This is a genomic window from Ruminococcus sp. 5_1_39BFAA (genome assembly GCF_964240875.1).
Lineage (GTDB): Bacteria > Bacillota > Clostridia > Lachnospirales > Lachnospiraceae > Blautia_A.
In genome coordinates this window covers 456,249-513,919 of sequence record NZ_CAXSVO010000001.1, presented here as the reverse complement: position 1 = coordinate 513,919, position 57,671 = coordinate 456,249, and the positions used below count along the sequence as shown (strand labels likewise).

At 47.2% G+C, this 57,671-nt stretch carries 51 protein-coding genes and 1 riboswitch (2 of these 52 cut by a window edge); of the genes, 37 read left to right on the top strand and 14 right to left on the bottom strand.

Features of this window, described 5'->3' with window-relative positions:
- The 10 genes from ACESZH_RS02290 to ACESZH_RS02245 all read left to right on the top strand — a co-directional run.
- Positions 1 to 64: the final stretch of a glycoside hydrolase family 65 protein gene (locus ACESZH_RS02290; protein WP_373216645.1), read on the top strand. The gene continues 2,315 nt to the left of window position 1, outside the view; the window shows 64 of its 2,379 coding nt (coding positions 2,316-2,379); its start codon lies beyond the left edge, outside the window; its stop codon occupies positions 62 to 64.
- Positions 61 to 942, top strand: coding sequence for an HAD family hydrolase (locus tag ACESZH_RS02285; protein ID WP_373216644.1), 882 nt, complete (start codon positions 61 to 63; stop codon positions 940 to 942). The genes ACESZH_RS02290 and ACESZH_RS02285 overlap by 4 nt, the downstream gene beginning before the upstream one ends.
- Before the next feature lie 133 nt (positions 943 to 1,075).
- The gene (locus tag ACESZH_RS02280) at positions 1,076 to 2,722 is read left to right on the top strand and encodes a peptide ABC transporter substrate-binding protein (RefSeq protein WP_373216642.1); all 1,647 of its coding nucleotides are present in this window, start codon (positions 1,076 to 1,078) and stop codon (positions 2,720 to 2,722) included.
- 130 nt (positions 2,723 to 2,852) lie between these two features.
- Positions 2,853 to 3,788 carry an ABC transporter permease gene (locus tag ACESZH_RS02275; protein ID WP_373216640.1) on the top strand — a complete coding sequence of 312 codons (936 nt, stop codon included), beginning with the start codon at positions 2,853 to 2,855 and terminating at the stop codon, positions 3,786 to 3,788.
- A gap of 4 nt (positions 3,789 to 3,792) precedes the next feature.
- Positions 3,793 to 4,854 carry an ABC transporter permease gene (locus ACESZH_RS02270; RefSeq protein WP_373216639.1) on the top strand — a complete coding sequence of 354 codons (1,062 nt, stop codon included), beginning with the start codon at positions 3,793 to 3,795 and terminating at the stop codon, positions 4,852 to 4,854.
- An 11-nt stretch (positions 4,855 to 4,865) separates the two neighbouring features.
- Positions 4,866 to 5,960, top strand: a complete 1,095-nt coding sequence (locus ACESZH_RS02265; protein ID WP_373216638.1) for an ABC transporter ATP-binding protein — start codon at positions 4,866 to 4,868, stop codon at positions 5,958 to 5,960.
- On the top strand, positions 5,944 to 6,888 hold the full coding sequence (locus ACESZH_RS02260) for an ABC transporter ATP-binding protein (protein ID WP_373216637.1): 945 nt from the start codon (positions 5,944 to 5,946) through the stop codon (positions 6,886 to 6,888). Before ACESZH_RS02265 ends, ACESZH_RS02260 begins: the two co-directional genes overlap by 17 nt.
- A 129-nt stretch (positions 6,889 to 7,017) precedes the next feature.
- Positions 7,018 to 8,115, top strand: a complete 1,098-nt coding sequence (locus ACESZH_RS02255) for a glycerol dehydrogenase (RefSeq protein WP_373216636.1) — start codon at positions 7,018 to 7,020, stop codon at positions 8,113 to 8,115.
- Positions 8,116 to 8,271: 156 nt separating this feature from the next.
- Entirely contained in the window at positions 8,272 to 8,967 is a 696-nt protein-coding gene (locus tag ACESZH_RS02250; RefSeq protein WP_373216634.1) for a response regulator transcription factor, read from the top strand.
- 47 nt (positions 8,968 to 9,014) lie between these two features.
- A complete protein-coding gene (locus ACESZH_RS02245; RefSeq protein WP_373216632.1) occupies positions 9,015 to 11,630 on the top strand; it encodes a sensor histidine kinase in 2,616 nt (871 codons plus the stop codon).
- Positions 11,631 to 11,717: 87 nt separating this feature from the next.
- On the opposite strand, the gene deoC is transcribed toward ACESZH_RS02245, so the two are convergent.
- From deoC to ACESZH_RS02215, 6 genes are read right to left on the bottom strand one after another with little or no spacing between them, the layout of a single operon-like run.
- On the bottom strand, positions 11,718 to 12,404 hold the full coding sequence (deoC, locus tag ACESZH_RS02240; protein WP_373216630.1) for a deoxyribose-phosphate aldolase: 687 nt from the start codon (positions 12,402 to 12,404) through the stop codon (positions 11,718 to 11,720).
- A 27-nt stretch (positions 12,405 to 12,431) separates the two neighbouring features.
- Positions 12,432 to 13,595, bottom strand: a complete 1,164-nt coding sequence (locus tag ACESZH_RS02235) for an iron-containing alcohol dehydrogenase (protein ID WP_373216627.1) — start codon at positions 13,593 to 13,595, stop codon at positions 12,432 to 12,434.
- 13 nt (positions 13,596 to 13,608) lie between these two features.
- Complete coding sequence (locus tag ACESZH_RS02230; RefSeq protein ID WP_373216626.1) at positions 13,609 to 14,586, bottom strand: glycoside hydrolase family 88 protein; 978 nt, start codon at positions 14,584 to 14,586, stop codon at positions 13,609 to 13,611.
- Positions 14,587 to 14,621: 35 nt separating this feature from the next.
- A complete protein-coding gene (xylB, locus tag ACESZH_RS02225; RefSeq protein WP_373216625.1) occupies positions 14,622 to 16,160 on the bottom strand; it encodes a xylulokinase in 1,539 nt (512 codons plus the stop codon).
- Between the two features lie 13 nt (positions 16,161 to 16,173).
- Complete coding sequence (locus ACESZH_RS02220) at positions 16,174 to 17,166, bottom strand: SMP-30/gluconolactonase/LRE family protein (RefSeq protein WP_373216624.1); 993 nt, start codon at positions 17,164 to 17,166, stop codon at positions 16,174 to 16,176.
- Between the two features lie 15 nt (positions 17,167 to 17,181).
- Positions 17,182 to 18,198: a zinc-binding dehydrogenase gene (locus ACESZH_RS02215; RefSeq protein ID WP_373216623.1), complete on the bottom strand. Its 1,017-nt coding sequence runs from the start codon at positions 18,196 to 18,198 to the stop codon at positions 17,182 to 17,184.
- Positions 18,199 to 18,501: 303 nt separating this feature from the next.
- Between ACESZH_RS02215 and ACESZH_RS02210 the strand changes: the two genes are divergently transcribed.
- The 8 genes from ACESZH_RS02210 (at position 18,502) to ACESZH_RS02175 (ending at position 27,614) form a co-directional block, all read left to right on the top strand.
- Positions 18,502 to 19,788: an ABC transporter substrate-binding protein gene (locus ACESZH_RS02210; RefSeq protein ID WP_373216622.1), complete on the top strand. Its 1,287-nt coding sequence runs from the start codon at positions 18,502 to 18,504 to the stop codon at positions 19,786 to 19,788.
- An 83-nt stretch (positions 19,789 to 19,871) separates the two neighbouring features.
- Positions 19,872 to 20,747, top strand: coding sequence for a carbohydrate ABC transporter permease (locus tag ACESZH_RS02205; RefSeq protein WP_373216619.1), 876 nt, complete (start codon positions 19,872 to 19,874; stop codon positions 20,745 to 20,747).
- Between the two features lie 2 nt (positions 20,748 to 20,749).
- On the top strand, positions 20,750 to 21,589 hold the full coding sequence (locus tag ACESZH_RS02200; RefSeq protein WP_373216617.1) for a carbohydrate ABC transporter permease: 840 nt from the start codon (positions 20,750 to 20,752) through the stop codon (positions 21,587 to 21,589).
- Positions 21,590 to 21,627: 38 nt separating this feature from the next.
- The gene (locus tag ACESZH_RS02195; protein WP_373216616.1) at positions 21,628 to 23,436 is read left to right on the top strand and encodes a sensor histidine kinase; all 1,809 of its coding nucleotides are present in this window, start codon (positions 21,628 to 21,630) and stop codon (positions 23,434 to 23,436) included.
- Positions 23,432 to 24,082 (top strand): DNA-binding response regulator, encoded by a 651-nt coding sequence (locus ACESZH_RS02190; protein ID WP_373216749.1) that lies wholly within the window; start codon positions 23,432 to 23,434, stop codon positions 24,080 to 24,082. The genes ACESZH_RS02195 and ACESZH_RS02190 overlap by 5 nt, the downstream gene beginning before the upstream one ends.
- Complete coding sequence (locus tag ACESZH_RS02185; protein ID WP_373216614.1) at positions 24,079 to 25,422, top strand: glycoside hydrolase family 30 beta sandwich domain-containing protein; 1,344 nt, start codon at positions 24,079 to 24,081, stop codon at positions 25,420 to 25,422. The genes ACESZH_RS02190 and ACESZH_RS02185 overlap by 4 nt, the downstream gene beginning before the upstream one ends.
- 194 nt (positions 25,423 to 25,616) lie before the next feature.
- Entirely contained in the window at positions 25,617 to 26,192 is a 576-nt protein-coding gene (locus tag ACESZH_RS02180; protein ID WP_373216612.1) for an HdeD family acid-resistance protein, read from the top strand.
- 57 nt (positions 26,193 to 26,249) lie between these two features.
- Positions 26,250 to 27,614 carry a radical SAM protein gene (locus ACESZH_RS02175; RefSeq protein ID WP_373216610.1) on the top strand — a complete coding sequence of 455 codons (1,365 nt, stop codon included), beginning with the start codon at positions 26,250 to 26,252 and terminating at the stop codon, positions 27,612 to 27,614.
- Positions 27,615 to 27,710: 96 nt separating this feature from the next.
- Here the strand turns inward: ACESZH_RS02175 and ACESZH_RS02170 are convergent, their stop codons facing one another.
- Positions 27,711 to 29,015: a phosphodiester glycosidase family protein gene (locus tag ACESZH_RS02170; RefSeq protein WP_373216608.1), complete on the bottom strand. Its 1,305-nt coding sequence runs from the start codon at positions 29,013 to 29,015 to the stop codon at positions 27,711 to 27,713.
- Between the two features lie 272 nt (positions 29,016 to 29,287).
- On the opposite strand from ACESZH_RS02170, the gene ACESZH_RS02165 reads away from it, so the two are divergent.
- From ACESZH_RS02165 to ACESZH_RS02150, 4 genes are all read left to right on the top strand, one after another.
- Positions 29,288 to 30,940, top strand: a complete 1,653-nt coding sequence (locus tag ACESZH_RS02165; protein ID WP_373216607.1) for a glycoside hydrolase family 43 protein — start codon at positions 29,288 to 29,290, stop codon at positions 30,938 to 30,940.
- Positions 30,941 to 31,046: 106 nt separating this feature from the next.
- Positions 31,047 to 31,688: an ABC transporter permease gene (locus ACESZH_RS02160; RefSeq protein ID WP_373216606.1), complete on the top strand. Its 642-nt coding sequence runs from the start codon at positions 31,047 to 31,049 to the stop codon at positions 31,686 to 31,688.
- 1 nt (position 31,689) lies between these two features.
- On the top strand, positions 31,690 to 32,604 hold the full coding sequence (locus ACESZH_RS02155) for a glycine betaine ABC transporter substrate-binding protein (RefSeq protein WP_373216604.1): 915 nt from the start codon (positions 31,690 to 31,692) through the stop codon (positions 32,602 to 32,604).
- A 2-nt stretch (positions 32,605 to 32,606) separates the two neighbouring features.
- On the top strand, positions 32,607 to 33,356 hold the full coding sequence (locus ACESZH_RS02150; protein ID WP_373216602.1) for an ATP-binding cassette domain-containing protein: 750 nt from the start codon (positions 32,607 to 32,609) through the stop codon (positions 33,354 to 33,356).
- Positions 33,357 to 33,425: 69 nt separating this feature from the next.
- Here the strand turns inward: ACESZH_RS02150 and ACESZH_RS02145 are convergent, their stop codons facing one another.
- Both ACESZH_RS02145 and ACESZH_RS02140 read right to left on the bottom strand, forming a co-directional pair.
- A complete protein-coding gene (locus ACESZH_RS02145) occupies positions 33,426 to 33,617 on the bottom strand; it encodes a hypothetical protein (RefSeq protein WP_373216601.1) in 192 nt (63 codons plus the stop codon).
- A gap of 136 nt (positions 33,618 to 33,753) precedes the next feature.
- The gene (locus tag ACESZH_RS02140; RefSeq protein ID WP_373216599.1) at positions 33,754 to 34,617 is read right to left on the bottom strand and encodes a class I SAM-dependent methyltransferase; all 864 of its coding nucleotides are present in this window, start codon (positions 34,615 to 34,617) and stop codon (positions 33,754 to 33,756) included.
- A gap of 481 nt (positions 34,618 to 35,098) precedes the next feature.
- Here ACESZH_RS02140 and ACESZH_RS02135 point away from each other — a divergent pair, with 481 nt between their 5' ends.
- The 8 genes from ACESZH_RS02135 (at position 35,099) to ACESZH_RS02100 (ending at position 44,380) form a co-directional block, all read left to right on the top strand.
- Entirely contained in the window at positions 35,099 to 36,382 is a 1,284-nt protein-coding gene (locus ACESZH_RS02135; protein WP_373216598.1) for an aminotransferase, read from the top strand.
- A gap of 164 nt (positions 36,383 to 36,546) precedes the next feature.
- Positions 36,547 to 37,947 (top strand): peptidoglycan binding domain-containing protein, encoded by a 1,401-nt coding sequence (locus ACESZH_RS02130; RefSeq protein ID WP_373216597.1) that lies wholly within the window; start codon positions 36,547 to 36,549, stop codon positions 37,945 to 37,947.
- Between the two features lie 37 nt (positions 37,948 to 37,984).
- On the top strand, positions 37,985 to 39,022 hold the full coding sequence (locus ACESZH_RS02125) for a D-alanine--D-alanine ligase (RefSeq protein WP_373216596.1): 1,038 nt from the start codon (positions 37,985 to 37,987) through the stop codon (positions 39,020 to 39,022).
- A 61-nt stretch (positions 39,023 to 39,083) separates the two neighbouring features.
- Complete coding sequence (murF, locus tag ACESZH_RS02120) at positions 39,084 to 40,448, top strand: UDP-N-acetylmuramoyl-tripeptide--D-alanyl-D-alanine ligase (protein WP_373219844.1); 1,365 nt, start codon at positions 39,084 to 39,086, stop codon at positions 40,446 to 40,448.
- Positions 40,449 to 40,546: 98 nt separating this feature from the next.
- On the top strand, positions 40,547 to 41,140 hold the full coding sequence (locus ACESZH_RS02115) for a hypothetical protein (RefSeq protein ID WP_373216593.1): 594 nt from the start codon (positions 40,547 to 40,549) through the stop codon (positions 41,138 to 41,140).
- 106 nt (positions 41,141 to 41,246) lie between these two features.
- Positions 41,247 to 42,593, top strand: a complete 1,347-nt coding sequence (locus ACESZH_RS02110; RefSeq protein ID WP_373216592.1) for a glucose-6-phosphate isomerase — start codon at positions 41,247 to 41,249, stop codon at positions 42,591 to 42,593.
- 113 nt (positions 42,594 to 42,706) lie between these two features.
- Positions 42,707 to 43,663, top strand: coding sequence for a D-2-hydroxyacid dehydrogenase (locus ACESZH_RS02105; RefSeq protein ID WP_373216591.1), 957 nt, complete (start codon positions 42,707 to 42,709; stop codon positions 43,661 to 43,663).
- An 18-nt stretch (positions 43,664 to 43,681) separates the two neighbouring features.
- The gene (locus ACESZH_RS02100) at positions 43,682 to 44,380 is read left to right on the top strand and encodes a viroplasmin family protein (protein WP_373216589.1); all 699 of its coding nucleotides are present in this window, start codon (positions 43,682 to 43,684) and stop codon (positions 44,378 to 44,380) included.
- Here the strand turns inward: ACESZH_RS02100 and ACESZH_RS02095 are convergent.
- Entirely contained in the window at positions 44,359 to 44,625 is a 267-nt protein-coding gene (locus ACESZH_RS02095) for a hypothetical protein (RefSeq protein ID WP_373216588.1), read from the bottom strand. The two genes, ACESZH_RS02100 and ACESZH_RS02095, sit on opposite strands and share 22 nt — an antisense overlap.
- Positions 44,626 to 44,804: 179 nt before the next feature.
- Between ACESZH_RS02095 and ACESZH_RS02090 the strand changes: the two genes are divergently transcribed.
- Positions 44,805 to 45,470 carry a B3/4 domain-containing protein gene (locus ACESZH_RS02090; RefSeq protein WP_373216586.1) on the top strand — a complete coding sequence of 222 codons (666 nt, stop codon included), beginning with the start codon at positions 44,805 to 44,807 and terminating at the stop codon, positions 45,468 to 45,470.
- A gap of 136 nt (positions 45,471 to 45,606) precedes the next feature.
- Here the strand turns inward: ACESZH_RS02090 and ACESZH_RS02085 are convergent, their stop codons facing one another.
- The 4 genes from ACESZH_RS02085 to ACESZH_RS02070 form a co-directional block, all read right to left on the bottom strand.
- Positions 45,607 to 46,776, bottom strand: a complete 1,170-nt coding sequence (locus ACESZH_RS02085) for a pyridoxal phosphate-dependent aminotransferase (RefSeq protein WP_373216585.1) — start codon at positions 46,774 to 46,776, stop codon at positions 45,607 to 45,609.
- Positions 46,773 to 47,267 (bottom strand): Lrp/AsnC family transcriptional regulator, encoded by a 495-nt coding sequence (locus tag ACESZH_RS02080; RefSeq protein WP_373216584.1) that lies wholly within the window; start codon positions 47,265 to 47,267, stop codon positions 46,773 to 46,775. Before ACESZH_RS02080 ends, ACESZH_RS02085 begins: the two co-directional genes overlap by 4 nt.
- Before the next feature lie 176 nt (positions 47,268 to 47,443).
- A complete protein-coding gene (gene thiC, locus ACESZH_RS02075; protein ID WP_373216583.1) occupies positions 47,444 to 48,754 on the bottom strand; it encodes a phosphomethylpyrimidine synthase ThiC in 1,311 nt (436 codons plus the stop codon).
- Positions 48,755 to 48,936: 182 nt separating this feature from the next.
- Positions 48,937 to 49,047: riboswitch (TPP riboswitch) on the bottom strand.
- A gap of 72 nt (positions 49,048 to 49,119) precedes the next feature.
- Positions 49,120 to 50,103 carry a PD-(D/E)XK nuclease family transposase gene (locus tag ACESZH_RS02070; protein WP_373216582.1) on the bottom strand — a complete coding sequence of 328 codons (984 nt, stop codon included), beginning with the start codon at positions 50,101 to 50,103 and terminating at the stop codon, positions 49,120 to 49,122.
- Positions 50,104 to 50,398: 295 nt separating this feature from the next.
- Here ACESZH_RS02070 and ACESZH_RS02065 point away from each other — a divergent pair, with 295 nt between their 5' ends.
- The 6 genes from ACESZH_RS02065 to ACESZH_RS02040 form a co-directional block, all read left to right on the top strand.
- Positions 50,399 to 52,657 carry a hydratase gene (locus ACESZH_RS02065; protein WP_373216581.1) on the top strand — a complete coding sequence of 753 codons (2,259 nt, stop codon included), beginning with the start codon at positions 50,399 to 50,401 and terminating at the stop codon, positions 52,655 to 52,657.
- Between the two features lie 1,194 nt (positions 52,658 to 53,851).
- On the top strand, positions 53,852 to 54,580 hold the full coding sequence (locus ACESZH_RS02060) for an RluA family pseudouridine synthase (protein WP_373216360.1): 729 nt from the start codon (positions 53,852 to 53,854) through the stop codon (positions 54,578 to 54,580).
- An 82-nt stretch (positions 54,581 to 54,662) separates the two neighbouring features.
- On the top strand, positions 54,663 to 55,706 hold the full coding sequence (locus ACESZH_RS02055) for an AI-2E family transporter (RefSeq protein WP_373216358.1): 1,044 nt from the start codon (positions 54,663 to 54,665) through the stop codon (positions 55,704 to 55,706).
- A gap of 156 nt (positions 55,707 to 55,862) precedes the next feature.
- A complete protein-coding gene (locus ACESZH_RS02050; RefSeq protein WP_373216356.1) occupies positions 55,863 to 56,963 on the top strand; it encodes a substrate-binding domain-containing protein in 1,101 nt (366 codons plus the stop codon).
- A 282-nt stretch (positions 56,964 to 57,245) separates the two neighbouring features.
- Complete coding sequence (locus tag ACESZH_RS02045; RefSeq protein WP_373216354.1) at positions 57,246 to 57,509, top strand: AtpZ/AtpI family protein; 264 nt, start codon at positions 57,246 to 57,248, stop codon at positions 57,507 to 57,509.
- 80 nt (positions 57,510 to 57,589) lie between these two features.
- Positions 57,590 to 57,671, top strand: the 5' portion of a protein-coding gene (locus ACESZH_RS02040) for an ATP synthase subunit I (protein WP_373216352.1). Its footprint extends 341 nt past the window's final position; 82 of the gene's 423 nt are visible here — the first part of the coding sequence; its start codon is at positions 57,590 to 57,592; the stop codon falls past the right edge of the window.

The following is a 57,671-nucleotide window of genomic DNA, read 5'->3' as shown; positions in this document are numbered from 1 at the left end:
TCTGACCTTCTGGTGCGGAGACAGGGAAATCAGGCTTACAAAAGGAGATGGGATTTTAGTATGAAGCAGTATAAAGCAATTTTTTTTGACTGGGACGGCACTGCGGTCCTTTCCCGGAAAGCCCCGGCGGACGAGGCGGCTGCGGCTATGAAGCCCCTTCTTGCCCAGGGAACAAAGCTTGCCGTTGTCAGCGGCACAACTATGGAAAATATAGCAGGCGGAAGGCTCGCGTCTTATTTTACGGTGGAAGAAAGAAAAAATCTGTTTTTCGGCCTGGGACGGGGCGCATTTAACTATGGGTTTGATGAAAAAGGAGAGCTTATTTCCATTGGAGGGAGGATGCCGGATCCGGAAACACTTCTGTACATCCATGATGCCTGCTATGATATTCACAGATTTTTGCTGGAAAAATACTCCATGAATACGGATGTTGTCTTTTCACGTCCCAATTACTGCAAAATCGATCTGATGGCAGAACGGGACAGAGGAGACGCGCTGTTTCTCCAGGAAGGAGAGGTGGAGAGACTTATGGAAAGTCTGGCAGCGCACGGCTTTGCCGGAGGGCTGAAGAAGCTTATCGCGCTTGCGGAAAGCAGAAGCAGGGAGGGTTTTCCGCCCCTGACAGCGACCACGGATGCAAAGTATCTGGAAGTAGGGATTTCCAGCAAAAGCGATAATGTAAATACCCTGATGGGATATTTCGCAGAGAATCACGGTATCACTTCCGTTGATTGTTGTTTCTGGGGAGATGAATTTATCGGTCTGGGAGAAGGCGTATACGGCAGCGACAGCTTTATGATCACACCGGAAACGGTGGGCGGTGATTTCTTTGATGTATCGGAAGCAGCAGGTTCCCGGCCCGACAAAGTAAAGCTGGTTGGAGGGGGAGTAAAAGAGTTCCTTCGTTTTCTGACCTGCCAAAAGAGAAAAATATTCTCATAAACGCATCTGTAAAAAAACAAAAAAAAGTTCTGGACTTTAAAGCGGTATTGTACTATTATACTAAAAGCAAGCGCAAAGGAGTGCATGTAATCACTGATTTGCGCTTATTTTTATTTAAGAGGAGGAAATTATAATGAGAAAGTCAAAAGCAATTGTTGCACTTTTGACAGCTTCCGCTATGACAGTGGGACTCATGAGCACTGGAACTGTTGCTATGGCAGCAGAAGAAAGCACTTCTGATCTGAATGTCATGCTGGAAACTCCGGTACAGTCTCTGGACCCACAGCAGGCTACTGACGGAACCTCTTTCGAGGTTATCGCAGACTATACCGATGGTCTGATGCAGATGGACGCAGACGGTCAGGCAGTTCCTGCAATCGCAGAGAGCTATGATCTTTCAGAGGATGGTCTTACATACACCTTCCATCTTCGTGACGCACAGTGGAGCAACGGCGACCCTGTGACAGCAGCAGACTTTGTATTTGGATGGCAGAGAGCCGTTGACCCGGCTGTTGCTTCTGAGTATGCTTATATGTTAAGCGATATCGGCCAGGTAGTAAACGCAGCCGAGATCATCGCAGGAGAAAAAGATTTAAGCGAGCTTGGCGTTACAGCAGTTGACGACAAGACTCTGGAAGTAAAACTGAACGTACCTGTATCCTACTTCCTGTCTCTGATGTACTTCCCGACCTTCTATCCGGTTAACGAAGCATTCTTTGAGACATGCAGCGATACCTTTGGTACAAGCCCGGAGACTACACTTTCCAACGGCGCTTTTGTTCTTGATGAGTATGAGCCGGCAGCTACCGCTATTCATCTTACAAAGAACGAAGACTACTATGATGCTGAGAATGTTTCCCTGCCAGGTCTGAACTATCAGGTTATCCAGGATTCCCAGCAGGCTCTTATGAGCTATCAGACAGGAGACCTTGACCTGACTCTTGTAAACGGTGAGCAGGTTGACCAGGTTGCAGACGATCCGGAATTCCAGACCATCGGTGCCGGATATCTGTGGTATGTCAGCCCGAACATGGACGCTGTTCCTGAACTGGCTAACTTAAACGTTCGTATGGCTATGACCATGGCAATCGACCGTGAAGCCATCACTGTTGACGTATTAAAGGATGGTTCCCTTCCTACCTATACAGCAGTTCCGATGCAGTTTGCAGCAGGTCCGGATGGATCTGACTACTCTGCAGATCAGGAGAGATATGCAGATGTCTGCACATACGATGCTGAGAAAGCAGCAGAGCTGTGGGCAGCTGGTCTTGAAGAGCTTGGAATCTCCGAGCTGACTCTGGATATGGTTGTAGATGCTGACGATGCACCGCAGAAGGTTGCACAGGTTCTGAAAGAGCAGTGGGAGACAACCCTTCCGGGATTAACCGTAAACCTTACGGTAGAGCCGAAGAAACAGCGTGTTGAGGATATGCAGAACGGTAACTTCCAGCTTGGTCTTACACGTTGGGGACCAGACTATGCTGACCCGATGACCTACCTTGGAATGTGGATCACCGACAACTCCAACAACTACGGTCTGTGGAGCAACGAAGAGTACGATTCCATTATCGCTGAGTGCACCACCGGCGACCTTTGCACAGATGCTGAGGGACGTTGGGCAAGACTGTACGATGCTGAAAAGATCGTAATGGATGAGGCTGTTATCTACCCGCTGTACACACAGGCTAACGCAGAGATGATGTCCAGCGCTGTAACAGGTGTTGAATTCCATCCGGTTGCCCTGAACCGTGTTTACAAAAACACTGTAAAGGCTGAATAAGTAAAAAATCTGAATATTTCCAGCCGCACCGGGGGTCAAATCCCGGTGCGGTTTTTGAAGTAAGCCTGGCATTCTATGAGGAATCAAAAGCGGGCTGGCTTCGCAACAAAAGCAAACGAGGAGGAGAAACGTGAAAAAATACACTGTTAAGCGATTATTAACTTCTCTTTTCACACTTCTGGCGATTCTGCTTGTCCTGTTTATCCTGATGCAGCTCATGCCGGGTTCGCCGTTCAATGATGAGAAGCTAAACAATGACCAGCGTGCAGCACTCTACGCGAAATACGGACTTGACCAGCCTATTGTCGTCCAGTTCTTTAATTACGCGAAAAACATGCTGAAAGGCGATCTGGGTGTCAGCTACAACATTTCCAAGAACACACCTATTTCCCAAATGATCCAGACAAGATTGCCGATCTCCATTGGAATAGGAGGACTTGCTGTAACCTTAGGGGCTATTGTGGGGCTGCTTCTTGGCCTTTTGGCAGCATTGAAGCATAATACCATCTGGGACTCCCTGGCAACCGTGATTTCCGTTATAGGTGTGTCGGTGCCTTCGTATGTATTTGCTCTGGCGCTGAGCTATTCCATGGGTTTCCGCCTGCAGTGGTTCCCCATGCTATACAGCGCAAAAGCCGCCATGTCGTCCAGTGTGCTGCCCAGTATTTCCCTGTCCATGTTTACCATGGCATCTATAGCCAGGTTTACCAGGAGTGAGATGCTGGAGGTTCTGGGAAGCGACTATATGCTTCTGGCGGAGAGCAAGGGTATCTCCGGTTCCGCGCTGATCTTCAAGCACGCTCTGCGAAATGCACTGATCCCTATTATTACGGTCCTGGCTCCGCTGATCGTGGATCTGATGACAGGCTCCCTGGTAGTAGAAAAGATTTTTGCCATTCCGGGCGTAGGAAGCCTTCTGGTAAATGCGATCCAGTCAAATGATTACAATGTGGTCATTTCCCTGAGCTTTATTTATTCTGCTATGTACATCGGTATTATGCTGGTGGTGGACATTCTCTACGGTGTGATCGACCCAAGAATCCGACTGGCAAAGAAAGGAGACTGACATCATGAAAAAAGGCACAACAACGGTCGTGCAGGCGGCTCCCTACGTACCTGTGGATGCAGATTTCCAATTGAAAAATAATATAGAAGAAATCGGCATTGATTCCAATTTTGCGGCACAGAGCTTCTGGAAGGATGTCATTACCCGTTACTTTAAGAAAACAAGCGCAGTTGTGGGACTTGTCCTGATCATTCTCATCAGTATCATGGCTGCTGTGGGACCGGGTATGAATGAATATACCTATTCCGGGCAGACACTGAGTGAAAAGAACCTGGCACCCCGGGTAAAAGCATTGGAAAAGTTCGGAATTCTCGATGGAAGCGAGACAATGCGTACTACAAGAGGCTCCAAGACTGTAAATAATTATGTGGACAAAGGACTTGACGATACATATTACTGGTTTGGAAGCGATAACTTCGGACGCGATATCTGGACAAGAACCTGGTCTGGTGCCCGTGTTTCCCTGATCATTGCCGTTGCCGCTGCGATCATTGATATGCTCATCGGTATGAGCTACGGTTTGATTTCCGGTTATTTCGGCGGAAGGGTGGATATGGTCATGCAGCGTATCCTGGAAGTCGCAAACGGTATTCCACGTCTTGTTATTGTAACCCTTCTTCTTCTGGTTCTGCAGCCGGGTATGATCACCATTATCATTGCCCTGATGCTGACAGAATGGGTGGGCATGAGCCGTATTGCACGTGCGGAAATGCTGAAGCTGAAGGAACAAGAATTTGTCCTGGCCTCCAGAACACTTGGTGCTGGCAGCTTTTTTATCATTTTCAAGGAAGTACTGCCAAACATTATCGGACCGATCATTACCCAGGTAATGTTCTCCATACCGACTGCTATTTTCACCGAGGCTTTCTTAAGCTTCGTAGGTCTTGGTATTCCGGTACCCCAGTGTTCACTTGGCTCCCTGATCTCAGAGACCTTTAACAGCTTTACGACACATCCCTACCAGATAATCCCGCCGATCGTGACTATGGCGCTTCTGATGCTGAGCTTTAACCTGGTGGCTGACGGACTTCGTGAAGCACTTGATCCGAAATTAAAAGAAATGTGAGGTGATCATCCATGTCAGAAAGTAAAGAAAAAATTCTTGATATCCGTGACCTGGACATCACCTTCCAGACCACAGCAGGAACAGTCCATGCCATCCGCGGTGTGAACATTGACCTTTATAAAGGGGAGACCGTTGCCATTGTAGGAGAATCCGGTTCCGGAAAATCCGTTACCATGAAAGCGGCAATGGGAATCCTGGCTTCCAATGCAAAGGTGGAAAACGGAACCATTGAGTTTTCCTACCATCATGCGGACGGCAGTCCGGAAACCGTGGATATTTTGAAAAAAGACAAAAAATGGATCCGCAGACATATTAACGGAAAAAGGATTGCCATGGTATTCCAGGATCCCATGACAAGCCTTGATCCTACCATGACGATCGGAAAACAGATCATGGAGGGTATGATCTGGCACTTCAAAACTCCGAAAAAGGAAGCCTGGGACAGGGCTGTGGAGCTTTTGAAGGAGGTTGGGATCGAGGATGCGGAGAAGCGTATGAAAAACTATCCCCATCAGCTTTCCGGCGGTATGCGCCAGCGTGTTGTCATTGCCATCGCTCTTGCATGTAACCCGGATCTTCTGATTTGTGATGAGCCGACTACGGCGCTGGATGTAACCATTCAGGCAAAGATCATCGAGCTGATCCGGCGTATTCAGAAAGAGAGAGGGATTTCCGTTATTTACATTACACATGACCTGGGCGTTGTGGCAAAGGTTGCGGACTATGTAAATGTTATGTACGCAGGAAAGATCGTGGAAAAGGGTACCATCAACGAGATTTATTACGACCCGAGACATCCTTATACGTGGGGACTTCTGTCCTCCATGCCGGACCTGGATACGGACGATGAACGTCTGTATACCATTCCAGGTTCTCCGCCGAACCTGCTTCATGAGAAGCCAGGCGATGCGTTTGCGCCCCGTAACCGCTATGCACTGATCGTGGACGACAAGGCAGATCCGCCGATGTTCCAGGTTACGGACACTCATTTTGCGGCAACCTGGCTGTTAGACCCCAGAGCGCCGAAGGTGGAGATGCCTGTGGAGTTAAAGAACCGAATCGAACGAATGAAGAAGGAGGCAGAAGAACATGGCAGTCAATTATAATGCCGAACCGCTTCTTACCGTGGATGGATTAAAGCAGTATTTCCGGGTAAGCAGCAGTTATACGGTACATGCGGTGGAAAATGTATCCTTCAAGATTTATCCGGGGGAGACCTACGGACTGGTAGGCGAGTCCGGATCAGGAAAATCTACCATCGGACGAAGCATTATCCGCCTTTATGATCCCACAGCGGGAAAGATCCAGCTTAACGGCATGGATATCAGCGGCAAGATGAGCAAGGACACAAACAAAGCTCTGCGTACCCAGATGCAAATGATTTTCCAGGATCCGATGGCATCCCTGAACCCCCGTAAAAAGGTACGGGATATTCTGGGAGAAGGTCTGGATATCCATCATCTTTATAAGAATAAGGAAGAACGGGAACAAAAGATCAAAGCCATTCTTGCAAAGGTAGGCCTGGCACCGGAGCATGCGGCCAGATATCCCCATCAGTTTTCCGGCGGTCAGAGACAGCGTGTGGGAATCGCCCGCGCCCTGATCATGAATCCGAAGCTGATCATTGCAGATGAGTGTATTTCCGCTCTGGACGTGTCCATTCAGGCGCAGGTGGTAAACCTGATGAAGGACATCCAGGAGGAGACAGGCACAGCGTACCTGTTTATCGCCCACGACCTGTCCATGGTAAAATATATCTCTGACCGGATCGGTGTGCTTCATCTGGGCCATCTTCTGGAAACGGGAACCACTGAGGAGATTTTCGAAAATCCCCTGCATCCCTACACCAGAAGCCTTCTTTCCGCCATCCCCTCCCCAAATCCGGTGGTGGAAAAGCAGAGGATTGCCGAAACCTATGACTACAAGACCTCCGGCATCGACTACAACGCTGGAACCTATCATCACGCAGGCGGCACCCATTATGTGAAATGCACGGATGAGGAGTTTGCACGCTACTGTTCACAGGAAATATAAATTTGTTAGGAAAGTCAAGAACGTTCCCGCTGTTCCTTAAATCTACTGGCAGCGGGAACCTTTTTATTACTGTTATATTGACATTTCTTTAACGATGTTGTATGCTGAAACAAAAAGGAGGTATAGAACATGGCAAGAATACTAATCAGCCCCTCAAAATATGTGCAGGGTGCGGGAGAGATGAAAAAGCTGGGTACTTATGCAGAGGCATACGGAAAGAAAGCCCTTGTGCTGATCAGCGCCGGAGGATACAAACGAATCGGAGCTGAGATTGAGGAAAGCTTTAAAAATACCGGATGCAGTATTGTGTTCGACTATTTTAACGGCGAATGCAGCAAAACGGAAATCAACCGTCTGAAGGCCGTTATGGAAGAAAAAGACTGCGACCTGGTCATCGGGATCGGAGGCGGAAAAATCTTTGACACCGCAAAGGCTGTGGCTTACTACACAAAGACCCCGGTTTTGATCTGTCCTACCATTGCATCTACAGATGCTCCTTGCAGCGCCCTTTCGGTAATTTATACAGATGCAGGAGTTTTTGAAGAATACCTGTTCCTTCCGGCAAACCCCAACATGGTGCTGATGGACACGGAAATTATCGCAAAGTCACCAGTTCGTCTGACGGTTTCCGGTATGGGTGATGCGTTGGCAACCTATTTTGAGGCAAGAGCGTGTCAGAGAAGCCAGGCTACCTCCTGCGCAGGGGGAAAGACCACAGAAGCAGCCATGGCACTGGCAAAGCTGTGTTTTGACACCCTGATGAGCGAAGGAACGAAAGCGAAAATCGCATTGGAAGCAGGGGCATGCACGGAGGCTGTGGAAAAAATCATTGAGGCAAACACCCTTCTCTCTGGTATTGGATTTGAAAGTGCAGGACTTGCAGGCGCTCATGCAATCCACAACGGCCTGACTGTGCTGGAGGAATGCCATCATATGTATCACGGGGAAAAGGTGGCCTTTGGTACCATTGCCCAGCTTGTATTGGAAAACGTACCGGCTGAGGAACTGGAGGATATCATTGACTTCTGCATCGAAGTTGGACTTCCGGTTACTTTGAAAGAGCTGGGAGTGGCCGAGGTGACTGATGAAAAGATCATGGCAGTGGCGGAAGCTGCCTGTGCAGAAAATGACACCCTGCACAACATGCCTTTCGAGGTTACACCGCAGACAGTGGCTGCTGCATTGAAAGCAGCAGATGCCTATGGACATTACTTCTTAGGAGAATGATCCGCACCCATTTAATGGGTATAAGAGCTGACAGTTTGGATTTTCCGGATTCAGGCTGCCGGCTCTTTTATGCGTCTTAAGAAACAATTAAGAAATTCCCCCTTTCATCTTAAAAACTGTTTGTTATCCTAATTTCAGGTTAAGGGAGGTGAGAACGTGGCGAACATTTTAGTTTGTGATGATGATAAAGCAATCGTGGAGGCCATTGAGATCTATCTGCAGCAGGAGGGCTATGATGTGCTGAAAGCCTATGACGGGCAGCAGGCGATTAAAATGCTGAACAGCGAGCCTGTGGACTTGCTGATCATTGATGTGATGATGCCAAAGCTTGACGGCATCCGGGCAACCTTAAAGATCCGGGAGGAGAATCCGCTTCCCATTATCATTCTTTCCGCAAAATCCGAGGATGCGGATAAGATCCTTGGGCTGAACGTAGGTGCAGACGATTATGTGACAAAGCCGTTTAATCCATTAGAGCTGGTGGCGAGAGTGAAATCACAGCTTCGCCGCTACACCCAGCTTGGGGCGAGAGCGGGAAAAAGCGGAGCACACATTTATGAGACAGGCGGATTGATGGTAAACGATGATCTGAAGGAGGTTACAGTGGACGGGGAGCCGGTGAAGCTGACACCCATTGAATACAACATCCTTCTGCTACTCATAAAGAATCAGGGCCGGGTCTTTTCCATCAACCAGATATACGAAAATATCTGGAACGAGGAAGCCATCGCTGCCGATAATACGGTAGCTGTGCATATCCGGCATATCCGGGAAAAGATCGAGATCAATCCAAGAGAACCCAGATATTTAAAAGTGGTATGGGGACTGGGCTACAAGGTAGAAAAACTGTAAGACAGCAGAAACAGGACAGCTTGTGCAGAACATGAAAGGGGTAAAGTATGAAGAAAAAAAGGTATAGAAGAAATGCCGTGAAAGGCGTCTGGATCGTTTGGGTGCATATTGCAGCGGCTGTGGCGGTAAGCTGCGCAGCGCTGCTGATATATATAGTCAGCCAGGGCGTAAACCCGCTGGAAAAAGCGGACTATTATGAAAACTCTGTCAGCTTTGGTACCAGGCTTTATGAGTCGTCCTGGCAGATCCTGGGAAATATAAAGAATACGGCCAGGCTTTCAGAGTCGGAGTCCGCAGTGATAGATTTGAGTGAGATCCTGGATGGCTCTGCGCTGACCTACAGGAATGAATCGGGGCTTGCTTATTCCGTGGAGGATCTGAAGAAATGGGGAGAAAGCACATGGGAATATGGCTCCGACAGGGGATATGACGATGGGAGCAATATCCTGATTTGTAATAAGGGGGACGGCACATACGATTACTATTACTGCCGCGAATTCATGGAGCAACTGGACAGCGGGGCCTTTTCCTTTGAGGTTGACGAAGCATACCCGTCAGATTCAGACATGGAAAAAGCAAAGGCAGAGCTGATCAGAGAAGTGAGAGAGGAACTGGAGAACGGACAGCTTGAGGAGGGGACTGTTCAGGCGGGGATCAGCAGCATCGTGAATGCCAATGGCGATGAGATATATTCAGAAGTAAGCAATTATACCGGAAACAGCATACCGGAAAAATTCAAGCCGGTAGATGCAGACAGCATCCTGGATGTACTGAATGTACGACCGGAATGGAACGGAAGGCTTGAGGAAGCCTTTGACGCACTGAATACGGCTATCAGCATGGCGGCTGACTATGAACGGGCGCTGGATACTGCGGAGGCTTATCAGGACGAAAAAAGCAATCTTACCTATTATTATTTAGATAAGGATACGCAGAAGATCTATACAAACAAAAGAAGATATGAATCCTATGATAAATCCAATACTGTTCTGAACGAGATGAAATCGGAAGGAGCATATATGATACTGAGACCAAAGCTTTCCGAGTGTGAGACGAATCTTACGTATTTGGAAAACGGAAACAGCAGTACGTGGGGATTTACTATGGATGAATGGCATCAAATGGCTCAGGAACACAGCACATCAGAGAACTATGTGTTTGCGGTAAATGTGGATCTGACCTTCCAGGCACAGGATAAGCTTGCGGAAAGGCAGGAAATATACGAGAAATGTTCCTCCTGGTTTCCGGCGGCAGCCTGCAGCTTTGTATGTTCACTTGTGATACTGCTGGTGGGATTCGTTTGGCTGACAGTTGCGGCAGGGCGCAGACCGGAGGATGAGGAGATCCATCTCTGCTTCTTTGACAGATGGTTTACGGAGATCGCGGCGGCAGCAGTCTTTGCAGCGTGGATTCCGGGAATTATGGCTCTTGAACTGGGACTCAATCGTAGCCTGTGGCGCGATGGTCCATGGAGAGAAGAACAGGCGCTTTGTGTCATAGGAGCAGCCTTTGGGCTGTACACAGTCTTCTGGTTCTCCATCGGTTATCTGAGCCTGGTGAGAAGGATCAAGGCAAAAACCATATGGAAGGGCAGCCTTCTTTATTGGCTGCTTAGCTGGGTAAAAAAAGGCTTTGGGAAAATCCGCAGCTTTCTGAAGCTGTATGCCCGCAACACCAGAACAAAAATAAAATTAACCGTTGGAGTGGGAATGTTTCTCGTATTCCAGTTTCTGGTAAATGCGATTATTTTTACCGGAGGAGCTGGTTTTCTCCTCCTTCTGTTCTTTGCAGACATGGCGCTTCTGGCATACTGCATCCGGAAAGCGGAAGGAAGAGAGCGGATTCTGGAGGGTCTGAAGCGGATTTCCGACGGAGAGCTGCAGTACAAGATCCCTGTGGAAGGTCTTACGGGGGAACAACTGACAATGGCAGAGTATATCAATAACATCGGCTCCGGCCTGGATGCGGCAGTGGAAAACAGCATGAAAAATGAGCGCATGAAAACAGAGCTGATCACAAATGTTTCCCATGATATCAAAACTCCGCTCACATCCATCATCAACTATGTAGATCTGCTGAAAAGAGAAAATTTCACGGACCCCAAAATCTGCGGCTACCTGGATATCCTGGAGGAAAAGGCACAGCGGCTGAAGGTCCTGACAGAGGATGTGGTGGAAGCTTCCAAGGCAAGCACGGGCAACATCAGCCTGCAGATGACAGAGCTGGATTTCGTGGAGATGGTCCATCAGGTGATCGGTGAATTCGAAGAGAAATTTCAGGAAAGACAGCTTACCATGATGGTCCATTTTGCCGATGAGCCTTCCGTGATCTACGCAGACGGACAGCATATGTGGCGGGTCCTGGAAAATATTTTCACAAACGTAACCAAATATGCCATGGAAGGAACAAGGGTCTATGCAGAGGTGAAAAAGAATGACCGCAAAGTGATCTTTTCCCTGAAAAATATCTCCGCCCAGCCTTTAAATATCTCCGCCGATGAGCTGACAGAGCGTTTTATCCGAGGTGATGTTTCCCGAAATACAGAGGGCAGCGGCCTGGGTCTTTCCATTGCGAAAAGCCTGACAGAGCTTCAGGGCGGCGAATTTAAGCTGTATCTGGACGGCGATCTGTTCAAGGTGACGATTACTTTTGCTGCAAAGTAAAAGAGGAGTAGAGCGAAGCTATTTGCCGCGATTATGCTAAAATACAGGTACCGGATTTTTCCGATACCTGTATTTGTTTACTGTGTTTTATAAGCGTGAGATCAATTCTTCCACGATTTTTACACTGGCGGTGGAACCGATTCTGGTGACACCTGCATTGATCATTTCCAGTGCAGTGTCCAGAGTGCGGATACCTCCGGCAGCCTTTACCTGGATATCATCGCCCACCAGACGTTTCATCAGTGTGACATCCTCCAGAGTGGCACCCCCGGTACCGAAGCCAGTGGAGGTTTTTACAAAATCCGGCTTCACTTCGCGGGCGATCCGGCACAGCTCCTCCTTTTCCTGCTGGGTCAGGTAGCAGTTTTCAAAGATAACCTTTGAGATAATATTGTGGGAACGGCAGTAGCTGACGATCTCGTGCATTTCCTTCTCAATATAAGTATAGTTTTTGTCTTTTAACTGGCACTGGTTTACAACGTAATCAATTTCATCCGCACCGTCGTCAATAGCCTGGATGGTTTCGAAACGCTTTACCTCGATAGGGGTCTGGCCCAGAGGGAAACCGACGGCTGCGCCTACATGGATGCTGGTTCCTGCCAGCAGCTCTTTGCACATTTTAACGGGAGCCGGATTGATGGCTACCATTTTAAAACCGTATTTTTTGCTTTCGCTGCACAAAATTTCGAAATCCTTTCTTACGGCAAAGGTCCTGAGCTGTGTGTGATCAAAATAAGATGCCAGTTTTTCCGGCGTAAGGTCTTTGTATGTCATAGTATTATTCTCCATTAATTTCATTTATTAAAGTGCTGATCTCAGGATGGCGTCCACATCCCCGGAATCCAGTTTTTTGAAGCTTCCCAGCATACGGCTGGCGCATGCTTTTTCTGCCATCAGAGGGATCTTTTCATCACCGATGCCGACCTCCGAAAGACGGGTGGAAAGTCCGATACTGCGGAAAAAGCTTTCGCAGGCATCAATACCTGCCAGACAGGCAGTATCCTCGTCCATGCTGTCGGTGTCGATATCCCATACCTTATTGGCAAACTGTACGAAGCGCTGAGGGTGCTCTTTGTAGACATAGCGCATCCAGGCAGGGAACACGATGGCAAGTCCGGCTCCGTGGGCAATGTCGTAGATGGCGCTCAGCTCATGTTCAATACCATGGCTTGCCCAGTCATCCAGACGCCCTTTCCCAAGAAGACCGTTGTGAGCCACATTTCCGGTCCACATGATTTCAGCCCAGGAATCATAGTCCTTTTTATTTTCCAGAACCTTTGGCAGGTTTGTGATCAGTGCCTTCATAGCTCCCTCACAGAGGCGGTCAGAGAGATCCGTATTTTCATTGGGAACAAAATAGCGTTCCATAATATGGGCCAGAATGTCGGCTCCCCCGGCGCGAATCTGATTTTCCGGGAGGGTATAGCACAGCTCCGGATTCAGGATAGCAAATTTAGGGAACATCAGATCACAGCAGCAGTCGCGCTTTTCCTGGGTATCTTCCTTTGTAATAACGCTTCCGTCGCTGCTTTCGCTGCCGGCTGCCGGAATCGTAAGAACTACTCCTATTGGGAGCATTTTTTCCGGGACCATTAAGGTTTTGTAGAAATCCCATACGTCCCCTTCATAGCACACGCCTGCGGCGATGGCCTTACAGGTATCGATGACGCTGCCGCCTCCTACTGCCAGCAGGAAGGAGATATTCTTTTCACGGCAGATTTTGATGCCTTCATATACCAGGGATAATCTGGGATTTGGCTTCACGCCTGCAAGCTCCTCATATTCAACGCCGGCTTTTTTCAGTGAATTTGTCACGTCATCGTAGGTTCCGGTGGCTTTGATGCTTTTTCCTCCGTAAACGAGGAGCACTTTTTTCGTATATTCGGCTGTGATCTCACCGGTTTGGAGATGCTTGCCTTTGCCGAAGATAATTTTTGTGGGATTATACCAGATAAAATTTTCCATTATGATTCTCCTGTTATATAATCTTGGATGCGGCTTGTTCCATAAGCAGATAAAATGCCTGGCCTTCGGGAGAAAATCCCGGTTTATCAAATTCCGGCGCTCCGCAGACACCGGAGATAAAGCCGTAGGCATTCATTTTTTGGTTGGCTGCGGCCCGCATCCGGTCTGCAGCCTCTCTATATTTCCTACCGCTGACGCTGTCCGGGCAGAGCCAGCCGTCATGCAGTCCGCGGTAAATAGTGTAGGCTGCCATCTGGGACAGATTGGTCTCCACAAAGGTGGAAGGGTTATCCGTGACATCGTGGAACAGTCCGTCGGTTCTCATGAATACAAGAAGGTGTTCCAGCAGATCATTTGCCAGATCCTGAAGCTTTTGGGCATCCTCATCCCGTCCGGCTTCTTTCATCATGGGAATCAGACGCGCAATGGCTGCCAGAGTCCATCCATTTCCTGTTCCCCAGTGGTCCTTCCGGATGAAGGAGTGGGATTCATCATCCCACATATGGCTCATCAGATGGGCATCCGGGTCATACAGACATGTCGTATATCCCCAGAACTGTTTCATGGCTTCCTCAGGATATCCTGCAGCAGCCAGGAAGGGCGGCAGCATATAAACGGAATCCACCCAGAACTGCTTCTTACTGATAAGGTGATAGACGATGCCGTTTTCGCTGCGGGGAGCTTGGCGCAATGCCCAGTTCAGCAGCTTTTCCTTGCCCTGCTTCAAAAAGACATCGTCCGTCTGGCTGCAGGCATAGAGCAGCCCTTCTCCTACGGAACATGGATCTGTCACAGCCTCGTCATTTCCCATAACGGCAGCACGTCCGTCCGGACGCTGCCGGTAAACGGCTTCATGCGCCATAGCGATAACGGTAGGGGTATCACCCAACTCCAGAAAAGCCTGCATGGCTGTTCCATGCTCCCAGGAATGTCTCTGCATGGACAGCAGCGCATGGGCTGCCAGCTTCATTCGGTGATGGGTATCATTCATGACCGAACACTCCTTTCGCTGTTTGTACATGGATATCAGGCGAATTTATTCCGGTATTCCGCCAATTCCTCATAGATGGGAACCATCGCCTGATATGCATGGTTGAAAATGTCATAAAGCATATCATATCGTTCTTTGTATTCTGCCCTCGGCAGGATCACTTTTTCCCTGGGATTCATTTTCAGGGCCGTCTGGTAATCCGGATAGATGCCCACACCTACACCGGCGCATACGGCAGCTCCCATACTGGTGGCTTCTCCAAGGAATCTGGGGATGACTACAGGCTTCTGCCAGATATCCGCTAATATCTGCATCCATACATCGCCTTTGGCGCCGCCGCCGATCACGGTGAGTTCGTCGATCTGATGCTTCCGCTGAAGAATATCCAGGATCACCTTCAGGTTAAAGCCAACACCCTCCAGGACGGCTCTGGAAAAATCTCCTTTCTCTGAAGTGATGTTGATTCCTGCAAAAACGCCTCTGGCATCCGGATTCCAGCGGGGGGAACGCTCTCCCAGAAGATAGGGGAGATAAAGCATTCCGCCAGCTCCGGGCTTGCTTGCCTCGATTCCGTGATTCAGCAGATCGTAGGCACTGCCGCCCGTTTTTTGAGCCGTTTCTTTTTCAAGATCTCCAAAGGTATTGCGGTACCAGTTATAGGAATATCCTGCGGCCTGCATGGTTCCGCAGGGAGTGTAGAGCTGCGGGTCGAGATGCACCCAGTTGAAGGTACGCATTGTTTCGTCAAAGATGGGAGCCTTCGATGCAAGTGAAATCCAGGAGGAGGACCCAAGGACATTGTAGGCGCTCCCTTCGCTGACCACGCCGGCTCCGGTACAAGCACAGCTTCCGTCGCCGCCTCCGATGACCACAGGTGTTCCTGCTGCCAGTCCGGTTGCCCGGGCAGCCTCCGGCGTAACCCTGCCTGCGATGTCGGCGGAGGCATGGATCTCCGGCAGAATGCTTTTGGGAATATCAAAGGCGTCCAGAAGCTCATCTGACCATTCTTTTTTTGTGATATCCAGCAGATTGGTGCCTGAGGCATCGGAGTAGTCGGATACCAGATTTCCGGTGAGCAGGTATACGATGTAATCCTTTGCGTGGATCATTTTCCAGCATTTCTGATAAAGCTCCGGCTCATTGTCACGTACCCACAGGAGCTTGGCGGCAGAGTAGGAGGCGCTGAGACGGTGTCCTGTAATATGGTAGCCTTCTTCCATTCCGGCCTGCTGCTGCATCCACTTTTCCTGGCGGACGGACCGGGTATCTGCCCAGATCATCATGTTTCGGAGCGGCCTGCCTTCTGCATCCAGCATCAGACATCCCATCATCTGACCGCTGAAGGAAACAGCGGCAATATCAGCGGGGCTGACACCGGATTTTTCCAGCAAAAGCTTTGTGGACTGGCATACGGCAGTCCACCAGTCCTCCGGGTTTTGTTCCACCCATCCCGGATGAGGATAAAAGGTGGCGTATTCATATAATGCGCTGGCCTCCAGCGTGCCGTCCTCGTTGTAGAGGACAGCCTTGTTTCCGCTGGTTCCCAGGTCATGCGCCAAAAGATAATTTGCCATGGTGTTCCTCCTGCTACTCGGAAAGCTCCAGCTCTACCAGTGTGGCGGGCATTTCATGCTTTTTATTTACTTTATCGGGTCCTGTAACCAGATCGAAGCAGGAGGCGATGATGCGTCCGTCCCAGACAATGGGCTCGCCGGGCTGGTCAAGCCCTCCGTCAACTCCGGTGCAGTCAGGGCTCTGGGCGATTCGTTCCACCTGGCCGTCGGGACGGATCTTTGCAATGGCATTTGCGGAGAAATCAGCCACATAAAGGTTTCCGGCTTCATCGAAAAACATGCCGTCCGTGCTCTGAAGCTGTTCAGGGTTTTGGGCAAATACCTGATTATCCTTCAGGCTTCCATCCTCATTAAAGGTAAGCTTGTAGACAGCGCCGTCGCCGAAGTTGCCCACATACAGATTCCCTTCTTTATCAAATACGATGCCGTCTGCGCCGTACTGGCAGTCCGGATTCTGGGTTACAAAGGTGGCAAAAATATGCTTGTCCTCCAGAGTGTTGGTGATATCAATATTTTCTTCATCCAGTCCGAAACGGTAAACGCAGCTTACCAGCTTTCCGTCCTCGCGTTTTACCGGGTGAAGATAGCTCTGGGTTACATACATGTAATTTCCGCGGATACGGATGCCGTTGGGGTGCTCCATATTTTTTGCGACCTCCACGCAGCGGGATATGTTTCCGTCATCATCCACGGTGATCTTCAGGATGCGTCCCTTAAACAGCAGGTCTTCCCGTTCACTCCAGCCCTGGTTATCGCAGAGATAAACGTTCCAGTCGTCGTCAAAGGCAATGCCCATGTTTCTGGCAATGCCGGTTTCGGGATGAACAGGTACGTCAAACCATTTGGTCACATTTCCTTTTGTGTCGATTTTTACCACACATCCGGACAGATCGTCCTGGGCATAGTTGGGGCAGGAAAGAACAAGATTGCCATACTTGTCCACGGCCATGCCGTCCGGGGTACAGATGTATTCAGGCAGTACACAGAATAATTTGCTTTCGATCATATTGTCCTCCTCTTTTCAATAGATTTTATTAGAAAACGATAATACCTTTTTTGGAGATTTTGCGGTCCAGAAGCTTCTGGAAGGCTTCGAGATGAAATCCCTGAGAACGAGCTGACCGCTGCGGATCCATTCCATCACCTGTTCATGGGCAGCTCCCTCTTCTTCCTTTCGTGGCATCTGCTGGTAGATGACCCGCCAGTTATAGTCCGCTCTGCTGAAGTCGATGGTAATTTGCTCCGAAGCCGGAACGCCGTAGCAGAGAACCGTGCCCCGGTCCTTGATCAGCGGCATGGCGGCATTGACGACAAAAGGAGCGCCGATGGCATCCAGCACATAGTCCACACCCTGGGGATAAAGCTTCAGAACGGTTTCCTCCGCATTTTCCTTCTGGCTGTTGATAACATGGGCAGCTCCATTCTTTTTTGCGCTTTCCAGCTTTTCATCGATAATATCGATAGCCGTGATTTCCTTTACACCGCAGAGCTTTAAGAATTTAATATAGGTAAGTCCTACCGGACCGCAGCCAAAGACTACAATACTGTCTTCCGGTTTGATCCCAAAATAGCGGATGCTGCTGAGAACCTCGCGGAAGGTCACGATCATAACTGCGTCAACAGGGTCCACATCGCTGGTGAGAACCGTTTGGGCATAAGCGCAGGCGGGAGCTTCGCCCTGGGGCCACGCGGCGGGATCACAGACGATCGCATATTCGCTGAGGGCGCCCCAGGCGGATGACATTCCCGGATAAAGCTCCGGATCCGGATCCACAAAAGGAAGAAGCACCTTGTCTCCCGGGCGGAAGCTGGTTACTTCACTGCCCACCTCCACGACCTCGCCCACACCTTCATGGCCCAGCATAATGGGATATACGGACTGAGGAATGCCTTTAAAAGCATGGTGAAGAAGTTTTACATCCGTACCGCACATTCCGCAGGCAATCGTCTTTACCAAAGCCTGTCTGGAACCGCAGCGGGGTCTGGGAACCTCCCGTATTTCCGTGGAGCCGTCTTTATTTACAACAAATGTTTTCATATCAGACCTCCTGTAAAATTATATATGGAATCATTTTATATAAATTATGGGGCGATTTACACCTCTGATTTTTTGAAATACTGTACAATTTTACGAAATGCCATATAAAACTGAAGAAAAGAAAAAAATACTGGTTAAAATATATAATTATATGTACCGCAACACTAAAAAGTTGTGTATTTTTTCGAAATGATAAAAAGATAATCCACCATTTTGAAAAATAATATGTTAATTATGTTGAAATAATCTGCTATACTGCCAACATAAGATAACCGAAAAATAAAAAACAGGAGGAAACAGGTTATGAAAATGAAAAAAGTTTTGGCTGCATGTACGGCAGCAGCAACCGTATTTTCCATGATGCCGGTAGCTGCAATGGCAGAAGAGGAGCCGGTGACCATTAAGGTGTTCTCAAACAACCCGGACAGAACGGCAGATCAGGGGCTTGTTGAGCAGACAATCTTTGATGCTTATATGGAAGAACATCCCAATGTAACGATTGAGGTGGAAGCTCTGGATGACGAGGCATATAAGACAAAATTCAAAGCTTATGCAGCAGGAAGCGAAATGCCGGATCTGGTAAGCGTTTGGGGCCAGCCAGGTTTTATCGATGAAGTTATCGATGCAGGTATTCTGGCAGAACTGAATCAGGATGACTATGCTGACTACGGATTCCTGAACGGTTCTACAGACGGCTTCAGCAAGGACGGCAAATTATACGGACTTCCCAGAAACACAGACGTTATGGTTGTTTACTACAACGCAAAAATGTTCGAAGACAATGGTTGGGAAATTCCTACCAACTATGACGAATTCCTTTCTCTGGCAGCTACCATTAATGAGGCTGGCATAATCCCGGTATCTATCGGCGGCGGAGATAAGTGGCCATTGTATATTTACATGTATGACCTGATGCAGAAGATGGATGGCGAGGGTCTGATGCAGAAGACACTGGATGCTATTGCAAGCGGTGATTACTCAGATGAAACCTTCCAGAAAGCTGCAGATATGTTCCGCGAAACAGCAGAAGCTGGCGTATTTGAGCCAGGATTTGAGACGACCGATGATGCAACTGCTAAAAACCTGTTCACCAATGGTCAGTCTGCAATGTACTACATTGGAAGCTGGAATATGAGTATGGCAACCAGCATGGACATCTCCGATGAGATCCGTGAGAATATCCGTTGCTTCAACCTTCCGATCGTGAATGAAGGCGTAGATCCTACCGTATTAACAGCATGGAACGGCGGCGGTTACTCCGTAACAGAGAAATCCGCTAACAAAGAAGCTGCTATCGATCTGTTGAACTATATGTTCCTTCCGGAAAACTGGACACGTATTGCATGGGAAAACGGTGTGTGCATGTCAGCACAGGATTTCTCAGCATTTGCTACTGGTGAAGAGACAGAGGTTCAGAAACAGTTAATGGATATGGTTTCCAGCTCAGCAGGCGTTTCCGGTACCTCTATCGGTGACCTTGGCTCCTCCGAGTACAAGACAGTTTGCGAAGATACTTCTCAGCAGTTAGCAATCGGAACCATCACCACAGAAGAATTTTGGGCAGGACTTTCCGCTCTTGCTACAAAATAAAGACGCTCTGATGTAATCATGGCCGCCCTTCTTTTATGCGGGGCGGCCAATTCTCATAATATAAGGAAAAGGGGAAGAGATCAATGCAAAAGACGTACAGTAATAAAAGAGTCATATTTACCCTGGTTTTCCCCGGATTACTGACTTTTGTGTTTGCTATTCTGGCGCCCATTTGTCTGAGCGTTTATTATGGTTTCACGGATTTCAGCGGTTTGGGAGCTTTTAATTACGTGGGCTTTAACAACTATAAAGAAATGTTCAAGGATAAAAATTTCTGGATATCCCTGCGAAACTCTGTCATGCTTGCATTTGGATTTATCTTTATCCAGCATCCCCTTGCAATTATTACGGCTGCCATTTTGGATCGTATGGGAAAGAAAGCGGAAGGTTTTTTCCGGTGCGTATATTTCCTGCCGAACGTAATTTCCGTAGCAGTTATCGCTTATTTGTGGAAATTTATTTATAATCCCAGCTTTGGCCTGCTCAATAATATTGCAAAAATGTTTGGGGGAAAAGGAACGACAAACTGGCTGGGAACAGGCAATGCCATCTGGTCCGTGCTCATCGTATTGATCTGGCATGGATTTGGCTGGGGCATGCTGATCTACTATACGGGTATCAAAAACATCGATCCTGTGCTTTATGAGGCGGCGGCTATTGACGGTGCTGACAATAAACAGACATTTTTAAGGATTACCCTTCCGCTGATGAAGCCGGTAATTCAGATCAATGTGACAATGGCCATTATCTCTGCTTTGAAACAGATGGAGACCGTATATCTGCTGACTGCCGGGGGACCGGGAAATGAGACACAGTTTATGGCAAACTATCTGTATAAGCAGGCATTCAGCGCGTTCCGCTATGGATACGGCAATGCGATCAGTGTTGTATTCGTTATAATCTGTATCGTTGCTACCCAGCTTCTGAATGTGGTATTTCCGAAAGAGAAGGAGGCATAAAAATGGAGGAAAAGAAAAAAAATACGCCGGGAAAGGTTATCATGTGGACCATTCTGATCATCTTTGCGGTTATTCAGATCTTTCCGTTGGTATGGCTGCTGGACTTCTCTTTTGCGAGCAACAACGAAATGTTTACAAAGGGTCTTCTGATCATACCGGAAAAAATACGGTGGGATAATTATGTTAAAGCATTTATAGACGGACATTTTCTTCTGTACCTGAAAAACAGTGTTTTGATCAACGTGCTGGCAGTTCTGCTGGTTCTGATCATTTCCGTCATGATGGCATTTGCATGTACCCGTATGCACTGGAAGCTGTCCAGCACTGTGCGCAATATCATACTTTTGGGAATGATGATCCCTATTCACGCAACTCTTTTGCCAAACTATATTATCTATGATAAACTGAAACTGACAGATACGATCTGGGCGCTGTTGATTCCCTATGTGGCATTTTCGCTGCCCCAGGGACTTTTCCTCACATCAGGCTTTATGGAGAGCATTCCAAAGGAAATTGAGGAAGCTGCCGTCATCGACGGATGCGGCATTTACCGTGTGATTGCTATTATCATTGTTCCTATGCTGAGGACATCCCTGGTGACGGTATCCATTATGACTTTCCTGAACAACTGGAATGAGTTTATGATGGCAAGTACATATCTGAGCAGTCCCACCTGGAGAACACTTCCCTTCTCCGTGCTGGAATTCACGGGAATTTACGCCTCCAATTATTCCGTACAGTTTGCGGTAATGGCACTGACGGCTGCGCCTATGGTAATCCTGTATCTGATCCTGAACAGATATATTACGGAAGGTGTGGCAATGGGAGCCGTAAAAGGTTGAGACTCTGCCGCAGCTATTAGGAAAGGAGCTGCATTTTGATGAATAAACGGACTGACTCATGGAAAAAGCGATACCGCAATCTGAAGATGCGGGCAAAGATTATTGTGTCCATTTATCTGATTCTACTTCCGATTCTGCTGATAGGAGTGGGAATCGTCTATTATTGGAGCTATCGAAATACGATGAGTGAGGACACCCGACTTTACAACAGCCTTTCCCAGTCAATCTGTGACAGCATTGATTATATGCAGCAGGATGTATTGGATATTTCGGATTATTTTTCCGTTGATCCGGCGGTACATCAGATTTTATCAAACAGAAAAGAAAAATATGGGGACAGTGGGCTATTCTGGATCGAGGATACTCCGCTGTCCTTTATGTCCAATATGCTGGCAATTAAAAGCCAGATCAAAACCACGATTTTGTATCCCGAAAACGGATTGTCCCCTTATTACATAAGCAGGGATGCCAGTGTGCATGATACGGATATTTCCCATGTCCGGGAGCTGGAGATTTATGGAAAAGCAGAGGAGGCAAGGGGAGATATCGTATGGGAACGGGTAAATGCAGGAAGAAGCGGGATTTTTTTGCTTAATAAAAGCGATAAAATGGTAGCCTACCGCATGTTGTTTGATATGGCAAAGAAGAGAAAGCTGGGTGTGCTTGCCATTGGAATTGAAGTCTCCAGATATGAGGCAATATGCAGCAATGTACTGCAGGATAAAAATGAAGGCGTTCTGATTCTGGATAATCAGGGAAAGGAACTGATGACAGCGGGACAGGTTGACCGGGAAACTGTGGATTATATCTGTTCTCTGACAGAAGAAGAGTTGAAAGATTCCGGTGACAGGCTGGATTCTGGCAAGGACTACATTTTCTATAAAGAAAATGCCAGGGGAATGCTGGGAATCTGTTATGTTTCCCCGAAAGAAAACTGGGGTGTGCTGAAACAGGCAAATATGATGCTTACCGTTGTGATGATGCTGATCCTGCTGATCGTATCGTGGCCGCTGTCTTCTATTATTTCGAATAACTTATCAAAATCTACAAAGAAGCTGTTGGCATCCATGGAGAAATTTGAGAGCGGAGATTTTTCGGAACGCGTCAGCCTGGAAGCTGAGGATGAGATCGGAAATCTGGCAAGAGCCTTCAACCACATGGCAGCGGAGACGCAGGCGTTGATCGAACGGAATTACGTTATGGCGCTGAAAGAAAGAGAAATAGAACTGAATGCCCTTCAGGCGCAGATAAATCCGCATTTTCTTTATAATGTATTAGATTCCCTGTACTGGGAAGCAATCGATTCGGATAATGAAAAGCTGGGGGATGACATCCTGGCGCTGTCCGAGTTGTTCCGCCTTCTCCTCAGCCAGGGGGAAAGCGAAATAACGGTGGGAAAGGAAATAGAACTCATTTCTCATTATCTGCGGATTCAGGAAATGAGATTCTCACGGAGATTTTCTTATCAGATCGATGTGGACGACAACATAAAAGGATATAAGATCAGCAGGCTGCTTTTACAGCCCTTTGTAGAAAACGCCATCGTGCATGGATTTGAAATGAAACAGGAAGAGGGGTATGTTTATATTTCCGGTAAGGAAAAGGACAAAAAAATGGAATTCCTGATTGAGGATGACGGTGCGGGTATGGATCAGGAGAAGGCTGACCAGCTTTTGGAAGCAGGGCAGCAGGAGGGATATCCTAACCTTCGTATCGGGCACTATGCTATCCGCAATATTAAGGAGCGCTTAGATCTCCGCTACGGAGAGAATAATTATGTGTTGAAAATCATCAGCAACAAAGGGGAAGGCACAAAGGTATATATTGTAATACCGATCGTACATTAAGAAAAAGCGGCTCGGAGGCCTTGGATATCCTATACCGACACAGACCGGATATTATGCTGATGGATGTGCAGATGCGGTAAAGAATGGCCTGGAGGTTATGAAAGAGGCAAAAAAACAGGGGATCTGTCCAAAAACAATCATCCTTTCCGGATACGATTCATTTTCCTATGCACAGCAGGCTCTCCGCCTTGGGGCAGTGGACTACTTACTGAAGCCCTGCCGTTCTACGGAGATCTGCGACAGGCTCAGGACCGTGCTGAATCTGGACAGGGAAGAAGAAAAGGCGGAAGTGAAAAAATGCGGGAATAAACAGGAGCATTTGTCTGTAAGGGGAGCACAGGAATATATCCGGGAACATTTGACCGAGGAATTGAACCTGAAGCTGGTAGCGGATAAGGTGGGGATATCTACGGCATATTTATCTACGCTGTTTAAACAGTATTTAGGATGTGGTTTTGTAGATTATCTGAATAAGACACGAATCGAATATGCCTGCAATTATATGCAGGATGGTGAGATGAAGATTTATGAGATCGCTTATATGGCTGGATTTCATGACGAAAAGTATTTTTCCAGAGTATTTAAGAAGGTGACGGGGCAAAGTCCGTCAGAATACAGACGAATGTTAGGAGTGACAGACGAATGACGAGAACAGCAGAAATAGATATAACTACGTATGACAGGGGCGGGAAGCACCTGAGCAGTCAGCAGGTGATTTTTGAAGATGCGCCTTCCCAGGAAAAAGAGGTGGTGAATCTTTATCCGTTTATGAAATACCAAACGATCGAAGGATTTGGCGCAACCTTCACGGAGGCTGCCGCCTATACATTTTTCCAGATGAGTGAGAGCAGCAGGGAAGCTTTTTTGGAGGCTTGCTTTGGAAAAAATGGGCTTCATTATAATCAGACCAGGATGGCGCTTGACTCCCGCGATGCCAGTCTTGGAAATTATTCTGCCATGGATGATAAAGACGATGAAAAATTAGACAGTTTTTCTCTGGAGAGGGATGAAAAATACATCCTTCCGTTTTACCGGGCGGTGACGGAAAAAAGGGGAGAACCCATTACGGTTATGCTGAGTCCCTGGAGTCCGCCGGCATTTATGAAATCCAACGGGGAGAAAAATCATGGCGGTGTTTTAAAAAAGGAGTATTACGGTTTGTGGGCAGAGTACTTCTGCCGTTTTATTGAGGAATACCGGAATAAAGGTGTGGATGTGCGGCGCATCAGTATCCAGAATGAACCGAATGCGGTGCAGACCTGGGATTCCTGCTGCTACAGCGGTGTGCAGGAAAGACATTTTCTGAAGAGATATCTGTATCCCGCTCTGCAGAAGCATGGATTGACGGATCTGGAAATCTATATCTGGGATCACAACAAAGAGAGGATGGTGGAACGTGCCAGGGAGGTAATTGATGCTGAGACAGATCACATGGTAGATGGAATCGGATTCCACTGGTATTCGGGTGATCACTTTGAGGCGCTTTCCATTATAAAAGAATTATATCCGGACAAAAAGCTGGCATTTACGGAAGGGTGCGTGGAGTACAGTATTTTTTCGGCTGAGGATCCTCTGGCAAACGCCAGAATGTACGGACATGATATGATAGGAAACCTGAACAATGGGGCTGCATTTCTGGTGAACTGGAGCATTCTGTTTAATGGACAGGGGGGACCCAATCACGTCCAAAACTGGTGTGAGGCCCCGATCATGTATCATGAGGAGACAGACCGGCTGGAATTTAAGCTTTCCTGGGACTATATCAGGCATTTCAGCGGATATATCACACCGGGCAGTGTCCGCATTGGCAGCAGCCGGTTTACGGATGATATTGACGTAACAGCAGCGGAACGTCCTGACGGAAAGCTCGTGGCGGTACTGATGAACCGTAAGGGGGAGGAAAGGACTGTTTATCTGCGCCTGGACGGACAGGTGGCAAAGCTCATACTCCCTGGAGACTCCATTGCAACGGCAGTAATTGGGTGAAGCGGAGACAGATCATATGCAATATCCGGGCTAATATGGTAACTTTGCCGGAACGATAAAGAATTGGATATTTTGGGGACTGTGTTTGAAATTTGGACACAGTCCCTTTTTTGTCAGTTTTTTTTCGGATAACCGTTAGCTATAATATGCAGCAAGAAGAAAGTATTTTCGCTGAATGGGAAAGGAGGATTAGCATGGATTCACTGAGAACTTTGAAAATAGCCAGAAACGGATACATTACCATATCTTGTGTATTCTGCATCCTTGGCATTTTTCTGATGGCAAATCCGGGGTGCTCTGCAAAAATGCTTTGCACACTCATAGGAATCATTTTTATTATCAGCGGTGTGATCAAGATCATTGGATACTTTTCCAAGGATTTTTACTGTCTGGCATTCCAGTTTGATCTGGCTTTTGGAATACTTATGATCACAGTTGGAATGCTGATGTTGATAAGAACAGAGAGGCTTCTTCATCTGATTTTTGTGATCTTCGGTCTGATGATTCTGGCAGATGCGCTGTTTAAGATCCAGATGTCTCTTGATGCAAAAAGATTCGGGCTGAGTCTCTGGTGGAGGATTCTTGCGGTTGCAGTGCTTACCGGTATATTTGGAACCATACTGCTGATAGAGCCGGGAGAAGGGGCAAAACTCACCATGATCTTTATGGGAGTAGGGCTTCTGATGGAAGGACTGATGAATCTTTACGTGGCTGTTTATACCATCAAAATAATAGAAGGCTATTCGGAAAGATATCCGAAAGGGTACTAAAGAGCTGCGAATGTTCAGGATATTTGTATCATAGCATAAACACAAAGGAGGAGCAATATGAAGCTGACTGATAAGGCAAAACAGGCTGCTATGGAGGTGGCTGTAACAAAGGCGTTAGAGTATCTGGAAAAGGATCCGGAAACAAATATCCCAAAGCTGATGGAGCTGGTAGATAAATTTACACCAGAAAATTGGTATAAAAGCCAGAGAGATGCGATTCGTAATGCTATACAGGATAAAGATAACAACTGGTATAAGCTGATTATGCGCCTGTATGAGCTGGACCCGGGAGTACGAAAAGCCTTTTTCCAGAATTTTATTGTAAACGCAAGCTTAAAAGGAAGTGCGCGCCAGGATGAGGTTGCGGCAGCAAATAACTGCAATGTTCCGTGGGCGATCCTTCTGGACCCTACAAGTGCATGCAACCTTCATTGCACCGGATGTTGGGCTGCGGAGTACGGACATAAGCTGAACCTGGATCTGGAAACCATTGATTCCATTGTAAGACAGGGTAAAGAGCTTGGCACTTATATGTACATCTATACAGGCGGCGAACCTACTGTGCGCAAAAAAGATCTGATCAGGATCTGCGAGATGCACCCTGACTGTGAATTCCTGGCATTCTCAAACGGAACCCTGTTTGACGAGGAATTCTGTGATGAGATCCTCCGGGTAAAGAACTTTGTACCGGCGTTCAGTCTGGAAGGCTCCGAGGAAGCAAACGACGGACGAAGAGGTGATGGAATTTACCAGAAGGTCATGCACGCTATGAAGCTGTTAAAGGACAGAAAGCTGCCCTTCGGTGTTTCCACATGCTACACAGGAGCTAATATAGACAGTGTAAGCAGTGAGGAGTACTTCGACCATCTGATTGACTGCGGCGCACTGTTTGCCTGGTTCTTCCATTATATGCCCGTTGGCAATGATGCTTCTCCGGATCTGCTCCTTACGCCGGACCAGCGTGAGAAAATGTATCACAAAATCAGAGAGTACAGAGGTACAAAGGCATTGTTTACTTTGGATTTCCAGAATGATGCGGAGTATGTAGGAGGATGTATTGCAGGAGGCAGACGGTATCTGCACATCAATGCAAACGGCGATGTGGAGCCATGTGTATTCATCCATTATTCCAACTGCAACATCAAGGACACAAGCCTTCTGGACGCTCTGAAAAGCCCGATTTTCCAGGCATATCACGACAACCAGCCCTTTAATGAAAACATGCTCCGTCCATGTCCAATGCTGGAGAATCCGGAGATCCTGCGAAAGCTGGTAGACGAAACAAAGGCGGAATCCACAGACCTGCAGTCACCGGAAAGTGCAGAACATCTCTGCAGCAAGTGCGACAGCTATGCAGCCTGCTGGAAAGAAAGAGCAGATGAGCTGTGGGAAAAACGGCAGGAAGAAAAAACCACAAAATAAAGGATCCCTTTAGAGGGTGGAAAAAGCCTTTCCCGGAAATGGGAGAGGCTTTTTTGGGTGGAGTGCGTGTCCGGAATGTTAGATGGGGAAGCAGCGCTATCTTGTAAAATAAAGGAAGTCCGCGCAGGGACGCTGGTAATTGCTGATCAGCTTATTCATGACCTTTCCATTATAATAGAGAGTGGAGGAACCGCCGCCGTCCAGATTATAGGCGTACCGGCATCCAAAGGAGGAAAAAATGTTTACCATATCCCAGTGGTTCAATCCGGTATAGCTTCCGGTATTGGTTACCAGAAGAACGTAATCGTTTTGGGCGACCATACCTACAGCAGTGCGGGGATAGTATTTTTCTGTTTCCGCCCAGGGAAGCTGTGTCAATCCGTCCTTGATCAGGACGGGACCGAAATTGTAGGTGTCCTTTACGCCCTCGTTTAGCAGGTCAGTCCCTGTCTTTCCCACATCGGGAGTGTAGATAGTTCCGTCCCATTTTACTGCCATGACGCTGTAGCTGGTGAGATAATCGCCGTAAATGGAGCCTTCTTTAATGCACATACCCAGAGGAGATGGTTTTCCGCTGTTATAGTCAAAGGCGCTGCCGTTTATGCCGATAATGCCGCCGTTTGAAGAGACAGCGCTGGAGGTCGTCTGCCGTGTGCCGCCGTAGATTCCGTATGAAAGAGCGGATTTTAGCTGGGAGGCACTGGCGGTGCGGATGTGTGCCACCCAGTAAGAAACACCGTGGAGTGATTTCTTCTGTAAGTCAATGGCAAGGGTGGGGCTGTTGTATGTATAGTGGGAGCTGCTTAAAACGGCATCAGGAGGAGTCTCCTTTTTCTTGGTGCGCCGTCCTGCACTGTTTACATAATAGTTTCCGATCCATTTGCTCTTCGCCATGACCCCGGTTTTGGGACTGAAATAGTAATAGTATTTTCCGATTTTCTGCCATCCTGTTGCCATGGTGCTGTTACTCAGGAAATAGTAACGTTTGCCTTTGTAAGTCAGCCATTTGTTTGCAATCGCTACACCGGATTTGTTGAAATAATAGCGGTACTTTGTGCCTGTAGCCCAGCGGCTGCGGAACATGGCGCCGTTTTTTCTGTTGTAATAATATTTCTTGCCGTTGCGGGTAAGCCAGCCGGTGTAGCGTCTGCCGTTGGATCTGCTGTAATAATAGTTCCCTTTATATTTTATAGAACCGCAAAGGAGACGGCCTTTGTTGTTATAAAAATAATAATACTTTCCAATTTTTACCCAGCCGCGTTTGGTTGAGGTGATTTTTACCTTTGTGTTGGATTGCTTCACGTAAGAGGAAGCCTGGACTGCTGTGGCAGTACAGACCGACATTGCGAGGATCAGAAGCAGCATCAGGAGCCACCTGCGCCGCGGATTCTTATGTTTCATGGACTAACCCCTTCCTTTTGGATCGAAAACAGCCTTTTTGACAGAGCGCTTTTGCTCTTTTAAATTAGTATAGCAGAAAAGCGGACGGATTTGTAGTGATAAATTGCAGGCACGAAAACGCATTTACGCCATTTCTGTGCATCTCGCGGAGCGCATTGCTGTGAACAGTAACAACCTGCATGGAAAGAAGCTGTACGAAACCGCAGTGGTATGTTAATATTAACAGATAGATTTATAGCGGTTCTCAGCAGAGAGCGAAGGAGGAAAACATTATGATTCAAAACCCGATTTTTCCGGGATTTAACCCGGATCCTTGTATTTGCAGAAAAGGAGAGGATTATTATGTGGCTGTCTCCACATTTGAATGGTTTCCGGGAATTCCGGTATATCATTCAAGAGATTTAAAAAACTGGGAATTATATACCCATGTTCTGACTGATGATCAGAAAGTTGATTTAAAAAAGCTTCCCAGTGCAAAAGGAATCTGGGCGCCCTGCCTGACCTATTGTGAAAAAGAAGACCTGTTCTATGTGATATATGGTGTCATGAATTCTATGAATGCACGGTACTTTGATGTGGACAATTATCTGATCACGGCAAAGGATATCAGGGGGCCATGGAGTGAACCGGTATATCTGCATTCATCCGGCTTTGACGCCTCCATTTTCCATGATGACAATGGAAAGAAATATATCGTTTCCCTGGAGTGGGAGACAAGAGAAGGCTACGAAAAGCCGGGCGCTATCTGTATGGTGGAGTATTCACCCGAGAAAAGGGAGATTGTGGGATATCCAAAGAGAATGTGGAGCGGCGGCACAGACCGGGGATGTATCGAGGCTCCGCATCTGACAAAAAGAGGCGGATATTATTACATTATGTGTGCAGAGGGAGGCACAGGATATAATCACTGCGTAACCATGGGCCGTTCCCAAAATGTGTGGGGTCCCTATGAAAAGGATCCTCAAAATCCGATTGTGACAAGCGCTCCGGGAGAATCCTATGAACGGCAAGATCCGGATCATCTGAAACCGAAATATTATAATCCGGAATCCATTCTGCAGAAATCCGGACATGGAAGCTATGTGGAGCTTACCACAGGGGAAGTCTATCTGGTACACCTTTGCGCAAGACCGTTTGTACCGGAATTGAGGTGTACGCTTGGAAGGGAGACGGCTATCCAGAAGATGATGTGGACGGAGGATGGCTGGCTTCGTATGGCAGACGGCAGCAATCTGGCTAAAACGGAAGTGCCGGAAAGCAGCCTTCCTGAAGTGCCCATGCCCAGGCTGCCGGAATTTGATGATTTTAACGGGGAGGAACTGGGAAATTATTATTATGCGCCCCGCATGATGCCGCAGAGCTTTGCGGATGTAAAAGCAAGACCGGGCTATGTAAGGCTCCGGGGACAGGAATCCAGGACATCTCTGAATAAGGTGAGCATCCTTGCGAGAAAGCTGACCAGCGTATATGCAAGGGTCACCACGAAAATGGAATTTGTCCCGGAGGTCTACCAGCACAGTGCCGGACTGATCCTGTATTATGATAATATGAATTACATTAATCTGAGGAAGTATTACAGCGAAACGCTGGGACAGAGCGCTATTTCCATCATCCATCTTGAAAATGGGGAAAAGACAGAGCTTTTGGATACGAGAACCCCTGTGGAGGACAGGCCGATCTACCTGAGACTTTATATAGAGGGGAGAAAGTCATGGTTTGAATGGAGCTATGACAATGAGAATTATGAGAAGATCGGGCGCATATTCGATACCACAAAATTCTCAGACGAATACTGTAAATACGGAGAGTTTACGGGAACCATGGTAGGAATCACCTGCGCAGACAGGGTAAAGCATCAGCATTATGCGGACTTTGACTTTTTTGAATATCTTGCAGATGAAACAAGAAACATAGGTGCAGAATAAAAATCGAACATATTTTCGGAAAAACGATTGACAGGTGCAGGAGGAATGGTATAAAATAGGAGCACTTAATACCAAAGGGGCATCACGGAATACACAGGGAGAAAATATGAAGGTACTGGCTGAGATTTTTCAACTTTACAGGGAACGGGCGGACTGGTTTGCAGGGCTGTTGGCGGAACATATGGCACTGTCTATGTGTGCCATTGGGATTGCCGGGATATTGGGCCTTATTGTGGGAATCTGGATCTCTCAGCATCCCCGGATCGCGCCGGGGGTGATGGGGGTCTGCAATGTGCTGTACACCATTCCGTCCATATCCCTTCTGGGTATCCTGATCCCCTTTACAGGTATCGGGAATAAGACGGCAGTTATCGCCCTGTCCATTTACGGGATGATGCCAATGGTACGCAATACCTATGTGGGCCTGACCACCATTGACCGGGATATCCTGGAGGCGGCGAAGGGCATGGGAAGTACGGAAATGCAGACGCTTTTCAGAGTCAAGCTGCCTCTGGCTATGGGTGTGATCCTGGCGGGAGTCCGCAATATGGTGGTGATGACTGTCTCTGTGGCAGGAATCGCATCGTTTGTGGGAGCCGGCGGCCTGGGCGTGGCGATCTACCGGGGAATAACCATTTACAATCCCGCTATGACGGCTGCGGGAAGTATTCTCATTGCTTTGGTGGCCGTTTTATGTGATCTGATATTGGGAAAACTTGAAAAATACTTTAAGAGAAAGGGAATGTGAAATGAAAAAAGGTAAAAGAACAGCGATACTTTTCGGCGCGGCGGCAATGGCTGTGCAGCTTATAGTTCCTGTATCCGTGCAGGCGGAAGAGACGGTAAAGATTGCGACAAAGCCAATGACAGAGCAGTACATTCTGGGCGAGATGCTGGGACTGCTCATTGAAGACGGCACAGGCTGTTCTGTGGAGATCACCAAAGGTATCGGAGGCGGTACCAGCAACATTCAGCCCGCCATGGAAAAAGGAGAGTTTGACCTTTATCCCGAGTATACCTCCAGCGGCTGGGTAATGGTGCTGGGACATGAGGCGTCCGAGGTGGATGATGAGGAGATGTTTCAGGCTCTGAAAGAGGAATATGAAGAGCAGTTTGATATGACATGGGTGGGTCTTTACGGATTTAATAATACCTATACCCTGGCGGTAAGAGGGGAAGCGGCTGAGAAGTACGGCTTAAAGACTACCAGCGATCTGGCAGATGCAGCGAGAGAGCTGGTATTTGGCGGAAATCCTGATTATCTGGAGCGCGAGGATGGATTTAATCTGGTGTGCGAAACCTATGGACTGGAATTTAAGGACGTAAAGGATATTGACATCGGGCTGAAATATCAGGCACTGGCTTCCGGTGACATCGATGTGACCAACGCATTTACCACAGATGCCCAGCTTGGCAACGAGGAGAATGATGTGGTAACACTGGAAGACGACAAGCATCTTCAGGTTAATTACTACTGTTCTACAGTGGTACGTCAGGATGCGTTGGAGCGCATTGACGGTCTGGAGGATGCCCTTATGAAGATGGACGGTATTCTCACGGATCAGGAAATGGCCGGACTGAACTATAAGGTTGAGGTGGAAGGCCAGGATGAAAAGGATGTGGCAAAGGAGTTCCTGGTGGAAAAAGGGCTTCTGGAAGGATAAGGATGCGGATGGATTCGGTGATTCGTTTTGAACATGTGGCAAAAAGGTATGATGGGCAAAGCGTTCTGGAGGATTTTTCACTGGAGGTTGAAAACGGAGAATTTCTCACCATCGTAGGACGTTCAGGCTGTGGAAAGACCACTGCCCTGAAGTTGATCAACGGTCTTTTGGCGGCTGACGGCGGATGTGTGTATGTGATGGGAGAGGATGTTTCCCGGACTGATGTGATCAGCCTGCGGCGGCGTATCGGCTATGCCATCCAGAATGTAGGGCTTTTTCCTCATATGACAGTGGAAAAAAATATCGCCTATGTTCCTTCCATTTCCGGGTTGCCCGGATGGAAGGGAGCAGAGCGCCGGGAAAAAGCAAGGTCACTTTTAATGCGCGTAGGACTGGAGCCGGAGCTTGCAGGTCGGTATCCCCGTGAGCTTTCCGGCGGGCAGAGACAAAGGGTGGGAATTGCACGTGCCCTGGCTGCGAACCCGGAAATTTTGCTGATGGATGAGCCGTTTGGAGCAGTGGATGAGATCACCCGCGGTTTTCTCCAGGACGAGATCGCACGGATCCATAAGGAAACGGGGATCACGATCCTGTTTGTTACCCATGATGTAAACGAAGCGCTGAGGCTTGGCACAAAGGTTCTGGTCATGGACCAGGGAAAGATTCAGCAGTATGCTGCTCCCGCAGAGATAAAATGCCATCCTGCCAACGATTTTGTCAGAGCGCTTCTGGGGCGGACTCTGGACAGATAGTACTGTGCATAAGCCCTTCTTTTGATACAAAAAAATACCCCGCCAGCGAAAAGCTGGCGGGATACCCTTCTAATAATTGTAAGCTCCCTCGTAAGCATTACAGTGTTCTTTTCTGCGGGACAGATTTTCGCAGGTGCTGCACCTGTCACAGAATTCCTGCTCATAGCAGGTGGAACAGACACAATCCTTACAGGCATCCCGGTCATATTCCGGGGTACAGGTATAGGGAAGTCTGCTGTCCTTACCGGATTCTTTATCCATATGTATCACGCTCCTTTTTTGTATCCATTCAGTTTTTTAATACCGAACGATACCCTTTGTACTATTATAGAGCGGTATGGTGTAAGATTCAAGAATCGTCATTTTCTTAACGGATTCGGGGAGCTATCTGGATGGTTCACATGTCCGCTTCCCAGCGTCCGGAAGCACCGCAGGGCAGGATCAGTCCGTTGGATTTCACCGGAAGACCGATTTCCTGGGAGTCCACATGGCCCTTGTAAGCTTTCAGCTCTGTGGACAGCATGTAGGTGAGAACAGCGGGGGCAAGTCCGGTGGTATAAGAGTTGATGAGGAAAAACAGAGGTTCCTCACTCAACAGCTTAACGCAGAGTTTGATCAGCGGATGGATCGCTTCTTCGATTTTCCAGACTTCGCCCTTGGGACCTCTTCCATAGGATGGAGGGTCCATGATAATGGCATCGTAGTGATTGCCGCGGCGGATCTCCCGCTCCACGAATTTTACGCAGTCATCCACAAGCCAGCGGATAGGCTTCTCCCCAAGTCCGGAGGCCTGTGCGTTCTCTTTTGCCCAGGTTACCATTCCCTTGGATGCGTCCACATGGGTCACTGCTGCGCCTGCAGCAGCTGCAGCCAGGGTTGCACCGCCTGTATAGGCGAAAAGGTTCAGCACCTTTATTGGGCGTCCGGCATTTCTGATTTTGGCTCCGAACCAGTCCCAGTTTGCTGCCTGTTCCGGGAACAATCCGGTGTGTTTAAAGCTAAAAGGCTTTAAATGAAATGTTAATTCTTTATAATGAATGTCCCACTGCTGGGGAAGGTCGAAGAATTCCCATTCGCCGCCGCCTTTTGAACTGCGGTGATAGTGGGCGTTCATTTTTCTCCATCCCTTTTCTGTCTTTGGGGTGTCCCAGATGACCTGCGGGTCCGGTCTTACCAGCAGATAGTTTCCCCATCTTTCCAGCTTTTCTCCGCAAGAGGTATCCAGAACCTCATATTCCTTCCAACCATCGGCAATCCACATTGTAAATACCTCGTTTTCTTTTTGTAATAAAATGTAAGAGTTCAGCCCAGCGAGATCCCGCGAGGCGTTGGCTTGCAAAGGCAAGCCGATCCCGAGACAGTCGGGCGCCAAACTGCGGTTTTGGCAGTTTGTGTGCATGCTTTTGTAACTGTGAAGCCGGAAGGCTGAACTGTTACATAAGAATCTTTAACAAGTATAGAGGAAAAACTTCCGCCGCGCAACCCCAAACCGCCAGGAAGGTTATATATATTATCTGAAAAGACTTGACAAGCAATATTTTAGCATACTAAAATGTATGGGATATACGTGGGGAGGTTTTTCAAAATTGCAGCCAAAAGCTGCGCGAGGAGATGCCCAAAAACACGGGCAAAAGGAGGAAATGCCGAAAGGCATACCATGATGCCCAAAAACACGGGCAAAAGGAGGAAATGCCGAAAGGCATACCATGATGCCCAAAAACACGGGCAAAAAGGAGGAAATTATGAAAAAATATACCGAAATGAGCAGGGAAGAACTGCTCACCCTGAAAAAAGAACTGGACAGCCAGTACGCGGAGGTAAAAGCTCAGGGACTTGCACTTGATATGTCCCGCGGAAAGCCAAGCGCAGCGCAGTTGGACATTTCCATGGAAATGATGGATGTCCTGGCAGGCGGCGTAGATCTGAAATGTGAAACAGGAGTGGACTGTCGTAACTATGGTGTTATCGACGGTATTCCGGAGGCAAAGCGCCTTTTGGGAGAAATGTCCGAGGTGGACCCTGACCACATCATTATCTACGGAAACTCCAGCCTTAACGTAATGTTCGACAGCATCGCACGTTCCATGACTCACGGTGTAATGGGCCACACTCCATGGGCAAAGCTTGATAAGGTGAAATTCCTCTGTCCGGTCCCTGGTTATGACCGCCATTTTAAGATCACAGAATTTTTCGGCATTGAGATGATCAATGTTCCTATGACTCCGGAAGGACCGGACATGGATATGGTGGAAAAGCTGGTAAGCGAGGATGATGCGATCAAAGGAATCTGGTGTGTACCGAAATATTCCAACCCGCAGGGCTACACCTATTCAAAGGAAACCGTAGAGCGTTTCGCAAGACTGAAACCGGCAGCTCCCGATTTCCGTATTTACTGGGACAATGCTTACAGCATCCATCACCTTTACGATGACAATCAGGACTTCCTGGTGGAAATCCTGGGCGAGTGCGTAAAAGCAGGAAACCCTGACCTTGTATACAAATTTACATCCACTTCCAAGGTAAGCTTCCCTGGCTCCGGTATCGCTGCCGTGGCTGCTTCCAAGGCAAATCTGGATGACTTCCGTAAATATATGCAGATCCAGACCATTGGTCATGACAAGTTGAACCAGCTTCGCCATGTAAGATTTTTCAAGGACCTGAACGGCCTGCATGAGCACATGAGAAAGCATGCGGATCTGATCCGGCCGAAATTTGAGCTTGTACTGGATACCCTTGACAACGAGCTTGGCGGACTGGGAATCGGAGATTGGACAAGACCTCACGGTGGTTACTTTATTTCCTTTGATTCTATGGAAGGATGTGCAAAGGCAATTGTTGCAAAAGCAAAAGAAGCAGGCGTTGTGATGACGGGCGCAGGAGCAACCTATCCATATGGAAAGGATCCGAAAGACAGCAATATCCGTATCGCACCTACATTCCCGACGCTGGATGAGCTGAAAAAAGCGGCAGAGATTTTTGTGCTCTGCGTAAAGCTTGCAAGCGTGGAGAAGCTGCTGGAGCAGTAAACCGTGCGGCGGCTCGCTGTCAGCAGAAAAAGTAAGAATTCCCGACAACATAGAAATTGCAGAAATGCATAGACTGTAAGGAGCGGTAGCTGTCCGGCAAAGTTTATCCCACAGGGGCATACCGGGCAGCTGCAATGAATGATGGAAAGATTTGAGGGCGATTCATGACAGAAACAACGGCAAAAATGGGAACAGGGAAAAAAATCGTGATTGGGATCATCGTCGTATTCATCCTTTTGACGGTGGGAGCCTATGCCTATGGCGTACAGTATTTTTCCTCGCATTTTCTGCCAGGCTCCATGGTAAACGGTTTTAACTGCTCCTACATGACTGTGGAGGAAACGGAGAGCCTGTTAAATGAAAGAGAGGGGGCATATGCCCTTGCCATTGATACGATGAAAAACGGAAGGGAAGGCATCACAGCAGCAGAGGTGGAGCTTTCCTATGCTTCAACAGGAAGCGTCGCAGAGCTGATAAAAAATCAGGACCGCTTCAAATGGTTCCTGGCCTTTAATCAGAGTCAGGAATACAATGTGGCAGAATCATTGAGGTATAATGAGGAAAAGCTTCAGGAAGCAGTGAACAGCTTAAACTGTATGCAGCCTGAAAATGTGGTCCAGCCTGTGGATGCCCAGATCAAGGATACAGGGGAACGTTTTGAGATTGTTCCCGAGGTGGAGGGCAATGCCCTGGAGCCGCAGAAAACCATGATGGTGATCTCTCAGGGAATGCTGATGGGCAGACCGTCCGTGGATCTTGAGGATGAGGGCTGTTACCGGAAGCCGGGAATTTACAGCGATGATGAGCAGCTTATCCGCAACTGTGAGCAGATGAATCAGCTTTCAGATGTGATCATTACCTATGATTTTGCAGACCGTACCGAGACAGTTGACCGGAGTGTGATCAAAAACTGGTTCAATATCAATGAGAACGGCGATGTGATCCTGGATGAAGAACTGGTTGCACAGTATGTAGATGAGTTGGGCTACAAATACGATACCTTCGGTCTGACGAGAACCTTTCTCACCTATGACAACCGGGAAAAAGTCATCACAGGCGGCGATTACGGATGGGTCATTGACCAGAAGGCAGAGACAAAGGCTTTGATCGAAGCGGTAGAAAGCGGCGTGACGCAGGTGCGGGAGCCAGTCTACGCATATAAGGGCTGGAGCCGGGCGACCAATGATATCGGTTACACCTATGTGGAGATCGATCTTACCAATCAGCGGCTTGTCTTTTACAAAGATGGAACACCGATCGTAGACACTCTCGTGGTGACGGGGAACCCTGATATAGAGGGTTGTGCAACACCTTCCGGCTGTTTTGCAGTGGATGCAAAGGAATCCCCCGCTGTATTGACAGGTGAGGATTATGAAGCCGATGTGACCTTTTGGATGCCATTCGCCGGAAATGTAGGAATTCACGACGCATCCTGGCGTTCGGAATTCGGAGGAAATCTGTATCTGTGGGAAGGGTCCCACGGATGTGTAAACGTACCTTATGACCAGGCGGCAGCGATCTACAACAATATTGAAGTGGGCATGCCGGTAGTGGTCTATGAATAAAGCTTCACAGAAGCATTGCAGAATAGGAGATGAGTACATGAAAATTGTTGTTTTAGCAGGCGGAACCAGTACAGAGCGTGATATTTCCATTATTTCCGGTACAGGTATCTGCAAAGCACTGCGTCAGAAAGGACATGAAGCGATTCTTGTTGACATTTTCTGCGGTGTGGAGGAAGTTGACTGGGAAAATCCCTTCCCGGCAGCATACGATGTGGAAAAAGCGGCAGAATACATGAAAAGCTTTAATCAGGACATCAGGGAAATGGAAAAAACAAGAAAATGCTTTTTCGGACCTGGTGTGTTAAAGCTTTGTGAGCTATGTGATATTGTTTTCCTTGGACTTCACGGGGCAAATGGAGAGGATGGAAAAGTGCAGGCAGCCTTTGATCTGCTGGGAATCCGCTACACTGGCGCAGGCCACTTAAGCAGCGGTATGGCGATGGACAAAAGCATTACGAAACAGATTTTTATGATGCACCGTGTGCCTACTCCAAAAGGCGTTTCCATGGTCAAGTCAGAAGGCTTTGAGCATGATGTGACAAAGCTTGGTCTGGAATTTCCGGTAGTGGTAAAAACAAGCTGCGGCGGCTCCAGCGTGGGAGTTTATATTGTCAATAACCAGCAGGAGTACGACAAGGCGCTGGATGAAGCCGGAACCTACGGAGAAGAGGTGGTTGTGGAGGAGTATATCAGTGGCCGTGAGTTTTCCGTTGGCGTTGTGGATGGCAAGGCTTATCCCGTTATTGAAATCGCTCCCGTTGAAGGCTTTTACGATTATAATAACAAATATCAGCCAGGTGCGGCAGTAGAGACATGTCCTGCAGACATCTCGCCGGAGCTGACAATAAAAATGCAGCATTACGCGGAGATGGGAGCAAAAGCCCTGAATCTGGAAGCGTACAGCAGACTTGACTTTATTATGAAGGAAAACGGCGATATGTACTGTCTGGAAGCAAACACTCTTCCGGGTATGACGCCTACCAGTTTGGTTCCGCAGGAAGCTATGGCCCTGGGAATGGATTATCCGACCCTGTGCGAGGAGCTGATCCGGGTGTCCTTGAAAAAATACGAATAAAGCATTCATCCATGCAATCTGAAATGGATGGATGAAGATTGAAAATAAAGGAATTTTATCTATGAAAAATCTGACTTTGGAGAATCTGACAAGGGTTTGCGGCGGTGTATATTTCGGACCGGCGGATAAGATGAACACGGAAGTTTCCGCCATCACCACGGATAGCCGTAAGGTGACGCCCGGCTGCCTGTTTGTGCCCATTGTGGGAGCGCGCGTGGATGCACATGATTTTATCCCACAGGTAATGGAGGCGGGAGCGCTGGCTTCTCTTTCCGAAAAAACATTGGAAAATGCAGATTTTCCTTACATAAAGGTTGAATCCTCACTTCAGGCAGTAAAGGATATTGCAGAGTTTTATCTGGAGCAGCTCAATATTCCCGTAGTGGGGATTACAGGAAGTGTTGGAAAGACCAGCACCAAGGAGGTCATTGCCTCTGTCTTAAAGGAAAAATACAATACCCTGAAAACCGAAGGGAATTTCAACAATGAGCTTGGCCTGCCCCTGACCGTTTTCCGGCTGCGGGATGAAGAGATGGCTGTTTTGGAAATGGGTATCAGCGACTTTGGTGAGATGACCCGCCTTGCAAAAATCGCAAAGCCGGATACCTGTGTGATCACCAACATCGGAACCTGCCATCTGGAAAATCTTGGAGACAGGGATGGGGTTCTGCGGGCAAAAACTGAGATTTTCGGTTTTTTAAAGGAGAACGGGCATATTGTTTTAAACGGCGATGATGATAAGCTTTCCACAGTAAAGGAATACAAGGGAATCAAGCCTGTATTCTTTGGTATGAGTGAAGGCTGTGAGGTTTACGCCGATGAGATCAAAAGCCGCGGATTAAAAGGAATGACCTGCCGGATTCATGTGGGAGGCGAATCCTTCATGGTGGATATCCCCATGCCGGGACGCCATATGATCTCCAATGCCCTTGCTGCCACGGCAGTGGGAAGGCTTTACGGGCTGACACTGGAGCAGATCAGGCAGGGAATCGAGACGCTGGAAGCAATCAGCGGTCGTTTCCATATGATCGAGACCGATAAATTCCTGATCGTGGATGATTGTTATAATGCGAACCCCATGTCCATGAAGGCATCACTTGATGTGCTGAAGGACGGCGCAGGAAGAAGAGTAGCGATTCTGGGAGATATGGGAGAGCTGGGAAAAGACGAATCAGCTCTTCATGAGGAGGTTGGAAGCCACGCCGCAGCCTGCGGTATTGATGTCTGCATCTGCGCAGGACCTTTGGCTTCCCATATTGCTGCAAAAGCGAGAAGCAGCAGTACGCTGACGGTCATTGAAGAGACTGACCGGGAAACCCTGCTGGCTAATCTGGCATCCTATGTGCAGCCGGGAGATACGATCCTGGTGAAAGCGTCTCACTTTATGCACTTTGAAGAAGTGGTGGCAAAGCTGCAGGAATTGTAAAGAAAACAGAGTTTTACCGAGAATTTGACGAACGATTTTTATTTCCCCGAAAGCCCTGTAGCGGTATAATATCTTCAAGAAGCAAGAAGGAGGATATTATGCTGGAAAAAATGATGAACCTGCACATATTGCTCTACAGCATGGCAGCCATGGGGGCTTTGGGGGCAATAGGAATGCTAGCCACGCACCTTACCTACAGAAGAATGATCAAAAAAACAAGCCACTTATCGAATCTGAAAGAGAAGTGGCTAAATTTATGGAAATCCAGGGACAGGCTTCTGCACAGGATGAACCGTCTTGTTTGGTATCCGGCTTTGCTTTGTACGGCAATGCTGGCAGCAGCCCTGTACTTTAACACCACCCTGGACATGAAGGAGGGGCTTCCCCTTACATATGTGTACGTAGGCGCCGCTGTTCCGGTGATACTGCTGCTTTTGCGCCAGGCGCTTGATTTTTCCTACAAGGAAGAGCTTGTGATGAGCACATTGGCTGATTACGTGGAGCAGATGCGCACCTGGGTGGAGGAAATTCCCGCAGCCCAGAAAGCAGACCCCATTCTTCAGGAGGAAGTGGTGGATAAGATTACCGCAAGCATTCGTCAGACTGCAGCCTCGGGCAGCCATTTCAGCAAGATGCTTACCCCCGAAGAAGAGGAGATCATGCGGGAAATCATACGCGAGTTTATGGTGTAAGACTTGTAGAATTCATAAGTTTTTGATATACTATACGAAGAACTAAAGTTACTGGTGTGAACCGTAACGGACCAAAGAGATTTTCCAATAAAAAGGAGAGAGAGCCATGAGCAAAGTTACATTTGACTATTCAAAGGCAGGCTGCTTTATCGCAGACCATGAAGTGGAGGCTATGAAGACACTGGCTGAAGCTGCAAAAGAAACGCTGGTTAGCAAGACAGGTGCAGGAAACGATTTCCTCGGATGGATCGACCTTCCGGTTGATTACGACAAAGAGGAGTTTGCCCGCATTAAAGCAGCCGCTAAAAAAATCCAGGAGGATTCCGAAGTGCTGCTGGTTATCGGTATCGGCGGTTCCTACCTTGGAGCAAGAGCTGCCATTGAATTTTTAAGACATGGTTTTTACAATAATGTTTCCAAAGAGATCCGTAAAACACCGGAGATCTATTTTGTAGGAAACAGCATCAGCAGCAGCTATATTAAAGGTCTGATGGATGTGATCGGAGACAGGGATTTCTCCATCAATATGATTTCCAAATCCGGCACCACCACAGAGCCAGCTATCGCTTTCCGTGTATTTAAGGAAATTCTTGAGAAAAAATACGGCAAAGAGGGCGCAGCAAAGAGAATTTATGCAACCACCGACAAGGCACGTGGAGCACTGAAAAAGGTTGCCGATGAGGAAGGCTATGAAGAGTTTGTAGTTCCGGATGATGTAGGAGGACGTTACTCCGTTCTTACCGCAGTTGGTCTGCTTCCGATCGCAGTCAGCGGCGCTGATATTGATAAATTAATGGAAGGCGCTGCTTCAGGGCGCGAGCTGGCACTGAACAGCCCGTTTGAAGAAAATGACGCTGTAAAATATGCAGCGATCCGGAACATCCTTCTTCGCAAGGGCAAAACCGTTGAGGTTCTGGCAAATTATGAGCCAAGCCTTCACTACATCAACGAGTGGTGGAAACAGCTTTACGGTGAGAGCGAAGGAAAAGACCAGAAGGGTATTTTCCCGGCAGCAGTGGATCTGACTACAGACCTGCACTCCATGGGACAGTTTATCCAGGACGGCAGCCGTATCATGTTTGAAACCGTTATGAATGTTGAGAAATCCAGCGCAGAGATCATTCTGAATGAAGAGCCGGTTGACCTTGACGGCCTGAACTATCTTGCAGGCAAAACAGTTGACTTTGTAAACAAGAGCGCCATGAACGGAACGATTCTGGCACATACAGACGGCTGTGTTCCGAACCTTCGCGTAGATATCCCGCAGCAGGATGAGTATACTCTGGGACAGTTATTCTACTTCTTTGAGTTTGCCTGCGGTGTCAGCGGATATCTCCTTGGTGTGAATCCGTTTAACCAGCCGGGTGTTGAGAGCTATAAGAAGAACATGTTCGCTCTTTTAGGCAAACCTGGATTCGAAAAACAGAGAGAGGAACTGATGAAGAGACTGTAATCATCAGCAGATTGGGCACAGGAGCTACTCTTCTGTGCCCTTTTTTTCGGTGCGGTCGCACTCTGGCGCGAATGTGCGCCAAGGCGTATACTTTTTCAAATGAGGAATGGATTATGAAAATTGTAATTTTAGAGGCAGACAGCCTTGGGGAAGATATGGTGTTTACACCCTTTGAAAAATTCGGGGAAGTGGTGATTTATCCATCCAGCATAGCCGATCAGGTTCCGGAGCGGGTGACGGACGCAGATGTGATCGTGGCAAACAAGGTTCCTATCTGTGAAAAAACAATCGGCAATGCAGGCAGGCTAAAGCTGGTGTGCGTCACTGCCACAGGAATCAATAATCTGGATGGAGATTATCTGAAGTCACGGGGAATCGCGGCTTACAATGTAGCCGGATATTCTACCAACGGAGTGGCGCAGCATACATTTGCTCTTTTATTTTATGTTTTGGAAAAACTGAACTACTATGATAATTATGTAAAATCCGGTGAATACTCCAGGGGAACCTGCTTTTCCCATTTTGGACAAAGCTTTTGTGAGCTGGAGGGAAAAACATGGGGAATTATCGGGCTGGGGGCAATTGGCAGGAGAGTGGCGGAAATCGCTTCCGTTTTTGGATGCCGCGTGATCTGCTACTCCGCTTCGGGAAGTAAATACGATACCTGCTATGAACAGGTGGGCTTCGATGAGCTGCTTACCCAATCCGATTTCCTGTCTGTCCATGCGCCTTTGAATAAGTTCACAGAAAATCTTATGACCCTGGATGCTTTCAAAAAAATGAAAAACACAGCTATTTTCATCAATGTTGCCAGGGGAGCCATTGTGAATGAAGCGGATCTATACACCGCACTGACGGAAGGAGAGATTGCAGGGGCAGCATTGGATGTCTTGTGCCAGGAGCCTGTGAATGCAGACAATCCTCTTTTGAAAATCCAGGACAGCAATAAGCTTATTATCACACCTCATATTGCCTGGGCAGCCAGAGAAACACGGTTCCGGGTAGTGGATGAGGTGGTAAAAAATATTGAGCGTTTTGAAAAAGGCGACACAAAGAACCGGGTATATTGACCAGACATAGGAGAGAATATGGCGAAGAAATATTATGCAGTAAGAAAAGGCAGACAGACAGGAGTTTTTGAGACCTGGGCCCAATGCCAGCGTCAGGTAACAGGCTTTTCCGGTGCGGAGTTTAAAAGTTTTCCTACCAGAGAGGAAGCGCTGCGTTTTGTGGGAGAAGGATCTACAGAAGCGGTGGAACTGTTGGAAAGCTCCGGTGACGGGGAAAACGGTTTGGAACATCTGGAGGCATTGTCAGGAGCAATGGGTGTAGATGAAACCGACAGGGAAAAAGTTGTGGAAGCCTATGTGGACGGAAGCTTTTACCCTGGAAAACCGGAATTTTCTTATGGTATGGTAATTCTTCGCGATGGAAAAGAGCTGAAATTTTCAAAAAAATTCGAAGACAAAGAGCTTGCCATGATGCACAATGTTGCCGGAGAAATCAAAGGGGCTGAGGCTGCCATGCAGTATGCCCTGGACAACAGACTGGAAAAAATTATCATCTATCATGATTATGAAGGAATCGCCAAATGGTGTACCGGTGCCTGGAAAGCCACCAAATCCGGCACACAGTCCTACCAGGCATTCTACCGGGAAGCCAGCAAAAAAGTGGATATCCGTTTCGTAAAAGTAAAAGGACATTCCAATAACAAATATAACAACGTGGCCGATGAGCTGGCAAAGGAAGCGCTGGGAATAGGCTTTCAATCCTCTTCGATCACCTGAATCTCCAGGTAATCAAAATCAATCTGTTCAATAAAGCTGTCCTGGGTAAAGCGGGTTTTGCCGTGCTTCTGGAAATGGCGGATATTGTTGTCAAGCCATATGGGATTGCCCAGATCCATTTCATAGCAGACCTGCTCCAGGCAGTGAAAAACCTTATGGGTGCGGGTGTCATCCCGGTCATCGCACACAACCGTATCTTTTATCAAATGATTATCCTTCCAGATTTTTCCCCATAAACGAAACATAAAATAGTAACCTCCTGATAACATATAACGTTAGTATAGCCGTTGGCGAAGAGGAAGTAAAGTAAAATTGTATTTTAGGCAATTATCTGTTAAAATAGTGCTATTGTTCATGGCAGCTTTCCGGGACACCGAAGGCGTGCTGTGAACGGAGTAAACCGTAACGAAAGGATACTTTTACAATGTTGGAAATAAAGATCGACTCAAATTTAAAACAATTATGGCCGGATGCCGTGCTGGGCTGCATCCAGTGCAAGGTAAAGGTAGAAGAAAGTCCGGAGGAGCTTCTGAGAGAAATTCAGGCGTTTTCTGAGGAATTGCAGGAGAAAGCCGGAACTACATCAGAGATCACAAAAAGAGAGAAGATCGCAGATACCAGAAGTGCCTATAAAGCATTTGGCAAAGAACCAAGCAGATACCGCAATTCAGCGGAGGCTATGTGCAGAAGGATTGTGCAGGGAAAGGGACTTTATCAGATCAATAATGTGGTGGAGTGCAACAATCTGTTTTCCATCCGTTCAGGATATTCCCTGGGCGCGTATGACGCGGCAAAAATCCAGGGGCCCATCACATGGATGGTGGCACCGGAGGGAACACATTACAAGGGAATCGGAAAAGACCAGATCAACGTAGAGTTTCTGCCTGTCTTTGCAGATGCTCAGGGACCGTTCGGCAACCCAACCAGCGATTCCGTCCGTACCCGCATCACGGAGGAAGCGGAGGAAATCCTGATGGTGATCTTCGGCTTTTCCGGCACGGAGGGGATGGAAGAAAATGTAGATACGCTGGCCGCCCTTTTGGAAAAATACTGCACTGCCGCTGATGTGGAGAAAAAAATTATAAAGTAGCACGAAGTCAGGACAGATAATGGCTGTCGCATTACGGAACGTTTTTTCATGATGCGACAGCCACTTTTGACAATATTGACAGCCACCGAAGGGGATATCAGGTGGTTCTCCATCTGCGAAAAGGGCAGGACTTTGATCAGATAGTCCCCCTCTTTTTCTTTAAATAATTCTCAATTCTGCGAAGCGCTTCCTTCAATTCGTCAATGGAGTAGGCATAAGAGATTCGGATAAATCCCTCCCCGCATTCACCGAAAGCGCTGCCTGGAACTACAGCTACCTTTTCCTCATTGAGAAGGTCAAGGGCAAATTCCTCGCTGGTCATTCCAAATTCCCGGATGTCCGGAAACATATAGAAGGCTCCCTCAGGCATAAAGCAGGGAAGCTTCAGCCGTTCCAGCTCATGGTGAAGATAGCGGCGGCGCTGATTGTAGGACTCCCTCATATATTCCACATCTTTGTCGCCATTGTGCATTGCAGCAACAGCAGCATACTGGCTTACTGTGGGCGCGCACATAATAGCATACTGGTGAACCTTGATCATCTGTTGGATGATCTCATGGTTTCCCAGCGCATAGCCTAAACGCCAGCCGGTCATGGCATAGCTTTTGGAAAATCCGTTGATCACAATGGTATAATCTTTCATCCCCGGCAGAGAGGCAATGCTCACATGTTCTTTTCCATAGGTAAGCTCGCTGTAAATCTCATCGGAAATTACCAGGAGATGATGCTTTTTGATCACCTCCAGCAATGGCTCCAGATCCTTCCGTTCCATAATGGCCCCTGTGGGATTGTTGGGATAGATGAGGATCAGCGCTTTGCTCTTGGGGGTAATGGCGGCTTCCAGCTCTTCCTTTGTGAGACGGAACTGGTTTTCCGCTTTTAATTCAATGGGAACAGGCACACCGTCAGCCATTTTGATACATGGCATGTAGGAGACAAAGCTTGGTTCAATATAGATGATCTCATCTCCTGGATTGATGATGGTGCGCAGAGCAACATCGATGGCTTCACTGCCTCCCACGGTGATCATAACCTCAGAGGCAGGATCGTAATCAAGCCCCATTTTTCGCTTTGCATAGGCGGCGATTTCCTGGCGCAGAGGCATCAGACCGCTGTTGGAGGTATAAAAGGTTTTGCCTGACTGCAATGCCTGTATACCAGCCTCACGGATGTGGTAAGGGGTTTCAAAATCGGGTTCGCCTACGCCCAGGGAAATGACATCGGGAATCTCATTGGCCACATCGAAAAACTTTCGTATTCCCGATGGTTTTAAACTTAATACTTTTTCAGACAAAAATTCTTTCATGGGGTCATCATCATTCTTTCATCAGTTTTTTTATTCTCAAGGTCTACGCCAAGCTCTTTGTATTTTGTGAGAGAGAAATGGGTAGTGGTGCTCTGTACCTCGTGTATGGAAGCCAGCTTTTCGGATACGAAAAGGGAGATTTCCTTCAGGGTTTTTCCTTTTATCATTACCAGGAAGTCATAAGCGCCTGACATCAGGTAGAGGGAAAGCACCTGGGGGTACTGCTTAATCTGTTCCGCCAGCTTCTGGTATCCGTTTCCACCCTGGGGAGTGACGCGAAGCTCGATTAAAGCGGTCACATCGTTATCATTAACCTTATCCCAGTTTATCAGCGTGTGATAACCGCAAATGATACGGTCCTTTTCCAATGCCGCAATCTCGCAGCGAACCTCATCCTCCGTGACACCCAGCATAACCGCCAGCTCTTCGTTGGTAAGACGGCTGTTATTTTCAAGTAATTTCAATAGCTGTTCTTTTATATTACTTTCCATGTTCTACCTCCTGGTATAAAAATCTAAGATGAATCCGGTAAAGAGGATTCCACGGCTGCAGCGGAAGGCCTCAGCCGCATAAGTACAACTGCCCGGCAAAATGCCGGGCAGTCAAAACAAGAATGCGGGAACATTCTTGCAATAGGTTATCACGATTTCCGCTGAGTTTCAATGCTTTATTCGTCAAAAATGCTTACAATTTCACCTTCCAGGATTCGATTGGTGTTTTTGACCGCACAGAAGTTGCCGCACATGCTGCAGGTATCTTCTTTTTCCGGTTTAGCTTCCGCGCGGTAACGGCGGGCTTTTTCCGGATCCATACTGAGATTAAACATAGCTTCCCAATCAAGATTTTTGCGGGCTTCGCTCATTTTGTAGTCCCAGTCGGCAGCACCGGGAACGCCTTTGGCAATATCGGCGGCGTGGGCTGCAATCTTGGCTGCAATGATGCCTTCTTTCACATCAGCGGCGTTTGGCAGGCGAAGATGCTCGGCGGGAGTGACATAACACAGGAATGCGGCGCCGGCGGAAGCAGCAATAGCTCCTCCGATAGCAGAGGTGATATGATCATAGCCGGGAGCCACGTCGGTTACAAGAGGTCCAAGTACATAGAAGGGTGCGCCATGACAGAGGGTTTTCTGGATTTCCATATTTGCGGCAATCTGATTCATGGGCATATGGCCAGGGCCTTCGATCATGACCTGCACATCCTTTGCCCAGGCGCGCTTTGTCAGTTCGCCCAGAGTGATCAGTTCCTCGATCTGTGCCGTGTCGGTGGCATCGGCAATACATCCCGGACGGCAGGCGTCCCCAAGGCTCATGGTAACATCGTATTCCCGGCAGATATCCAGGATTTCGTCGTAATGCTCATAAAATGGATTTTCCTGCCCGGTCATTTCCATCCATGCAAACATGATGGAGCCTCCCCGGGAAACAATGTTCATCAGGCGTTTGTTGTTTTTGAAGCGCTGGGCGGTAGCGCGGTTCATGCCGCAGTGGATGGTCATGAAATCCACGCCGTCCTCTGCGTGCATTTTTACAATGTCGATCCATTCCTGGGATGTGATCTTTCCCAGAGCCTTGTGATAATAGACCACAGCATCGTAAATCGGCACAGTGCCGATCATAGCGGGACAGGTTTCTGTCAGCTTACGGCGAAAGCTCCGGGTATCACCGTAGGAACTTAGATCCATGATCGCCTCGGCGCCCATTTCTACGGCGGAGCGGACTTTTTCATACTCCATGTCCACATCCTTCCAGTCACGGGACACGCCAAGATTCACGTTGATCTTGGTGGTGAGTTTCGCGCCTACGCCGCTGGGACTTAAAGATTTATGCTTTTTATTGCAGGGAATGATAACCTCTCCCTTTGCAATGAGCTGTCTCAGTTCGTCGGCGCCTATGTGTTCTTTTTCTGCTACGGTTTCCATTTGCGGTGTGATGATACCCTGGCGGGCAGCATCCATCTGTGTGGTGTAATCAGCCATTTTCTTTCCTCCTTAGAATAGATTTTTGTGACGGCTTGATTCCTTTTTGCAGGAATGAACCTGATACGGCAGAAGGTGGTGCCCCCAATCTGCCGGGACCGGGATCAGATGCCCGGATTTTTCCTGATCCGGAAAAACCGACAAAAAATGCGGTATGCCAAAAGAGCATACCGCATGAAAAAAATTCCAGGCTATATATTCCCTACGTTGGCATTATCCAAATCAGGTTACGGGTCAAAGCGATTCAGCTTACTCTCAGCCTGCTTGTTACGCAAGCTCCCCTTTATATGGATTATTTTAGCATCGGATGGCGATTACGTCAACTGTGTGTGTCATTCAATCTTTGAAGACTGTTACAATCCAGGTTACTTTTCTTCCAGGGCTTTTAAAGACCTCTGCAATTCAGCAATTAATTTGTCCTTGTCATCAAGAGCCTTTTGCTGAGAATCAATGGTGTCCTGCATTTCATCAATCATAAGCTGTACCGTATTTTTATCTAATTGCTGCAACTCTTTTGAAAACATATCCATCACCCTTCCAATATTTTGACATATATCATACAGGTGGCTGTACATGGCTTGGAAATCCGGGCGGTAATGGATCAGTTCCAGGATCGTTTCCGGATCATCCATACTCAGGAATGCAAGCCATGCCTCCAAATCGTTTGTGATATGTTTATTGTGCAGAGTTTTCTGGAAAATGTCAAGGGGAATAAAGACAAACTTCTGAAGTAGTTCAAGCTTCAGCCCTGTATCCGTTTTCTGTTCAGAATTGTGCAGATATACATTGGGAAAAGCGTGAAATTCTTTTGGACTTTTTTCAAAAAAGACAATAGTATAGACGGGTTTCACATCCTTGTAAGAGAAGCGTTTTTCATTTTTCTTCTTTTTCTGGCGTGCGGCTTTATATTGGCGCAAAAGCAGATCCGCAGAGTAGCAGGCGCTGCGCTGACCGGGAAAAAGATAGCCGATTTTTTGGACTTCCACATTGACGATACTGCCGTCTTCCAGCTTTACTACAATATCCATGATGACCAGGGAGGTCTCATCCCCTAATCTGGTATTGTCAACAGGCAGAACCTGAAGAATTTTCACATCTCTTTTCAGAATCAAAGAAAGCAGCTCATTCATCCGTTCCGGAACCGCTTCGGGATTCATGATCTCTTTGAAAAAGGAATCATAGAGAAGCTTCATGCCCTTCGCTCCTGTGACAAAATCCAGGAAATATTCCTTTTGTTGGATCGACCACTGCTCAAAAGTTCTCATTAAAGCCGGATCATTCCGGATTACCTCCATCACCTCCTGACGGCTTTTTATCATTGGAAATACCTGCTGTAGTTTGTTCTTCATACGAGTCCTCCTGAAATAAGTTTTTGATTGAATATCTGCCCCGAAACGGAGCGGTGAAATGAGATGTCCGAAGACAAAGAGAAAAGATACTGCTTAGCTATTTTCTATATAGGAATAACATTATGGTAACACAGCGGGAAGAAAAGGTAAACAAAAAGCGTTCGACAAATTCTGACAAGATCATACAGAAGGATATTTTACGGTGTACTCTTGATTCTTCCACGGAAATCAACTATAATATGCCATATGTTTTTGTTGCCCATTAACCTGGTACAAAAAACGAGGAGGACCCATTATGAAATTATATGATACCGGTGTTTATCTGCAAAACGGACGGGATATCATTCCGGCTTCCCAGGCAAATCTGCCTGTTTCACAGGAGGAAGCTGCAAAAAATACAATTGCCTACTCCATTCTGGAGGCTCACAACACCTCCGGCAACATGGAAAAACTGCAGATAAAATTTGATAAGCTTACATCTCACGATATTACCTTTGTAGGTATTATCCAGACTGCCCGTGCGTCAGGACTGGAGAAATTTCCGGTACCCTACGTGCTGACAAACTGCCACAATTCCCTTTGTGCAGTAGGCGGAACTATTAATGAAGATGACCACATGTTTGGCCTTACCTGTGCGAAAAAATACGGAGGAGTTTACGTACCGCCTCATCAGGCCGTTATCCATCAGTTTGCCCGCGAAATGCTGGCAGCCTGCGGCAAAATGATCCTTGGTTCTGACAGCCATACCCGCTATGGCGCTCTGGGAACCATGGCAATGGGAGAAGGCGGGCCGGAGCTTGTGAAACAGCTTCTCTGTCAAACCTATGACATTAATATGCCGGGAGTAGTAGCTGTGTATCTGAAAGGCACCCCGCGTCCGGGTGTAGGTCCGCAGGACGTGGCACTGGCTATTATCGGCAAGGTTTTTGCAAATGGATATGTAAAGAATAAAGTAATGGAATTCGTAGGTCCCGGTGTGGCAAACTTAAGCGCAGATTTCCGTATCGGTATTGACGTTATGACCACAGAAACAACCTGCCTGTCCTCTATCTGGCAGACAGATGAAAAGATTGAGGAATTTTATGAGATCCACGGCAGAGCAGAGGATTATAAAGAACTGAAACCGGGAGCTGTTGCTTACTATGACGGCTGTGTGGAGATTGATCTGGATGAGATCAAGCCAATGATCGCGATGCCTTTCCATCCAAGCAATACATACACCATTGATGAGCTGAATGCAAACCTGGACGATATTCTTGCAGATGTTGAGAAAAAAGCTCAGGTCAGCCTGGACGGCAAAGTACCATTCAGCCTTAGAAACAAAGTAATCGATGGCAGACTTTATGTAGACCAGGGAATCATCGCAGGCTGTGCGGGAGGCGGTTTTGAAAACATCTGTGCAGCAGCAGATATTCTGAAAGGCTGCAGCATCGGCGCAGATGCCTTTACCTTAAGCGTATATCCGGCCAGCACCCCGATTTATATGGAACTGGCGAAGAACGGTGTCCTGGCGGACCTTCTGGGCACAGGTGCAGTAGTAAAAACTGCATTCTGCGGTCCTTGCTTCGGAGCTGGTGATACTCCGGCAAACAATGCCTTCAGCATACGCCATACAACGAGAAACTTCCCGAACCGTGAAGGCTCCAAGATCCAGAATGGTCAGATTTCCTCCGTTGCCCTTATGGATGCACGTTCCATTGCTGCAACGGCTGCGAATAAAGGATTCCTGACCTCTGCAGAGAATTATACAGGAAGCTACACCAATCAGAAATACTTCTTCGACAAAACAATTTACGAAAACCGTGTATTCGACAGTAAAGGAGTTGCAGATCCGGAAGCAGAGATCCAGTTCGGCCCTAACATTAAGGACTGGCCGGAAATGGCACCCCTTGCAGAGAATCTGGTATTAAAGGTGGTTTCTGAGATTCATGATCCCGTAACAACTACGGACGAACTGATCCCATCCGGTGAGACATCCTCTTACCGTTCCAATCCTCTGGGGCTGGCAGAATTTACACTTTCCAGAAAAGATCCGGCATATGTTGGACGTGCAAAAGAGGTACAGAAGGCGCAGCAGGCTATCCAGAACGGCGAATGTCCGATAGATGCGCTTCCTGAGTTGAAAGAAGTTATGGAAACAGTAAACAAAGATTTCCCGGAGGCAGGAAAAGGGAACCTGGGTGTGGGCAGCACGATCTTTGCTGTGAAGCCGGGAGACGGTTCTGCCCGTGAGCAGGCAGCATCCTGTCAGAAGGTTCTTGGGGGCTGGGCAAACATTGCAAATGAGTATGCGACCAAGCGTTATCGTTCTAATCTGATCAACTGGGGAATGCTTCCGTTTTTAATTCAGGAAGGAGAGCTTCCGTTTACAAATGGCGATTATCTCTTTTTCCCGGGTATCCGCAAAGCGGTAGAGGAAAAAGCAGGAACGATTACAGGCTATACAGTAAAGGGCGGCAGTCTTATTCCGTTTACCGTAACCTTAGGAGAGCTTACGGATGACGAGCGTGAGATTATTCTGAAGGGCTGTTTGATTAATTACAACAGAAGATAATAGAAGTAAAAGAAAGCCAGAGCGGCAGGCTTCCAATAGGGAGGTCTGCCGCTCTGATTTTATCAGAAATTCAAATTTTCTAAAAATAAATGAAAATTCGAAATAATAACAGATTTGGTTCAAATAATACAGATAAAATAATAAAAATAACGAAAAATATCAAAATAAGTATTGACAAATTAAGGAATGAGTGGTAATATAATCACATCAAAAGAAAACAAAAAAAGAAATTCATTCAATTCATAGCATAAATGTTACATGAAAAGGATGAAAGAAATATAAAGAAAGGATTTAAGGTGAGTCCAATGGGAAGATAACCAAAAACCATCAATATAAGAGTGACAGGAATCGTGTTTCCTGCAAGAAAGACCTGATACTAAGATGAACGTAAAACATATTTGTACAGGATTAAAAAATAAAATCAATTTCCTGATACAAAAACAGTATCCAAGGTATTATAGAATCGGTTCCTTATATTGAATAACTGTCACAAACCTGATACAAAGATTTTAAAAATTGTGTAAAGAAACATTTTTTAAAAGAGTATAACCCTTATCTCATATGTTCGTTCAAAAGAAGAGATTTGAAGAATACCCATTGAAGATAAGAACGATATTTTGAAATCCATATCAGAAACTTTAGGATATGAATTGAAGCTTTGCATCAGAAGAATATCATGCTAAAGATATTAAAAAAAGAAATATACATGGAACTTTTTCCTGAGGTTTATATTTAAAAAATACCAAAAGAAATAAGTGGTTTCAAATTTGAGATGTTAAGTTTGAAATTGTTTATACCAATCGTAAAAGAGAAAAAGTATATCCGATATTTCTAAACAAATAAAGCAAATTATAATCCCGTGAAATTATAATTTAAAAATCTATATAACTTTCTAAATAAACCGAATGAAATTAAATCATATCGTTTATGAGCAGGAAATAAAGATATTTAAAATAAAAAATATAACAACTAAATAAAGAGAATTGGAAGAAAAAACAGTTAAAATCCAATTGAGTAACATGGAAGTTAAAAAGCAGTTTTTGAAAGAACGAAGAGGAAAAACAATTGAATAACGAAGAATTTTAAGACGGTCATCATTTTTTAGTCAAGTAAAAAGTGATGACCGTCTTGTGTTGTCTGTATAGTTTCCGTTATAATATAGGAATCTGATAAACAGAAAATGGAGAAACCGATATGATAACTGGAAAAATCGAGGAGCAGATCCTTTATGAGGACCGCGACATCCTGGTATGCCATAAGCCTGCCGGGATTGCGGTACAGAGCGCTGGAATCGGAACTATGGATCTGGAAAGTATGCTGAAGAATTATCTGGCGCTGAAAAATGGGGAGGTATCCCATCAGACTCCGGGAAAGCAGGTCTACCTGGCAGTGATTCATCGTCTGGACCAGCCTGTGGAGGGAGTTATTGTGTTTGGAAAAACGCCCCGGGCAGCAAAAGAACTGAGCAGCCAGATAGCCGGGGGAAAGATGGAAAAAGTATATCTGGCAGTCACTTTTGGCACACCGCCTTCCAGGGAAGGAATTCTGGAGGATTATCTGAAGAAAGACGGAAAAACCAATACATCTTTTGTGACAGGCGCGAACGTACCGGGAAGTAAAAAAGCAAAATTATCTTATTGGGTGCTGGAGAGTGTACCGGACGATCTGGAAGGAAAAGATAAATACCTCATCCGCATCCAACTGGAAACCGGGCGCCACCATCAGATCAGGGTTCAGATGGCTCATGGCGGAATGCCGCTCTGCGGGGATAGAAAATACGGCGTTCCGGGAAAAGCAAATCCAGGACTGGGTCTTTGCTCGGCAGAACTGAGCTTTATTCATCCATCATCCGGAAAAAAGATGAAATTTAAAACCGTTCCAAAGGGAAGCGCTTTTCAGGGCTTTTCCCTGAATAAACACTGAAAATTATTCCAATACTATCACCATGTGCTTTTAAAGACGATTTTCGGAGGGTATTATCTGCCGGATCAACGGGCAGGTACGTATGGTGATGATATTGAGTATAGAATGGAAACGGAGATTAACGATTTTAGGAATTGCGGCGGGAACCATTGCGGTATACCGTTACCTTCTGCCTGTAATTCTGCCCTTTCTGGCAGCATGGCTTCTGGCGGCATGGATTCACCCTGTGGCTGTGCGGCTTCAAAGCCGTACAAAAATAAAAAAAATAATCTGGAGTACGACGATTCTCACCGCAGTCGTTGCTCTTGCTTCGCTTCTTATCTTTTGGGCAGCAAGGGAAATCCTGGAGCAGCTAAAAACAGCAGTCATAAATTTCCCCATTCTTTTAAAATGGGCATCCGGCCTTTTGGATGAATTCTGTGTGATGCTGGAGGAGATGACCGGGATTGGGAGAGGAGACCTGCGGGGACATATTCTCACTTACATGGCAGGGATGCAGGACGAATTCATGGCAGCTTTAAGCCCGCAGACCCTGACAAAAGTGCTTGGCGTGACGAAAAGCCTTTTGGTACTCTGTTCCGGCGCTGTTGTAACCTTTATCAGCGCCATTCTCATTATGTCCGATATGGAAAGTCTTCAGCGGAAAATATGGGACTATTCCTGGCTTGTGGGAGCCAGACGTGTGCTGAACCAATTGAAAAGGACCACCGCCGTTTATTTGAAGGCACAGGTGATCATTATTCTGATTGTAGCTGCCGTTTGTGCGGCAGGCTTTTGGATTATGAAAAGCCCGTATTTTCTTATTTTGGGAATAGGGCTGGGGCTGCTGGATGCGCTGCCGATTATCGGGACAGGAACCTTCCTGTATCCGGCAGCACTGATTTTTGTTATAAAAGGGAGCTTTAAAACAGCAGCTGGCTGTGTGCTCCTGGACATTGTCACCAGCATTCTTCGGGAGTATCTGGAACCGAAGCTCCTGGGGGGAAAACTGGGAATCTCGCCGATCTCGGTTTTGGCATCGGTTTACATCGGACTTTTCCTATTCGGGGGCTGGGGAGTTTTTCTGGGACCTCTGTGTTTTTCCACAATTTATGAAACCGGCAGGGTATGGGATGTCTGGGATTAGGGATAATGCTGAAAAAAATGAAAAAACTATGAAATCTCTGGACGGAAAACAGAAAAAGTGTATAATGTAAAAAAGTAGTGAAAAGACTGTAAAATAATAAGAAGAAAACGCTGCATACGTGAATTGTTAATGGATGTCAAAAAAGGAGATTTCAGAATGAAAAAAGCGGCAGTTGCATCCGCGGTGTTGATGGCAATAGGAATGCTGGCCGGATGTAAGAAAGAGGAAGTGGAAAAGGCAATCGCGCCTCTGGTGGCAGATACCCAGGACACTACAGAAGCCGAAACAGTCCAGGAAGAGGAAGAAAATCCGATCATTCCGGTGATAGACACATCGGTTTCCATTCAGCCCGGTGCTAAGATTGCTGTCGTCAGCAAAGGCACAAAGGGTGAGTTCTGGGAAATGGTGAAAAAGGGGATGAACCAGGCCGTAGCGGATATCAATGAAGCATATGGCTATGGTAAAGAAGAGCAGATCACCATGAACTTTGAAGGACCGGATAACGAGATGGACGTGGAAGGACAGATCAATACGCTGGATGCGGTGATTGCTGAGAATCCTGATGTATTATGCCTTTCCGCCAGCGATATGGATTCCTGCCAGGCGCAGTTGGAGGCAGCAAAGGAGAACGGAATACCTGTTGTGGTATTTGATTCCAATGTAAGCGATACAAAGCTTGTGAGAGCCTTCCGTGCTACGGATAACAAGCGAGTGGGCGAGATGGGTGCTTACCGTCTGGCAACCGCTATTGGAAAGATGGGAAAGGTGGCTGTTTTTTCTGCACAGGAGAAAACACAGAGTATTCGGGAGCGGGTAGAAGGTTTTACCAGTTATATGGGAAATTATACGGATATTGAGATCGTGGAGATCGTTTATCAGGATCAGGTAGAGGATATGACTGCGGCTATGCAGGAAGTCCTGGAGAGGTACCCTAAGCTGGATGGTGTTTTCTGCACCAATGCGGATATCTCTGATATGTACCTGGATATGGATAAGGATGAGACGAGAGACGCTGTTGCAATGGTAGGAGTGGATGCCACCACACGGCAGCAGAAGGCCATCCGGGAAGGCGAAGAAATAGGAACCATTTCCCAGCATCCGTATGCCATCGGCTATCAGACGATATGGACGGCTATGCAGACAACAGCGCCTAAAAAGAGCGTATCCATTGAGCGGTCAGTTCTTATCGAACCTGTGTGGATAGATGGGGAGAGTTTGGATAATCCGGCGTACAGTGCATATCTTTATTCGAATTAAATAGATTGATCTTACTGGCAGACAATGACAGAGCCATTATCTATTGCGGCTTTGTTCTGTCTGCCGTTTTCATTATAAAGGCAGGGATATACCTGCTCCGGGTCGTTCTCTTTATAACAATCCTGTTGTTAAAAAAACGACAACATGTCAAAAAATAAAGCATATTTTTAAACATTATGCACAAAGCCGTTGCCTTTTTCCTGATGATATGGTACAATTTGGCTATGCGATTTGGGAAAGCGAGATGGCGGTTTCAGGAAAATCCGGGCAGGAGGAGAGCACATGAAAAACTGGAGCGAAATCATAAAAAATCTTACTATGCTGAGCCAGTTGGGTCTTTCCTTTATCACCCCGCTGCTGCTGTGTGTGGCGGTCTGCTGGTGGCTCACCGCATATATGGGTGTGGGAGGATGGGTCTATATTCCAGGCTTTTTCTTTGGACTGGGAGGCTCCTTTACGGTGGCATATAAGCTTTACCTTTCCGTGATGAACCGCCAGAAAAAGGAGGAAAAAAAGAAAAAAGTCTCTTTTAACCGGCATTCTTGATTCAAGACTCACTCGCGAGTCTTGGTGCGGGATTCGGGTCAGCTACGCTGACATAAACCAAACAAGAAAGGAACTGGGCTATGAGCAGTATTTTTGCAAACATCCAGCCGGCAGTCAGAACTGAGACAAAAAGAGTGGCAGTCGGCACATTTACATGTGTGA

Coding starts and splice junctions, on each gene's coding strand:
- ACESZH_RS02220 (WP_373216624.1), bottom strand. CDS start 17,166: ATGATCGAAAGCAAATTATTCTGTGTACTGCCTGAATACATCTGTACC.
- ACESZH_RS02095 (WP_373216588.1), bottom strand. CDS start 44,625: ATGTTTCGTTTATGGGGAAAAATCTGGAAGGATAATCATTTGATAAAA.
- ACESZH_RS02180 (WP_373216612.1), top strand. CDS start 25,617: ATGGATTCACTGAGAACTTTGAAAATAGCCAGAAACGGATACATTACC.
- deoC (WP_373216630.1), bottom strand. CDS start 12,404: ATGACATACAAAGACCTTACGCCGGAAAAACTGGCATCTTATTTTGAT.
- ACESZH_RS02125 (WP_373216596.1), top strand. CDS start 37,985: ATGAAAATTGTTGTTTTAGCAGGCGGAACCAGTACAGAGCGTGATATT.
- ACESZH_RS02115 (WP_373216593.1), top strand. CDS start 40,547: ATGCTGGAAAAAATGATGAACCTGCACATATTGCTCTACAGCATGGCA.
- ACESZH_RS02245 (WP_373216632.1), top strand. CDS start 9,015: ATGAAGAAAAAAAGGTATAGAAGAAATGCCGTGAAAGGCGTCTGGATC.
- ACESZH_RS02165 (WP_373216607.1), top strand. CDS start 29,288: ATGATTCAAAACCCGATTTTTCCGGGATTTAACCCGGATCCTTGTATT.
- ACESZH_RS02265 (WP_373216638.1), top strand. CDS start 4,866: ATGTCAGAAAGTAAAGAAAAAATTCTTGATATCCGTGACCTGGACATC.
- ACESZH_RS02070 (WP_373216582.1), bottom strand. CDS start 50,103: ATGAAGAACAAACTACAGCAGGTATTTCCAATGATAAAAAGCCGTCAG.
- ACESZH_RS02185 (WP_373216614.1), top strand. CDS start 24,079: ATGACGAGAACAGCAGAAATAGATATAACTACGTATGACAGGGGCGGG.
- ACESZH_RS02235 (WP_373216627.1), bottom strand. CDS start 13,595: ATGGAAAATTTTATCTGGTATAATCCCACAAAAATTATCTTCGGCAAA.
- ACESZH_RS02285 (WP_373216644.1), top strand. CDS start 61: ATGAAGCAGTATAAAGCAATTTTTTTTGACTGGGACGGCACTGCGGTC.
- murF (WP_373219844.1), top strand. CDS start 39,084: ATGAAAAATCTGACTTTGGAGAATCTGACAAGGGTTTGCGGCGGTGTA.
- ACESZH_RS02145 (WP_373216601.1), bottom strand. CDS start 33,617: ATGGATAAAGAATCCGGTAAGGACAGCAGACTTCCCTATACCTGTACC.
- ACESZH_RS02140 (WP_373216599.1), bottom strand. CDS start 34,617: ATGTGGATTGCCGATGGTTGGAAGGAATATGAGGTTCTGGATACCTCT.
- ACESZH_RS02055 (WP_373216358.1), top strand. CDS start 54,663: ATGGTGATGATATTGAGTATAGAATGGAAACGGAGATTAACGATTTTA.
- ACESZH_RS02105 (WP_373216591.1), top strand. CDS start 42,707: ATGAAAATTGTAATTTTAGAGGCAGACAGCCTTGGGGAAGATATGGTG.
- ACESZH_RS02255 (WP_373216636.1), top strand. CDS start 7,018: ATGGCAAGAATACTAATCAGCCCCTCAAAATATGTGCAGGGTGCGGGA.
- thiC (WP_373216583.1), bottom strand. CDS start 48,754: ATGGCTGATTACACCACACAGATGGATGCTGCCCGCCAGGGTATCATC.
- ACESZH_RS02150 (WP_373216602.1), top strand. CDS start 32,607: ATGCGGATGGATTCGGTGATTCGTTTTGAACATGTGGCAAAAAGGTAT.
- ACESZH_RS02270 (WP_373216639.1), top strand. CDS start 3,793: ATGAAAAAAGGCACAACAACGGTCGTGCAGGCGGCTCCCTACGTACCT.
- ACESZH_RS02130 (WP_373216597.1), top strand. CDS start 36,547: ATGACAGAAACAACGGCAAAAATGGGAACAGGGAAAAAAATCGTGATT.
- ACESZH_RS02200 (WP_373216617.1), top strand. CDS start 20,750: ATGGAGGAAAAGAAAAAAAATACGCCGGGAAAGGTTATCATGTGGACC.
- ACESZH_RS02195 (WP_373216616.1), top strand. CDS start 21,628: ATGAATAAACGGACTGACTCATGGAAAAAGCGATACCGCAATCTGAAG.
- ACESZH_RS02215 (WP_373216623.1), bottom strand. CDS start 18,198: ATGAAAACATTTGTTGTAAATAAAGACGGCTCCACGGAAATACGGGAG.
- ACESZH_RS02065 (WP_373216581.1), top strand. CDS start 50,399: ATGAAATTATATGATACCGGTGTTTATCTGCAAAACGGACGGGATATC.
- ACESZH_RS02050 (WP_373216356.1), top strand. CDS start 55,863: ATGAAAAAAGCGGCAGTTGCATCCGCGGTGTTGATGGCAATAGGAATG.
- ACESZH_RS02155 (WP_373216604.1), top strand. CDS start 31,690: ATGAAAAAAGGTAAAAGAACAGCGATACTTTTCGGCGCGGCGGCAATG.
- ACESZH_RS02110 (WP_373216592.1), top strand. CDS start 41,247: ATGAGCAAAGTTACATTTGACTATTCAAAGGCAGGCTGCTTTATCGCA.
- ACESZH_RS02135 (WP_373216598.1), top strand. CDS start 35,099: ATGAAAAAATATACCGAAATGAGCAGGGAAGAACTGCTCACCCTGAAA.
- ACESZH_RS02175 (WP_373216610.1), top strand. CDS start 26,250: ATGAAGCTGACTGATAAGGCAAAACAGGCTGCTATGGAGGTGGCTGTA.
- xylB (WP_373216625.1), bottom strand. CDS start 16,160: ATGGCAAATTATCTTTTGGCGCATGACCTGGGAACCAGCGGAAACAAG.
- ACESZH_RS02205 (WP_373216619.1), top strand. CDS start 19,872: ATGCAAAAGACGTACAGTAATAAAAGAGTCATATTTACCCTGGTTTTC.
- ACESZH_RS02210 (WP_373216622.1), top strand. CDS start 18,502: ATGAAAATGAAAAAAGTTTTGGCTGCATGTACGGCAGCAGCAACCGTA.
- ACESZH_RS02170 (WP_373216608.1), bottom strand. CDS start 29,015: ATGAAACATAAGAATCCGCGGCGCAGGTGGCTCCTGATGCTGCTTCTG.
- ACESZH_RS02080 (WP_373216584.1), bottom strand. CDS start 47,267: ATGGAAAGTAATATAAAAGAACAGCTATTGAAATTACTTGAAAATAAC.
- ACESZH_RS02280 (WP_373216642.1), top strand. CDS start 1,076: ATGAGAAAGTCAAAAGCAATTGTTGCACTTTTGACAGCTTCCGCTATG.
- ACESZH_RS02100 (WP_373216589.1), top strand. CDS start 43,682: ATGGCGAAGAAATATTATGCAGTAAGAAAAGGCAGACAGACAGGAGTT.
- ACESZH_RS02090 (WP_373216586.1), top strand. CDS start 44,805: ATGTTGGAAATAAAGATCGACTCAAATTTAAAACAATTATGGCCGGAT.
- ACESZH_RS02085 (WP_373216585.1), bottom strand. CDS start 46,776: ATGAAAGAATTTTTGTCTGAAAAAGTATTAAGTTTAAAACCATCGGGA.
- ACESZH_RS02230 (WP_373216626.1), bottom strand. CDS start 14,586: ATGAATGATACCCATCACCGAATGAAGCTGGCAGCCCATGCGCTGCTG.
- ACESZH_RS02260 (WP_373216637.1), top strand. CDS start 5,944: ATGGCAGTCAATTATAATGCCGAACCGCTTCTTACCGTGGATGGATTA.
- ACESZH_RS02060 (WP_373216360.1), top strand. CDS start 53,852: ATGATAACTGGAAAAATCGAGGAGCAGATCCTTTATGAGGACCGCGAC.
- ACESZH_RS02160 (WP_373216606.1), top strand. CDS start 31,047: ATGAAGGTACTGGCTGAGATTTTTCAACTTTACAGGGAACGGGCGGAC.
- ACESZH_RS02045 (WP_373216354.1), top strand. CDS start 57,246: ATGAAAAACTGGAGCGAAATCATAAAAAATCTTACTATGCTGAGCCAG.